Source organism: Parafrankia elaeagni (assembly GCF_000374165.1).
Classification (GTDB): domain Bacteria; phylum Actinomycetota; class Actinomycetes; order Frankiales; family Frankiaceae; genus Parafrankia; species Parafrankia elaeagni.
In genome coordinates, this window is record NZ_KB893728.1 from 1 (window position 1) to 57,390 (window position 57,390).

The window sequence follows — 57,390 nt, forward strand, 5'->3', positions numbered from 1 at the left end:
CGGTTCGCGACCGACCTGACGGTCCCGTTCTCGAACAATCTCGCGGAACGCGACGTCCGCCCCGTCAAGATCCAGCAGCGGGTCTCCGGTGGCTGCTGGCGCACGCTCCAAGGCCTCGCTGACTTCGCTGTTGTGCAGTCCTACCTGTCGACCGCCAGCAAATGGGGCGTCGACACCCTCGATGCCCTCACCCGCCTGTTCACCACCGGCGCGTGGCTCCCACCCACCACACACCCGGCCTGAACAGCGCATTCAATCTCGACCTCAGCTGAACAGCTACGATGGAAGAGGCGGCGGCACCCTGCGGTTCGCCACCTTCAACGCCTCGCTCAACCGGGCCACGGCGGGCCAGCTGCGGACGGACCTGTCGACGCCGGATAATGCCCAGGCGCGGACGGTCGCCGAGATCATCCAGCGGGCCCACCCGGACGTCCTGCTCATCAACGAGTTCGACCACGACCCGGTGGCCGCGCGGCTGTTCGCCGACAACTACCTGGCCAAGGGCCAAGGCGGCGCCCAGGCGCTGCGTTATCCGTACCGGTACGTCGCCCCGAGTAACACCGGCGTCGCCTCCGGCTTCGACCTGAACAACGACGGCCAGGTCGTCACGACCCCGGGAGCAGCCGGCTACGGAGACGACTCCCTCGGCTTCGGCGCTTTCCCCGGGCAGTACGGAATGGTCGTCTACTCGCGGTTCCCCATTGACACCGGAGCCGTCCGGACCTTCCAGAACTTCCGCTGGAAGGACATGCCGGGCGCGTTGCTGCCCGACGACCTGGCCACGACAGCACCCGCCGACTGGTACTCGCCGCGCGAGCTGGCGGCCTTCCGGCTTTCCTCGAAGAGCCACTGGGACGTCCCGATCCGGATCGGCCGCGAGACGGTGCACCTGCTGGCGAGCCATCCCACCCCGCCCACGTTCGACGGGCCGGAAGACCGAAACGGGCTGCGTAACCACGACGAGATCCGGTTCTGGGCCGACTACATCCGCCCTGGTGCGAGCTCCTACATTCACGATGACCGGGGCCGCCGCGGTGGGCTGAAGCCGGGCGAGCGGTTCGTGATCGCCGGTGACATGAACGCCGACCCGCTCGACGGGGACAGTGTTGCCTCCGCTGCGACCCAGCTGCTCAACAGCCGCTGGGTGAATGGCTCGGCCACCCCGACGAGCGCCGGTGCCGTCGAGGCCGCCGCACTGCAGGGCGGTGCCAATGCCACCCACCGCGGCGACCCTGCCCAGGACACGGCCGACTTCGCGGACACGGCCCCGGGCAACCTGCGCGCCGACTACGTCCTGCCGTCGCGCACCCTCGCCGTCGCGGGCGCCGGGGTGTTCTGGCCGCTGTCCTCGGACCCGCTGTCCCGGCTCACCGGCACCTACCCGTTCCCGAGCTCCGACCACCGGCTGGTCTGGCTGGACGTCCGAACTTCCCGCCGCTGAGAGCGCAGGTCCACGGACGGGCACGTCGCGCCACGGCGCGGGGTGGGGCACTGCCGCGGACACACGCCGGGCCCATCGGCAGGGCGGCAGGGTGTGTCGGGGCCCGCCGGGCGGGAACAGTCACCGCGTGGCTGCATCCGTCACGACGCGCCCCGAACCACGGACGACCGGGGGAGAACGAACCCGATCACCGCGGGTCATGGTGTTCGCCCCGTCACCACTGCTGACGGTGACGATCGAGGCGCGACCGGACGGGGAGAGTGACATCCACCTGCACGCGGGCGGTCAGGGGGTGTGGATCGCGCACCTGATGATGGTGCTGGACGTCGAGGCCCGGCTGTGCGCGCCGTTCGGCGGGGAGACCGGCGAGGTGCTCATGACCCTGTTGGGACGCAGCGGTGTCGCCTTCCGGCCGGTTGCGGTGGGCAGCGACAACGGGGGCTACATCCACGACCGCCGCGGGGGGCGGCGCGAGGCCGTGGCGACGACTCCGGCACCGCCGCTTACCCGCCACGAACTCGACGGGCTGTACAACACGGCGTTGGTCGAAGGGCTTGACGCCGGTGTGGCGGTTCTCGGTGGCCCTGACGGTGAGGGTGTGCTGCCCGTCGACACCTACCGCCGGCTGGCGGCGGACCTCACGGAGGCGGGTACCCGGGTGGTGGCGGACCTGTCGGGGGAGTGCCTCACGGCGGCGCTGGAGGGCGGGGTCGCGGTGCTCAAGGTCAGCCATGACGATCTTGTCCGGGACGGGCACGCCGGTTCCGACGACCCGGACGAGCTGCGGGCGGTCATGGGGGAGCTGGCCCGTTCCGGTGCCGAGACGGTGATCGTGTCCCGCGCGGAGCAACCGGCGCTGGCACTGGTCGGCGACCGCGCGGCCGAGATCCGCACGCCCCGGTTCACCATGCTCGACCACCGTGGTGCGGGTGACTCGATGACGGCCGGTGTCGCGGCCGCCCTGGCACGCGGGGCGGACATCGACCAGGCGCTGCGCCTCGGGGCGGCGGCCGGTGCGTTGAACACGACCCGGCACGGGCTCGCCACCGGCGAACGGGACCTGATCGAACGCCTGGCGGCCCGGGTGGAGATCTGCCCGGCGAGCGAGGGCGCCACGCGCTGATGCACGCGCTGATCACCAACGATGACGGTGTCGACAGCGGCGGACTGCGCACCCTCGTCCGGACCGCCGTCGCGTGCGGTCTCGACGTGACCGTGGCGGCGCCGGACGGCGAGCGGAGCGGGAGCAGCGCCTCCCTGTCCGCGCTGGAGTCGCAGGGGCGCCTGCTGGTGGAGGAACGCGCGCTCGACGGCGTCCCGGATCTGCCAGCGCTGTCCGTCCGCGCGTCGCCCGCGCTGATCGTCTTCGTGGGTGTCCGCGGCGCGTTCGGCCCGGTACCCGACGTCGTGCTCACGGGTGTCAACCACGGACCGAACACCGGGCAGGCCGTGCTGCACTCCGGCACGGTCGGGGCGGCTCTCACGGCGGTCACCCACGGCCTGCCCGCACTGGCTGTCTCGTGCGCCGCGGCGCAGCCCGTTCACTGGGAGTCGTCGGCGCTGGTCGCGGGCCGTGCCGTCGACTGGCTGCTGGCGTACCGCGGCGCGCCGTTCGTGCTCAACGTGAACGTGCCCGACCTGCCGTCCGAGCGGCTGCGCGGACTGCGGCCGGCGGTTCTGGCGCACTTCGGCGCGGTGCAGGCCCGGATCGGTGAACGGGGACGCGGCTACCTCACCACCACCTTCAGCGAGACCTCGGAGGAGGCCGGTCCGGGCACCGACGTCACCCTGCTCCGACAGGGCTGGGCGACGGTCACAGCCCTCGAACGGCCCACCGAGTCCGAAGCCGTCGACCTCACCCAGCTCGCCTGGGACCCCGGCGCCTGAACCTCGACCGAGCCGGCTTGTCCCGAGATAATGACGGACTGTAGTGCTTTTGTTGGTGCAGGCGCTTCAGTCGGGCGCACCCGCCCGCGCATCCTCGCTGCCTTCGGTCGGATGGGCCGGGTGGAGCCTGCCGGATCGGGCCTCCGGGCCCTGTGGGCTCCTCCACCCCTGGACAACGAACACGACCATCATGGCGGCGAGGCAGAGCAGGCCGAGGACGGAAAGCGAGATGGAGAGCGTCCGGTGGTCGCGCAGCAGGGCCGCGGTCGGGTTCAGAGCCAGGCCAGCGAACAGCAGCGTCAGGGCCAGCGACTGCGAACGAGTTGCTCGCCCCGCGAACGGCCGGTGCCGGAACGGCCGCTTACGGACGACCTCGGCCAGGTAGTAACCGGCGGCCAGGGCCCAGGCCACGGCGAAGACAACCGGGACAATCAGATCGGACATCGCTGCGGCTCCCGGGCAGACGGAACGAGGGTGCAGGTGGCTCCCCGCGGAACACCGCACGGGCACTCCTGGACAGGCCCGGGGGGCCAGGGATGTCCGCTCACGGTTCTCCCCCGCTCAGCATCCAGCCGGTCAGCAGGATGGTGGACATGAGCACGGCGCCGGGGATGACGGTGACCGCGCCGTCCAGCCCGTAGCCGAGCGCTCCGCCCAGCAGGGTGCCGACGAGCACGAGACGCGGAGTACGGCGCCACCACCGGCGGGGGTGGGGCGGGGGATCCTCGCGAACGATGACGATGCTGCCGCCGGGCCCGACATCGACTCTGACGCCGGGGCGGGAGGTCAGGCGGAAGCGTCTGGGTGGCTCCCGCCGGACCTTGCCGATGGGTGTGAGGCGAACACCGCCGGGCAGTTCGACGGCGAGCGGGCCCACCGGCCCTGACTCCGACGCCCTGCCTCGTACGATCGCCTCGGCCCTGTCCGGTATCTGCTCGACGGCGGGGTGCCACATCACCCGCTGCCAGCCGTAGGGCACCGGGTTTCCGATGTCGTTCAGAATGAGCCAGGTACTTGGATGGGTGATGCCCGCTCCGGCGGTGTCCTTTCCGACCCGGGGATGGGCGACCATGGCGCGGCCGGGGTGTTCGGCGGCGTGCCGGAAGCGCAGGCCGCGTATTGCCCACCACAGCGGCACCCCGACCGCGACTGCGGCGGCATAGCCGAGGAAGAGGAGCGGGATGTCGTTGTCACGGTCCGTTCCCGAGTCCGCGGGGAAGCCCCGCGGGGAGGGGTCGTTCGGGTCGTAGGCGACGGTGAACCGCTCACCGACGCGATATCGATGATCGACCTCGAACCGCTGCACGTGCTCGCGACCTGAGGCGTCGACCCAGCGGGCCCGGAGGTCGAAGTGCTCGTAGTACCGGTCCTCGACCACCGTGCCGTCGGCGACGGCGGTCGCCCGGGCGCGGGCGGTGTCGTATCGGTGCGTCCGCCACGCGGTGTCACTGACGATCACCGTGAACCCGACCAGGGCGACCGAGATACCGAGGAGCGCCACCCGCAGGACCGGACGCCGGCCGATCAGGCCCGCCCGTCCCGCACGGGGGGCGTGGTCGAGCCCCGTCACGCCCCTGCCGCCCTGACGGCTTCGGTGTCGTCGCCTGCCGCGATCAGCGCGCGCACCGGAGCCGCGTCGCCGGAATCCACGGCGTGCTCGATCAGCTCCCGTACGTCGATGGTCCGGCCGTCGGGGGAGACGACCACGGTGGTCACCCATCGGCTCGCCCGCTCCCAGCCGGAGTCGACCAGCATCCTGCTGATCAGGCGGCCCAGGTAGCCAGCGAGGATCGCACGGGCGATCGCGTCGCGCCCCGGCGGTGGCTCGGCGCGGATCGACGGGTTGATGCGGCGGGCGAGGCCGCGCCAGTCCATGTCGGTTCCCGCCCGGCTTCGCCACAGGCCACCTGCAGGGGGTGCGCTCGCGGGAGGTGGACCGGACTCCAGGGCGTCGACCGCGGCGGCCAGCGCGCCCGATGCCGTGTCACGGCCCGTCACGTGCCGCAGGGTGGCAGGTGTCCCGTCGAGGGGCCCGAACAGGTCGGCCGGGTGGTTCGGCACGCGGGTAGGGACAAGCGCGACCTGGTCGGAGCCGGCGAGCAGATTCCGCGGCGCCCACCGGTTCAGGTCGTCGGCCTGGTGAATGCCCACCGGCCTGTCGGCGGGTTCACCGGGCCCGCTCACAGGCCGGCAGCGGGCTGCCTCGGCGCGTTCGGTACGGGGCGGCGCGGCGTTGCCGATCTCAGCTCTGGGGGGAGTGGGGGCCGATGACTCCGTCAGGGCAGCCAGCCGCGGCTGCAGCGGAAGCCGGGTCTGCGCGGCCCAGGGGTCCCTGATCTCGTCCGTCAGGATGCCCGCGAAGACCCATCGGACGACGTGTGGATCATCGAGACTCTCGTCGAGGATGTCGTACAGGTTCTTGGGAAAAGTCCGCTGCTGGGCAAGGACCTTGGTCCCGTGCCCGCCGAGGTGGTCGAACGCTGCCGCGACCAGCGTTGCGCGGGTCAGGGCGGAGCTGACTTCGGTGGTACCGAGGACCTCGGCGGCCCGTGCGTCCGCCGCGAGCTCCACCCGCCAGCGGTATCGCTGCGTAGCGTTCAGCAGCGCAGCGGCGACGGCGCGGCGCGGGGGAAAGCGGCTGGCAAGCGCCTGCGCGACCATGCCGCGGGTGGACGCCAGCGCTCCTTCGCGCCGGCCGGTCAGCTGATGACGGGCGATCTCCCGGGCGATGATGGCCGTGAGCTGCGCCGCGGTGAGCCCACGCAGGAGGGGCCAGCCGAGGAGCAGGCTCGGTGACCGACTGCCCAACCCCGGGTGCACCAGAGCCACCGGAGTCGGTAGAACCCGGAAGGCGAGCGGAGCGTCGAAAGCCATCCGTTCGGCGGCCCGGCGTATCAGGACGGCCAGGTCGGGTTCATCGTCCGGTCGCAGCGCCCGGCCCGGTGGGCGTGCGCTGCGGAGAACCGGGATGAGTAGCGCAAGAAGCAGGCCGATGAACGGTGCGGCACCGAACAACCAGTCGTGAGACGCGACGGCCAGGCCGACGATGACAAGACCAAAAACGATACCGTCGATCATGAAGAAGGTCCACAGGGCGATCGCCCACAGAACGGTTGTCGGGACCGTTCCACGACTGATCCGGAGCTGCTCGACAGGCGGCGGAAGGGTGCTCACGGGTGTCCCGGGAAGGGCACGGCGTCCTCTTTCGGAGCAGCGCGCAATGATCCGTGGCAGCACGACAGCGAATGTCCGCCAGCCCACGGAACAAGCATCGACAAATGGCTACGCCCGGCCTGCGGACCGGACACGGCAGCGAACACGAGGATGACCAGAGGCCTCCAGGGAAGGTCGGCGCAATGCAGCGATGGACAGCACGAACTGCTTCGCCGACCAGACTTCCCGGCACACCAACGAGAACTTTATCGGGCTACTTCTGGGCCCGCAAGTGCTTCCGGAGCGGGCAATGTGTCGGAATGACGCTCACCGGGCAGCGGGTCCCGCGGTGGCGGCCATGGCCACCTCGTGCTGGCAGCGGCATGCTCCGGGGGAGCGCCGCAGGCCCATCCGGCCGACTCTCGCCGCCGTCGTCACCGAATCAGCTGGCGGCGTGGACGACCCCGTGTTCGGCTCTGACGATGCACTCCTGGCGGTCACTGAGTTCGACGGGCACGCCGTGACGCTGTGGGATGTGTCAGATCCCAGCCGTCCGCGGCTGGCCGCGACATCGGCGTTGACGGTGCGATGCGCGCGTCCCCGGGCGGGGCCGGGTATGACCGATGCCTCGTGTAGGGCATGCCGGATGATGGCGCCATGACGCTCGAGACGATGCGCCTTGCCGCGAGTGGCGGGACGGACGCCGGTGGCCACGCAGCGGGGGAGACCGCGGGAGAGGGGAAGCCGGGCGCGGGCGTCCCGGTGACTGTCGCCGCTCCGCGGCCCGCGACGTCCACGTCCGGGCTGGGGTCCGCGGCTCGCGGTGCGGTCATCGTCCTCGCGGACGCGCGAGGGATCACCGGGTACGTGCTCTCGGTGTGCGAGCAGTTGCGTGACGAGGGATGGTTGGCGTTGACGCCGCACCTTTACCACCGCGACGGCACTGCCGAGGTGCCCGTGGCCGAGGGCGCCGCGAAGATGCGGACCCTGACCGCCGACGGCATCGCCGCCGACCTGGACGCGTGCCTGGAGCACCTGGCCGCGGCCGGGTTCCCACCGGGCCGGACCGCGGTGATCGGCTTCTGTATGGGTGGTACAGCGGCGTTCCTCACCGCCGCGCGCCGCCGCCTGGGCGCCGCGGTGTCCTTCTACGGCGGCGCCGTCACCGAGCCCTACTGGTCCGGAGCGCCGCCGCTGCTGGACGTCGCCGGCCGTCTGCGCACCCCGTGGCTCGGGCTGTACGGCGAGAACGACACCTGGGTCACGCTGGAGGAGATCGGGCGGCTGCGTGCCGCGGTCGCCGGGGCCTCGGTGCCGACCGAGCTGATCAGCTATCCGGGCGCGCAGCATGCCTTCCACACGCCCGAGCGGCCCTCGACCCACCACCCGCAGGCCGCCCGCGACGCCTGGGACCGGATGCTGCGGTGGCTGGCCACCCACGTCGGCCCGGGCTCCACGTCAGGCGTCGGCGACGGGCCGCCTGGTTGAGGGCCGGCCGGTCGAGCTCTCGGTGAAGCCGACGAAGCTGCGGGTCCGGCCGCGGGGATCCGACGTTCCGGTCATGCGAGGGCCCCAGGCGACCATGCCGCCGTCGGCCAGCACCGCCGTCCCGGTGAGGAAGACGCTGTCCGGGCCGGCGAGGAAGGCCACGAGGCCGGCGATGTCCTCCGGCCGGCCGAGCTCCGGCCACGGCTGGAACGTGGCCAGCCGGGCTTCGATGGCGGCGGCGTCCCGGCCCATCACCAGCGGGGTGTCGACCAGGCCGGGGCAGACCGCGTTGACCCGGATGCGGTGGGCGGCGAGCTCGACGGCGGCGTTGGCGGTGAAGTTGATGACCGCGGCCTTGGCCGCCGAGTAGGCGGTCAGGCCACCACCGCCACCCATCCCGGCGACGGAGGCGTTGTTCACGATCACTCCGCCGTCACCCTGGGCGATCATCGCTCGGGCGGCGTGCTTCGTCCCGAGGAACACCCCGCGGCTGATCACGGCGAAGGTCCGGTCCCAGTCGGCCGGGTCGGTCTCGACCAGCGGCCCGAAGGCTCCGCCGATACCGGCGTTGTTGAACACGATGTCGAGCCGGCCGAAGGCGTTCACGGCGGCGCCGACGAGCGCGGCCACGTCCGCCTCGTCGGTGACGTCGGTGGGCACGAACCGGACACGGGCCGGGTCGGCGACCTCGTCCAGCAGCTGGCCGGCGTTCGCTTCGTTGAGGTCGCCGAAGACGACCCGGGCGCCCTCGGCGAGGAAGCGCAGCACGCTGGCCCGGCCGATGCCGCTGGCGCCGCCGGTCACGACGGCGACTCGGGTGGTGAGCCGGTCAGACATGGCGGTAACCGTGGAAAACTGGGTGAGTGGCCACTCATGTCCTCCCTCAGCGGCCGCGGTGGTCCGCTTTTCCGGGTTCCTGCGGGTGGGGCATGCTGTGCACCGGCGGTGCCGCGCGCTGCTCGACCACGGTGGCCAGCCTCGCCGCCGCCGCGCGGTACTCGGCGAGCAGTGCGTCCTCGCCGGCATAGTCGAACCGGTCGGTGAACGACGGGCTGGCGGCCGGGTCGAAGTCGGGGTGCTCGCCGTACCAGTCGACGAGTGCGGCCAGTGCGTCGAGCGGGTCGACAGCCGGGGTGTAGCCCAGCTCGCGGCGCGCCTTCTCGGTGCTGACGACGACATGGGTCGCGGTGGTGCCGGCGAGCGGGAGCAGCGTGGTGGTGGCCTCGACGGCGATCTCCCGGGGCAGCCCGACCAGCTCCAGGTCGGCTCCCATCAGCCGGGCGATGGTCGTCGCCCAGTCGCGGAGCGACCAGCTCGTCGCCTCGCCCGCGTTGTAGACCTGACCGCCGGCCACCGCCGGGGCACCCACCACGGCCAGGACGAACGCGGCCGCGTTGGCAGCGGCGCAGCGGGTGTGGATCTGACCGCCACCGTCCGGAAGGATCATGAAAGGACGGCTGTCGCGTACCCGCCGCACCACCGACCACTCGGCCGGCCGGGGGTTGTTCGGCCCGAACAGCATCGGGAAACGCACGACTGTCGCCCCCGTGTGGTGCGCGAAGACGGCGGCCTCGGCCTCCGCGAGCCGGCTGGAGAACGCCAGGGCCGTCGGCGCCGCCATCGCCATCGCCGTCGCTGCCTCCGTCGTCGCTGCTCCCGCCGCCGGGCCGGTGCCGTCCCGGACGACCGGATGATCCTCGGTCACCGGGACCGGCAGCGGGCTCTGGCCGGGGCTCGGGAAGAACCCCTGGTACACGGGCACCCCGCCGACGGCGACGAACCGGCCGCATCTCCCGGCCAGCGCGGGCGCCAGCTGCCTGAGCCGCCCGTACATGGCCACCACGGCATCGAAGTCCCGCGTGCCGAGGGCGGCATCGATCGACGCGCGGAAATGGGGATCGCCGTGGATGTGCTCGACCTCGGCCAGCTCGGGCGGTTCGTGGGAGCCCCGATGGAAGATCGTGACGTCGTCGCCGCGGGTGAGGAGACCGCGTACGACGTGCGGCCCGGTGGGCCCCGTCCCGCCCACCACCAGGACCCGCACCGTTCGCCTAGATCCGGTAGAGCTTGGCCGCGTTACCGCCCATGACCTTCTCCCGCGTCTCCGGACGGAGGCTGAGGATCTTCTCGCTGACGATCCCGAGGGGGTCGGGGTGCAGGCAGGTGGGGTGCGGAAAGTCCGTCTCGAACATGATCCTGTCCTCGCCGACCTGGTCGATGAGGTGCTGCAGGTCGCCGCGGCCGGTCTCGAACCAGAAGGTCGCGTACCAGTTGTCGCGGAAGTACTCCGAGGGGAGTTTCCGCAGCTTCGCGGCGTGCCTGGGCGCGTTCTCCTCGAGCTCGTAGTCCATCGCCTCGAGCATGAACGGCACCCAGCCGATGCCGCTCTCGACGGAGACCATCTGGAGCGCGGGATGCCGGTCGAACATCCCGGAGTAGGCGCTGTTGAGCAGGACCCGGGAGTTGTTCTGGAACAGCGACGCGCCGCCGATGGCGGGCTTCACGTAGTCGTCCTGGCTGGGCCAGTACGTGGTGCCGAAGTACGACAGCGAGGTCTGGCTGGCGCCGATGTGGAAGTGCACCGGCAGCTGCAGACCGGCGCAGATCTCCCAGAACGGATCCCAGTCGCGGTGGCCGAGATCCGGTGATCCGGAGTCCTGGGGGTCGGCGGTCATGTTGACGCCGCGGTAGCCCAGGGCGGCACACCGTTCGGCCTCGCGGACGCAGGACTCGACGTCCCACGCCGGCATGATCGGCATGGGCAGCAGCCGGTTGCCCGACTCGGCCTGGACCTCGGCCATCGCGTCGTTGTAGAGCTCGACGCAGAGCCGGAGCAGCACCGGGTCCTGCACCGAGTTGCGCAGGTTCTGGCCGCCGATGCCGATGGCGTTCGGGTACAGGACCTGCGTGTGAATGCCGATCTCGTCCATCAGGGCCAGTCGCGCCTTCGGGTCCCACGCGGCCGGGTGCACGTCGCGGATGCCCCACGAGCCGCCCTGGGAGTCGCGGAACGCGTGCTTCTTCCCGTCGTGGTCGACGGTGCCGCCGGAGCCGGCCTTGCCGAACGTCTTGCCCTCGATGACCCACATGTCCGTGCCGTCGATCCGCTCGACGTGGGGGACCCGGTCCTCGTACCCCTTCGGCGCCCGTTCGGTGAACAGGTCGTGACGTTCGGTCATGTGTGCGTCGGCGTCAACCACGCGCAGACCAGCCAGTTCGCTCATGCGGATCTCCTTCGGTCGGTGCGGCCGCGGTCGTGCTGCGTCAGAGCGGTCGTGCTGCGTCAGAACCTGAGCGTATGCTCACTTACCTCCGGACCGCAATCGCCAATTTCTGATTGTTGATTGCCCACCGGGGCCGGTGTCGACCACGATGGGCGATGTGGTGGCAGAAGCCGCGTTGCGGCGGACCAGAACGAGCGCTGCGGTCGTCGAGTACCTGCAGAGGGAGATCTTCGCCGGCAGCCTCCGTTACGGCGACCGCGTCGACGTCGAGCGGATCGGCACGACCCTCGGGGTGAGCCCCACCCCTGTCCGGGAGGCCCTCGTGCTCCTCGAGCGGGACGGCCTGATCGCGACCCGCGTGCACCGGGTGGCGTTCGTTCAGCACTTCGACGCCCGCACGCTGCGCGCGGACTTCCACGTCCTGGGCCTCCTGGGCGGAGTCGCGGCGGCGCGGGTGGCGAAGGACCGCGACCCCGAGATCCTCGCCCGGCTCCAGGACCTGCTCCGGGCGCTGGACGACAGCGGCGCTGACAACGCCGACAGCGCTGACAGCGGGCGCCTGCTGGACCTCGCCGCCGAGATCGTCCTGCTCCAGCACCGTGCGGGAGCCACCCCGCGCCTGCTCGCGGATCTCCGTGGAGCCGGCGGCTTCCTGGAATGGGCGGCGCGCCAGAGCGACCGCCGTGCCCCCGGGGAGATCGTCGAGGCTCAGCGGCGGGTCGTCGACGCCATCGTCGCCGGTGATCCGCGGAAGGCCTCGCGGGCCCGCCTGCAGGACACCCGCGCCGCGGCCGAGCAGGTGATAGACGAGCTGATCCGGCGTGGGGTACTGCGCGCGGACGGCACCAACGCCGCCGCCGGCTGACGGGCCGGAGCGCCACCGTCCGGGAGACGAGGTGCGGAGGAGCCGGTGGTGCCGGCGAGGTCGGTGGTGTCGGCGAGGTCGGTGGTGCCGTTGATACCGCTGGTGCCGTTGATACCGGTGGCACCAGCGATGCGTGGCTCGGAGAGCAAGTACTCACTACATTGGAGCGGAACGCTCGCGCGTTCGCCCGGCGACGGCCGGTGACTGGCCCGCGCCAGCAACCGGCCCGAACCGCACGGCTGCCACAGGTAGGAGCGTGAGGTGTGATGGAGACAGGGACCGCGGGCCCGGTGCTGATCGACGACGAGTGGGTCGAGAAACACTTCGACCACCTGTCGCCCGACCTCGCCCGGGAGCTGCACCCGACGCTCGCCCGGGCCCGCTCCCGGTGCCCGGTGGCGCACAGCGACCAGCACGGAGGCTTCTGGGTGGTCACCCGGAAGGAGGACGTCCTCCGCGTCGCCCAGGACTGGAAGGCGTTCACCTCCGAAAGCGGCATCACCGTGCCCTCGCCCCCCGGGCCGCCGATGAAGATCCTCCCCGTCACGGTCGACCCGCCGCTGCAGCGTGAGTTCCGGCAGCTGACGAACCCCTATTTCCGGCCCACGGTCGTGAAGGAGTGGGAGGAACCGACCCGCGCGGTGGTGAACCGTCTCATCGACGGTTTCATCGAGGACGGCAGCTGCGAGTTCATGGAGGCGTTCGCTCGGCCGTTCCCCGGCCTGACGTTCTTCGACCTGGCGCTACACGCCCCCGCCGAGGACCTCGACGAGGTCAACGGGTACGCCATCATGGCGTCGCAGATGCACCGCCCGGAGGCCAGGGAGTGCCTGCTGAAACTGGCCGGCTGGATCAGCCGGTTCGTCGAGGAAAGGCGCCGTGAGGGCCCGCGGGGAGACGTTGTCGACGCCGTGATGGCCGCACGGATCGAGGGCCGCCCGATCACCCCCGAGGAGGTGGTCGGAACCATTCAGCTGCTGGTCCTCGGCGGCCTCGAGACGACCGCCGGTGTGTTGGGGATGGCGATGCTGCGGCTCTGCGAGCATCCCGAGATCCTGACAGCGTTGCGGGAGCGACCGGAGCTGGTTCCGAACGCCGTCGAGGAGTTCCTGCGGCTCGACGGATCCTTCGTGTGCATCGCCCGCACGGCTCGGAACGACACCGAGGTGGGCGGCCGGCTGATCCGGCAGGGCGAGAAGGTACTCATGTACTGGGTCTCCGCCAACCGCGACGAGGCCGAGTTCGACAACCCCGACGTGTTCGACCTCGAGCGAGCCAGGAACGCGCATGTCGCCTTCGGCGCCGGGCCGCACCGCTGCGCCGGCTCGAACCTCGCGCGGATGAACCTGCGGGTCGCGCTCGTCGAGATCGTCCGGCGACTGAACGACATCCAGGTGCGGCCGGGTGCCGATATCGGTTTCATGTCGACGTTCAATCGGGCGCCGGTGTCCGTCCCGCTTGTCTTCACCCCTGGGAAGCGGGTGTCCGAACCGACCTCCTCCTGATCGTGAGGCGGGCCTGGGGACTGTTCCAAAAGATCGTTGGCGGAGCCGGATGTTGATCGCTGCGGTGGTGACCTGACACCGGTGCCGGTCACCGGATGCGTCGGCGCGTCCCGGCCGGGTTCGTGATGAACCGCTGGCCGGACTCGCAGGGCATGGCGCCTCGCCCCCGGGTACTCGGGACCTCATCCCCTGCCTGCGAAGTCGAGTGGTGGATCGTGAGCCTGACCGCTGCCGCGCGAAGGCTCGGGCTGGTCGTCACCGCCTCCAGGGTGGTCAGCATCCAGGGGGCAGCTGTGGCGGCCTGCTCCAGTGCCTGTACGTCAGGAGCCGCAGGCGTGGCCGGGCCCACCGCCGTGGCAAGCACCGCCAACCCGCCGAGCTGGTCCGCGTGCACCAGACGCGGACCAGGATCCATCGCCGTGCCATGGGCGGTGAACCGCAGTGCGGTGCGGGCGGCGTGCCAGGACGAAGGGAGGTCCAGCACCGGAACGGCCGGTCCGACACCGGTTCGCCGGTCCGCCACCCGCGCGGTGACCGTCTCCCGCCGGGCGCCCGCCGGCACGGTTTCAAACAGCGTGGTTCCGTCCGCCAGGGCCAGCGCACGGGCCGGGGCGCGCGGGTCGAGTCCGAGCTGGACGCCCGCCATGCGCCGGGCGCGTGGCGATGCCGCCTGGTCCAGGAGAACCTCGGTCGCGGCCCGGCGGGCGCCGTCCACGGCGACCACCACCGACGGCCGGCCGCTCGTCCGCTCGAAGAAGGCACGGCAGGCGCCCGCTGCCCGTTCGAGCACAACTGCCTCGACGGGGCCGGCGGGACCGGGCTGTTCCAGCCACAGCGCGGCTGGCTCGCCCGGTATCAACGGGACGCTGACCCAGTTGTTGTCGAAGGCGGTGGCGACGGCCCGGCGGCAGCCGTCGAGGTCGACCTCGACGTGTACGCCCCGGGGGCCGTCCACCAGACGGGCCGGCGCGCCCGTCAGCAGCGCCACGCCGCGCACGATCGCCTCCAGGCCGGCCCTGCCCTCGACCAGCTGGTCGGAAGTAGACGACGGCACGTACCGCGGCGCTTGCGTCGGGGTCCAGGGCTGCGAGCCGGCCGGCAAGTTCCTTCACCTGGTAATAGTGCCGCGGGCGCTACCCTGCGAGAAGCCGGCGAAGCCAGTTGATCCGCGCGGCCTTGGCGGCCTGCGAGACCGGGGCCTGCGGCGCCATGAGGTCGAAGCCATGGAAGCCGCCCGGCCAGACGTGCAGTTCGGCGCTTCCACCGGCCTGCCAGATCCGGCTGGCGTAGGCGACGCTCTCGTCGCGGAACGTCTCCGCCGAGCCGACGTCGATGAAGGCCGGCGGCAGGCCCGAAAGGTCCCGTGCGCGGGCCGGGGCGGCGTACGGCGAGACAGCGGGCCCGCCGCGCCGATCACCGAGCAGCGCCGTCCACCCGGTCTCGTTCGACGTCCGGTCCCAGACACCGTGCCCGGCCATCTGCCGGGCCGAGGGGGTGTCGTTGCGGTCGTCGAGCATCGGGCACAGCAACATCTGCCCGGCCAGCGCCGGCCCACCGCGGTCCCGGGTCATCAGCGCCACGGCCGCGGCCAGGCCACCGCCCGCGCTGGTGCCGGCGACCACGAGCCGGCCCGAGGCGACACCGAGCTCGGCCAGCCTGCCTGCCGTCCAGAGCAGGCCGGTGCAGCAGTCCTCCACGGGCACCGGGTGCGGGTGGTCCGGGGCGAGCCGGTAGTCCACCGACACGACCACCAGCCCCAGTTCCTGAGCCCAGTCGAGCGCTTCGGAGATCCCCGTCCGCGCGTCTCCGATCATCATGCCACCGCCGTGCAGAAAACAGATCGCCGCCGCCGGAACATCGGTCGCGGTCGGCCGGCACAGGACCATCGGTAACCTGAAACCGTCCGCCCCGGCTGGTGCCGTGACAGTCTCGACGGTGAAAGCTCCCCCGCGCGCGAGGTCCTCATCGGTGGGGGAGATGGCCGACATCTGTTGGCGGATCTCCGGGACGGAGTCAAGCGCTATCGGCTGCGGCATCAGAGCTCTGAAACTGTCGAGGGCAGCGGCCAGTTCGACGTCGAAAGGCGGCGGCGGGCCGACCCTCCCGTCACCGTTTTCCGTACCGGTCTCCGTGTCACTGTGCACATTCATCGTCGCTCCCGGCGGTTCCGGAGGGCCAAGGCCTGGTACTGGAGGCACGATAGCAGCCGTGGCAGGTGCCGGATGGCTGGAATGATCCGCCATCCGGCGGGACAACCCGCCGGATGGCGTCAGTCAGCTGGGAACTGCTGGTCATCCGCGTGAGCCTCTCGATTTCTCCGTGCTGATTTGATATGAGTGCGGTCGAGATAGCTCGCGGGGATGTGGGAATTCCGTGACCCAGACGTTCACCGGTCTCCTTCCGGGCCACGATCTCGAATGGCACGCTGTCCACCAGAAGGCTGGAGCTGGGTCAGGAGGCCTCGAGTCGCCTCGACGCAGCGGGCGAGCCGGTCAGCGGGACTGACGCCGGCCTCCGCCTGGGAGCGGATCGGTACCTCGAGGCCGATCACCCGGTCACGGGGGAGTGCCGTGAGCATGTCGAGCAACGGCAGCTCACCCGTGCCGGGAACCATCCGTTCGAACATCGCCTCGGTTGCGTAGTCCGTGCCGGTGGGGGCCAGCGGTGCGTCGCTGAGCTGGATGTAGCCGACGAGATGCGGGTCCAGAGCCGCGATGTCCTCGGGGGTGGAACCGGCGCGGGCGACGTGCATCGTGTCGACAAGGAGACGGAAGTCCGGCCGCCCGACCTGGCGGATGGCCTCGAGCGCCGCCGGCAGATCTCCGATGGTCAGGCCCGGACTCGGTTCCAGGGTCGTCTCCATGCCGAAGGAGGACGCCATCTCGGCGAGATACCCGAACTGCTCCACGCTGCGTTCCGGATCGGGATCGAGAGAGACGGTGTTGACGCGCCGTACGCCCAGCTCGGCCATGAGCTCGAGGTCCGGAAACCGGCCGCGGACATCGGAGCCCGGGCGGACGTTCATTCCCTCGCCGAGTGAGATGGAGATGCCACGGTCGCGCATCGCCGCGATCATCTCCCGCCGCAGTGCGGCATCGTCGCGCAACGAGAAAGGCGGGTAGCCCAGTGTGCCGTGTGGATTGGATTCCAGTCCGGTGGAGATGTGCCGGCAACCGAGATCCGCGGCCAGGGAGACGAATTCGGTCGGCGGCATTCCGAAAACGCTGAGAAACTCGATTCCCAAATCTTGCATCGGTTCAGTCCTCCTGCTCGGTGTCAGGGATCCGCCGTCCCGGGCAGCCGGTGGTCCACTGGTGCGGTGAGGCGTTCGTGCGACCGGTGCAGGGCTCAGTTCAGGGGGCACCCTCGACGACCTCGAGGGCGTTGCCGTCAGGATCACGGAAGACCGCGAGGCGTACGCCGGAGCCAAGGTCGATGGGGCCGGTCAGCAGTTGCCCGCCACCGGCCAGGGCGCGCTCTGTGATTGTTCCCAGGTCGGTGACGTGCATGGTGAGGTACCGAATACCGGTCGCGCCGATGAAGACGGCGGGTGGCTCGGTCACCGTCGGAGGCCGCAGCGGAACCATGATCTTGATTGTCACGCCGGGTGCCTGGAGCGGGTGGACGGCTCCGGAACTTGAGATGATCACTGGGAGCCGCTCCAGGTCGAAGACGGTGGCGAAGAAGTTCACCAGGGTCTCGTCGGTACTGACGAGACCGACCTCGATGCGCGACACCGTCACGTTCTCTCCCCTGATGGTTCTGCGGCTGACGGTCACACGATCGCACATGGCGCGTCGGCGTCTCCTCGCGGCGAAACGGCTCCGGATCTACCTGCCAGGCGGCGCGGGATGGCGACGGCCCACCCCGGACGCGCACTCAGGCGGGTCCTGACCGCCCGGGGCTGACCCGACAGCGAGGAGCTCTGTTGTGTCGGCCGCGGCGGAATCGCGGGCCGGCGGCCAGGCGTGATCGGGCGACAGGTCGAGCGGTCGGTCGGCTACGGGACGTCCGCGAGATTCTCGATATGTTCACCGAAATAGTTGACAAATGGAGGGTGTGTCTTCTAACCTCCTCGCATGAGTGAGCACCTGCGCCTCGTCTGTCGTGCTCATATCGACCTTCGGCGCGTTGCCAGCGCGCTCTGTCAGACCACCAGCTGAGTCGTCCGACCACGAGCTGAGTCAGACCACCGGCTGACAGAGCAGCAGCGTCCGCGACCCGCGGTCCGTGCCGTGCGCCGTCAATGTTGCGCACTGCCGGTACCGCGAGCGGCTTGCCACACATCCGCCTCCTCGCCCGGTGCGGGAGGTGTTCCGCCGCGCCCTCGGGGCCCGTTGCTGCCGGCGGAAGACACGCGCGTAGGAGAGAGGATCCCGTGCCCACTCGGCGCATGAGCCCACCCACCACCCGATCAAGCCCCCGCTCCACAGGCCCCCGCTCCACAGCCCCCCGCTCCACAGGCCTCGGACCAGGCGACGACCGCCGCGACCTGCCACGGGGCGGCGGCTCGGCTGCGGCCGTCCTGCGCACGGTTCTCGACCACGGGCCGGTCGCCCGGAGCCACATCGGCGCGGCGACCGGCCTCAGTCCCGCGGCGGTGTCGAGGCAGACGGCGGACCTCATCTCGCTGGGCCTGCTGCGGGAGCTGCCGGCAGCCGCCTGCGGGCCACGCGCGGGACGTCCGAGTGTGCCGATCGATGTCGACACCGAGACTCATCTCGCCTGCGGCGTGCACATCGCGGTTCCCTCCGTCACCTTTGGCCTGGTGGACCTGCGGGGGCGGACGGTGGCCAGGGAGCAGGTGCCGCACCGGGGTGATGCCGACAGCACCCTTTCGCTGATCGCCCGCCACCTGCCGGGCTTCCTGCGCCGGCACGCGGGCAGCCGTCGGGTTCTCGGTCTCGGTGTGGTGACCGGTGGGCACGTCGACACCAGGAGCGGCACTGTCATCGAGCACGAACCGCTGGGCTGGCGGAACCTGCCGCTGGGGCCGCTGCTGGCGGCCCGTACCGGTCTGCCGGTGACCGTGGACGGTCACTCTCGCGCGCTGGCCCAGGCGGAGATCCTGTTCGGGGACCCCCGTGCCCGCTCCAGCCTCGTCCACCTGTTCGTGGGCCATGTCGTGGACGCCGCGATCGCCACCGACGGAGTCGTGCACCGCGGGCTGCGTTCAGCCGCCGGCGGCGTGGCGCACCTGCGCCTTGCCGGTCAGGACCAGCCGTGTCCCTGCGGTGGCCGGGGCTGCGCGCAGGTCGCCCTCTCCGATCGCGCCCTGGTGGCGACCGCGGTCGAACACGGGGTGATCCCGCGCCCTGACCTCGGTCTTCTTCTCCGTGCGGTCGCCGAGGGGGAGAGCGCGGTCGTCGAGCTGCTGCGCCGTCGGCTCCGGGCTATCGCCAGAGTCGTGGCGACGTTGCTGGACATGCTCGATCCCGAGGTCCTGGTCCTGACCGAGCTCGGCACGATTCATCGTCCGCATCTGCTGCCGGACCTGTTCGAGGAGATAGCCGCGCATTCCCGTACGTGCCGGGATCCGGAGCTCGTCGTGCGCCCGAGCAGTTTCGGGGTGGACGTCCTCGCCATCGCCGCGGGAGCGACCGTGCTGGACTTCGTCCACCGGAGCCCGCGCACGCTGCGCAACGCCGGTGGACCGGTACCCGTGCCGGTGCCACCGCCGGCATGGGCCGCTTTCGCGACGTACTCCGGTAGTGGATTGGAAATATTTCTGTTCGATCCGAAATTGTTGACCTGAGCTAACTGCGGTATGAAGATGGAATTCGCCCGGAATTCGGTGCAGCGAGTTCCGTGGGCCTTGTTCCTTCAACCCGCGTGGTTGCGCCCTGCTCTTTTTACGCGCCTTCGCGCCCGAAAGGTGAGTGTAAAGATGACCAGCACTGTCCAGAGTCTGGGTCTGGACGTCAGGCCGTTGTCGGGATATACCGGCGCCGAGATCCACGGTGTCGACCTGCGTGCGGACCTTGACGACGCGACCATCGCCGAGATCCGTTCCACCCTGCTGAAGTGGAAGGTGGTGTTCTTCCGCGACCAGCACCTGGACCACGCCCAGCAGGTGGCGTTCGGGCGGCGTTTCGGCCTGCTCACCCCGGCGCATCCACACGAGACCGAGCCGCCGGAGGGGCACCCGGAGATCCTCCCGATCGACAGCCGGAGGTATGCGAAGCTCTTCGGTGACAGGCGCAAGGCGACCTACGACAACGGCTGGCACACCGACGTGACGGCGCTGGTGAATCCGCCGGCCGGCTCGATCCTGCGCGCCGACATCGTGCCGCCCTACGGCGGCGACACGGCCTGGACGAACCTGGTGGCCGCGTACGAGGCGCTGCCCGAGCCGCTGCGGGCCCTGGCTGACAGCCTGCGGGCCCGGCACAGCTTCAACGCGCCGATCTTCGACAGCGGCGTGTACGGGCAGCGGATCGCCTCGAATCCCCTCGTCGCGATCCACCCGGTCGTCCGGGTACACCCGGAGACGGGTGAGCGGGCGCTGTTCGTCAGCCCCAGCTTCACCGCCCGCGACAACAACATCATCGGCCTCTCCGCCCGGCAGAGCCAGCGCGTCCTCGACCTCCTCTACGAGCAGATCTCCCGGCCGGAGTTCACCGTGCGGTTCAAGTGGAACCCGGGTGACATCGCTTTCTGGGACAACCGGGCCACCGCACACCTCGGGCCGTCCGACCTCAGTCACCTCGAGTTCGACCGGGTTCTCTACCGGGTGACTCTTGAGGGTGATGTCCCCGTCGGCGTCGACGGAAAGGAATCCGAGCTGGTCGCCGGATCGCCTTTCCTCGGTTCCTGAGCTCCGGTCGCTGTTTCTGATCGCCGTACTGCCTTCTGCCCCCGGCGCGGCCTGGCCGTGAGGCCATCGTGACCTGGACACCTGGCCGTCGGCACCGGTCCCACCGGTGCCGACGGCTCCTTTCGCCTGGAGATATGCATGCACCTACGACGGACCCGCAGGCGGTGGTCGGCGCTGGTGTCCGCCGGCCTCGTCGCCATCCTGGCCACCGGCCTGGCGGCCTGCGGCGGAGGAGACGACGGGGAAGCGTCCGACGCGGCGACCCCCGGGCAGGTGGACACGTTGCGCATCGGCGACCAGGGCAAGCTCCTGGAGCTGCAGATCACCCTGTCGGGCCAGGAGCAGGGCGCGCCGTACACACTGAACTGGAACACCTTCGCCGACGGGCCGCACATGAACGCGGCCTTCAGCGCCGACCGGCTGGATGTCGGCTACATGGGGGACACACCGGTCCTGTTCGCGAACGCGGCCGACGCCGGGGTGGTCGCGGTGGCCGTCTCGGAGTCCTCCGTGAACGCCCAGACCATCTTCGCGGCGGCGGACTCGGGTATTCGCGGTCCCGCCGACCTGAAGGGGAAGCGGATCGCGCTCACCCAGGGAACGTCCCTGCACGGGTATCTCCTCAACCAGCTCGACTCGGCCGGACTCAGCCAGGATGACGTCACCGTGGTGAACGTTCCGGTCACGAGCCTGCCCTCCACGTTCGCCTCCGGCCAGGTGGACGCGGTGGTGTATGTCCGCCAGTACGGTGCGGCGATCACCGCGCAGAACAGGGGTTCCTACGAGGTGAGGACGACCCCGCTGCCGCATTTCGGCGTCCTGCTGGCAGCGAAGGACGCGTTGGCCGACCCGGCTCGGCGCGCCGCGGTGAAGGACTTCGTCCTCCGTTTCTCACGGGCGTCGGCCTGGCCCAAGGAGAACCCGGACGAATGGGTCCAGCAGTACTACGTCAAAAATCTCAAGCAGGACCCGGCCGCGGCCCGGGAGTACTTCGACAGCACACCCGCGACCAGGTTCACCCCGGTCACGGAGGCGTTCGTCGAAAGCCAGCGCGTTCAGGGGGAACTGCTCTCCGGTGTCGGTGAGCTACCGGCGTCGCTGAACGTCGACGACGAGATCGACAACGCGTTCAACGACGAGCTCAGGGCAGCGTTCACCGCCGCAGGCCTGCCGATATGAGCGTCCCGTCCACGAGCGACCGCCCGTCGCGGAGCAGCGGAGCGAGGCAGCCATGACCGATGTGATCGATGAATCCGTCGTGCGGACCGTCGGCGCGCACCTGGCTCCGGTACTGACCGATCCGACCGGTACCCGCCGTCACACACGCCGCCCGCGGATCGTGCCGCCCTGGACGCGCCGTCTGTCCGGGCCGGCCCTGCTGTTCCTCCTCTGGCTTGCGCTGACCGGGCTGGACCTGGTCAGCGACCGGGCGTTGGCCTCACCCGGCGCGGTGGTGAGCGCGGCGCGGGAGCTGTGGAGCTCGGGCGAGCTGACCGGCAACCTCGGGACCTCCCTGCTCCGGGTGGCCTGGGGCTGCGCGATCGGTCTCGCCATCGGCCTGGCGCTCGCGGTCGTGGCGGGGTTCTTCCGGTTCGGTGAGGACGTCGTCGACTCCGCGATGAACTTCCTGCGCACGATCCCGGTGATCGCGCTGCTTCCACTGATCATCGTCTGGATCGGGATCGGTGAGGAGGCGAAGATCTTTCTGATCGCCGTGGGTGTGATCTTCCCGGTCTACATGAACACCTTCTCCGCGATCCGCGGTGTGGACATCAGACTCGTCGAGGCCGGCAGGGCCTTCGGGCTCGGTCGGCTCGGCCTGATCCGCCGTGTGATCATCCCCGGCGCCGTCCCGGGCTTTCTGACCGGACTGCGCTGGTCCCTGGGCGTCGCCTGGCTTCTGCTGATCTTCGCCGAGCAGGTCAACGCCGACTCCGGTATCGGTTACCTGCTCAACCGCGCCCAGGGCTGGAACCGGACCGACATCATGGTCCTCTGCCTGGTGATCTACGGCCTCCTCGGACTGGCCTGCGACGGCATCGTCCGCCTTCTGGAAAGGAGCCTGCTGTCATGGCGACGCGGATTCTCCGGCACCTGACAGGCGCCGCCACCCCCACAGCCGCCACCCCCACAGCCGCCACCCCCACAGCCGCTGGCCCGCTCGGCGCCGGCGCGGTGGGCGCTGACCAGGTGGACGCTGACCAGGTGGGCGCTGACCGGGTGGGCGCTGACCGGGTGGGCGACGCCCGGTTCGGCTCCCCGGCCGATGCCCCGGCCGGGGAGGAGCCTGCCGCGGCCGTCCGGGTACGTGGTCTGACCCGCGCCTTCGGGCCCCGTGTGGTGCTCGACGGGCTCGACCTGACCGTAGCGTCCGGTGAGTTCGTGGCGTTGCTGGGGCGCAGCGGCTCCGGGAAGAGCACCCTGCTGCGGATTCTCGGCGGGTTCGACGACGAGGTCACCGGAGACGTGCTCGTCGCCCGCCGGCGCGCCGTGGTCTTCCAGGAGCCGCGGCTGCTGCCGTGGACGCGGGCGCTCGGCAACGTCGTCCTCGGCCTGCGGGGAACGGACGTGGACAGTCGCGGGCGCGCCGCGCTCGCGGAGGTGGGGCTCGCCGGACGGGAGAGATCCTGGCCGGTGACCCTCTCCGGCGGTGAGTCCCAGCGGGTGGCGCTCGCCCGCGCGCTCGTGCGCGAACCGGATCTGGTCATGCTCGACGAGCCGTTCGGCGCGCTGGACGCACTGACCCGGATCCGGATGCACGCCCTGCTCCAGGAACTGTGCCGGCGGCACCGTCCCGCGGTGCTGTTCGTGACCCATGACGTCGACGAGGCCATCCTGCTGGCGGATCGGATCCTGGTCCTGACCGAGGGCAGGCTCTCCTTCCAGGCACCGGTCGCCCTGCCCGCGCCGAGGCTGCGCACCGACCCCGCGTTCGCGGACCTGCGCTCCCGGCTGCTGGCCGAGCTGGGTGTCCAGGAGTTGACCGACGTCCACTGATCCCGGCACACCCGTGGAACCACCGCCGGAGGGGCTCAGTCAGCCGCTCCGGCGTCCGGTCGTGGTCGGGTGCCCGAACCGCCGGTGGCAGGCGCCGCGTAGTAGTCGGTGGATCGCCTCCCATGGCGGACAGACCACGGCGGACAAGGAGCCGGCATGGCCGACCTCGCCCGGCGCTCTCGGGAAATCGGGAAGACCGGGCAACCTGCCGCCGTCCCCGTGGCCTCTGTAGGGGTGAGGGAGGGCCGTGGTGCGCACAGATGAGGGCGACGACGGCGGCTTCACGGCGTACTTCGCGTCGAGGGCTGCCGGGCTGTTGCGGTTTGCCTATCTGCTGACGGGCGACTCCGCCGAGGCGGAGGACCTGACGCAGACGACCCTGACCCGGGTGTTCGCCGTCTGGCCGCGGGTCCGTGGCCACGACAGGCCCGACGCGTACGCCCGCCGAGTGATGGTGAACGCCAACGCCCGTCGGTTCCGGCGCCGCCAGGTCCGACAGGTTCTCGTCGAGCTGCCGCCGGAACGGACGGCGTCGTCGCCGCAGCTCGCGGCCGTCGAGGACCGGGCGGGGCTTGCCGCGGCACTCGCGGCGTTGCCGCCGCGGCAGCGGGCGGTCGTCGTGCTGCGCTACTGCGAGGACCTGCCCGAGGCCGAGGTTGCCGCGCTGATGCGCTGCTCGGTCGGCACGGTGAAAAGCCAGGCCGTAAAGGGCCTCGCGAAGCTGCGTATCCATCCCGCGCTCGCCGGTCCCACCAGACCCGCTGCCCCGTCGGCCCCGAGCCGGGTTGGACGCCCCGTCGTCGCGCGGGAGGAGACGCTATGAACGACACCCCACTCGGCAGGTCCGACGACGAGATCGCAGGCTGGCTGCGCTCGGCCGCCGGCCAGCTGGAGGTCCGCCTGCCGGACGAGCTGCTGCCCGGCGCACGCGCCTCAGTATCCGAGGCCCGGCGTCGCCGCCGGCGTCGCCTCGCCGTGGCCGTCCCTGCCGGCGCTGCCCTGGCCGCCGTAGCGATCGGGGCCGGTGTCCTCGCCGGCGGTGGTCCGGACAGCCGAGCGACGATCATGCCTGTGGCCGGGCTGCCCACCGTGCTCCGTGGCCCCGCGCCGGCGCCTCCCACGGAGGCTCCCGCCGCCGCGGACGGCGCGCCCCTGCAACTGCGCTACGTCGACACCCCCCGTCTGGTGCCCCTCACCGCCGCTCAGCGCGAGGAGATCGACAGCCACTGTGCGCCGGAGACCACGCGCCTGTTCGTTGCGGTCGCCGACCGGTGGGGCCTGCAGGTCCTCCTTGTGGGAGCGGACGGCGGGGGGATGTGCCGGACCTTCCACGAACCTGCCACCGTTCCCGACCTCACCGGCATCAACGGCCCGATTCTCTGGCCGGGCGGTCGCCACGACCTGACTACACCGCCCACAGCCCCCGTCGAGGTGTTCAGTTCCGGCGATGACGGGTCCGGCATGCTGGGCGCGTGGAACGCGCGGCGGTGGGCCGTCGGCCAGGTGTCACCACAGGTCGCCCTGCTCGTCGCCGCGCTCCCGACCGGAGACGCCGTCGTCGTCCCCTTCGAGCCATCGAGCGGCGCGTTCATCACCCGCATCCAGGTCACAACCCCGGATCTCGCCCAGTACCAGACCATCGGCCAGATGCCGCTGACCCTCTACGCCTACAACTCCGCCGGCACACTGGTCGCCCAGTTCACGGCCACCGCCTGCGGTCAGATGATGATGGTGTGCAACAGTGGGCCGGGCACCAGCGAGACTCACCTGCCCTCCCCCCTCTCCCCGTCGCAGTCGCCGACGTCGGGCATGGGCAGACCCATCGCGCCCCGGACCCCCTCCGCCGGCTAGCCCGCCACAGGCCGGGGACGGCGGTGGCGGACGTGGACTCGATCTCGGAGCCGGTTCAGGAGACCTCGACGACGACCTTGACGGCGCCGCTGCCGCGGTCGGACGCCACCCGGAACGCCTCGGCGGCGTCCACCAGTGGAAAACGGTGGGTGATGAGCGCGTCCGGGATCTCGGGGCGGGCGGCGAGCATCTGGGCGGCCTGGAGCATTTCCCGACGGCCTGCGTGCCCGCAGTAACCCATGGAGACGACGAGGGTGGCCTCCTTGCCGCGTAGCGCCGAGTGGGGGAGGTCCATGCCGTCGAAGTACACGCCGAGCAGGGCGATCGTCCCGCCGGGCTTCAGCAGTTCGATGCTGCGCTGCAGGGCACTGGGCGAGCCGGCGGCCTCGATCACCACGTCGTAGAGCGCGCCCTCCGCGGGTTCACCGACTCCGAGCCGCTCGCGGATCTCGTGCTGGTGCGGGTAGCGGGCCACGAGCACGACCTCGTCGGCACCCTGGGTCTGGGCGGCGGCCGCGGCGAGCTGACCGATCGACCCGCCGCCGACGACGGCGACTGCCCGGCCCGGCGCGGCCCCGCCGAGGCGGACCCCGTGCCAGGAGACCGCGGCGGGCTCGGCCAGCGAGGCGTTCGCGACTTCGAGCCCGGCCGGTACCTCGAGGACCTTGTGCGCCGGCACCCGGAACTGCTCCACCATGCCGCCGTCACGCTTCATACCGAGCGCCATCCCGGTCGTCTGCCCGCAGAGGTTGTTCCGACCCTCGCGGCACAGGTCGCACTGCCCGCAGCCGAACAGACCCTCCACCAGGACGGGCGTTCCGTCGGCGCGCCGCCCGGCGAGCTCGTGGCCGAGGACGAACGTGGTCCCGTACCTCAGGTAGCTGAGGTCGGAGGCGCAGATCCCGGCCGCGGCCATGTCGAGGAGCTCGCCGTCGTCCCAGCCGGGAACGTCATCCACGTCGATGACCACCGGCCGCCCCTCGTGGCCACGCACTGCCTTCATCGGTTTCCTCCCACCGCCGCGGAACTCCGGTCTACCAGGGAGGGCACCGGGATGCCGGGGTGAGGAGCCGGTGAGGAGCTGGCGAGGAGCCGGCGCGGACAGCCCGCTGCCAGGCAGCGGAACCGCCGGACCAGCAGATCACCACTCCGGTCAAGCCGATCGACCACGAGAGCCGTTAGGCGCGGGCGGAGAACCCTCGGCCGGAGCGGCGCCCGGCACCTGATCACAGAGCATCGGTCCTGGTCAGCGCGTCGTCCGGTGATCAATCTGGTCACAAGATCGGGGACGGATCCGGTGTGCTGTGACTCTTGACACGTAGTGGACTCCACAACTACTTTCACGACACCTAGTCGCAAAAAGGAACGTGCGTTCGTAAATACGAATCACTCGCCAGGCGGGGACGCCACGTGTCAACGCCGGGCGCCGCCTCTGAGTGGCGTGATTGCAGGGAAGGACGCGAGTGAAGACATCGTTGAGGACCGCTGGCTTAGCGCTGGCGCTCACGGGCGCGCTGGCTCTCGCCGGGTGCGGGGCAGCTGACCCGGAGCCAGCCGGGGGTACGGCGAGCGGGACGGGCGCGGTCGACATCGGGGACGGCAAGACGATCGAGCTCCCCCAGGGTGACCTGAAGATCGGGTTGTTCCTGCAGAGCGCGGCGACCGCCTTCAACCAGTCCCTGCTCAGGGGCGCCCAGGATGCCGCGGCGAAGTACGGCTACACGATCGAACCCATCGACGGACAGTTCGATCTCAACAAGCAGCTCAACCAGCTCCAGACGGCGGCGACGAACAGGACGTACGACGTCGCGGCGGTGGAGCCGCTCGTCGGCGCCTCGGAATGTGCCGCGATGACCAGGGTGCTCCCCGCCGCCGGGGTCCTGGTGGTGACCACGGGCACTCCGTGTGACACGAGCACGAAGCCCGCAGGCGACGAGCTCTGGGTGCCGGGAACACTCGCAACGGTCGCGGGTGACACGACCTACACCTACACCAGGGCCTTCCTGCAGAACGCGATCAAGGCGTTCCCGGGCGCGCAGAAGGTCGCGCTCGTGACGGGGCCGGAGCTCGACCCGCTCGTGATCAACCAGAAGCAGGCCGTCGCGGAACTCGCGGAAACAAACCCCGATTTCGACGTGAACTTCGTCTACACGGACTGGACCACGCCGAAGGCGCTGAGCGCGACGCGCGACTACCTGAGCGCCAACCCGGATGTCACCGCTGTCCTGTCGTCCTTCTCCCCGGACGTCACGCGCTCGGTGGTGACCGCGATGGAGTCGGTGGACATGCTCGGCAAGGTTGGGCTTGCCGATCAGGGAGCGACGTCCTACAGCGTCGACCAGGTGAAGAACGGCAATATGCAGTTCACGCTTCCGTACTTCCCCGACGAGTACGGCAGGCTTCTGGTCGAGGCTGTGCACTCGGCGCAGATGGGTGACGATGTGCCGCGCTTCATCTCCAACATTCCGGATGAGTACGGAACCGTCGAGGATCCGGTGGTCATCACCAGGGACAACGCGGACGACTTCACGCCGCGCTACTGACGGCACGACGGAGCCGGCGTGGAACCACTGCGCCGGCTCCGTCGGCGGTTCTTCGGACACAACCTTTCTGCGGATCAGGTTCCACTCACATGATCAGGCGAGGAACGTTCACATGCGCACGGTCGACGTCGATATCGATGTGGCACCAGAGGCAGGGCAGCAGGCCGGGCTGACGACCGCTGCGACGATCTGCCTCCCCGACGAGGTCCCCACGGACCCGGTGGTCTGCTTCGCCTTCACCGGCGGGGGCTACAACCGGTCCTACTTCACGCGTGACCTCCTCGGTGACGGCACGCCCAGCCAGGCGGAGCTGCACACCTCGCGCGGGTGGATCTTCGTCGCCGTCGATCATCTCGGCTGTGGTGGGAGCACGCGGGTCAGGGACATGGCCGAGGTGACCTGGCAGCACCTCGTCGACGCAAACGAGTCCACGGTGCGCGGCGTGATGAGACTGCTCTCCGCACCCGGATGTCGAGACGACCTCCCGACGGTGGAGTCGGCGCGAATCCTTGGCCTGGGTCAGTCGATGGGCGCAGCCCTCCTCATTCTCCAGCAGGGGCAGAACCACACGTTCCAGGCGGTGGGTGTTCTCGGCTGGTCGGCAAGTCACGCGGTCAGCTGGCTGCCGCCCGGCGCCCCGCGAAGCACTCCGTTCTACTTCCCTCGGGGAACGGACGTCGGCGTGATGACCCGCGCACTTCACACGACAGCGATGCCCGAGATGGCTCCTGACGAAAACGGCCTCCCCGCAACTGCTGCAGGATTCCACTACGACGACGTGGCACGCGAGGTGGTGCTCGCCGACCTGGTCGACTATCCGCTGCGACGTGGGCAGCTTCCGTTCTGGGCAACCGATGTCATCCCGCCGTCGAGCATGACGATGATGTCGCCGGGTGCTGTAGCCGCGGAGGCGGCGATGATCCGTTCTCCGGTTTTCGTCGGAGCGGGGGAGCGGGACGTGACTCCGAATCCCCGCTCGGAGCCTGCTGCGTATCTTCAGTCCAGCGACGTGACGGTATACGTGCAACCGCGCATGGGTCACATGCACAACTTCGCCAGCACTCGGCTGACGTTCTGGAACCGCATCCATGCATGGGCGGAGGGTGTTCTGGTCGAGCCCGTGCCGATGACGGCGGGAATCGACATGGCTACCGCCGGTGCCAACTGACGACGGCGAAGGACCCCGAGACATGCAACGCATCCCCCCGGCACTCGGTGGCCGCAGGACCGGCGTGGTCCTGGTCCATGGCGCATGCCATGGACCGTGGTGCTGGGAAAACGTCGTCGGCCCCGTATACTCGGCGGGTTTCGAGGTCCACGCTGTCGACCTGCCGTTGACATCGTTGTCGAGCGACGCCGACGTGGTCCGCTCTGCCGTGAGAGCCATGAAGAAGTCGTGCGAGGCGGTCCTGGTCGTCGGGCACAGTTACGGCGGGGTCGTCATCACCGCAGGCGGTCATGAGGCGGACGCGCTCATGTTCTGCGCGGCGTCGATGCCTGACGCCGGTCAGGCGGCGGGCGATGTCGTTCCCCAGCTCACGACGCCCGAACTGGAGTTATCCCTCGCCGTCCACGAGGACGGCGTGAGCTTTGGGCTTGACCCGGTGCGGGCGATTCCGGCCTTCTACGGCATGTGCACGGCCGCGCAGGTCAAGGAAATTCTTGACCGGTTGCGCCCGATGCACTTTGCCTGCATGAACGAGGTGATCGTCGAACCGGCGTGGCGGTCGGTACCCTCCTCGTACGTCGTGTGCACCGAGGACTTCGCGATGGCGCCCGCCTACCAGGAGGGACGCGCGAACTTCCTCGGTGATGCCGTGCGGCTCCGGTGCGACCACTCGCTGTTCTACTCGGCGACGGACCAGCTTGTCGCACGCCTGGTTGAGGTCGCACGTCGGCTGACTGCCGATTCGGGCACGGTGAGAGCGCAGACGACGACACCCATCTCCTGAGGCCTGGCGCTGTCGACCTCCACCGGGCCTCAGGACGTCGTCTGTCGAGGCATGTTCGCGGGCGCCAGCCCCGAGCGAACGGGCTCCGCTACGCGGACTTCAGGTGAATCGCCCGCCATCCTCAGGGCCGCGAGTGGCTGCCTGTCAACTCCAACGAATGGTGATGTGTTGTGACTGACGCAGTCGTCGTATCGAAACTCGTGAAGACCTTCGGCCGCTCTCAGGCGCTTCGCGGGGTTGACCTGCGCATCGAGGCCGGTAGCGTGCACGCCCTGGTCGGAGAGAACGGCGCCGGCAAGTCGACGGCTCTGGGCGTCATAGCCGGACGCGTCTCGAAGAGCTCCGGTGACGTGAGCGTCTTCGGTCACGAGCTGCGTGGCGGACACCCGCGGTTCGCCAGGGCTGCCGGGGTGTTCGCGATCTATCAGGAGTTGACGATCATTCCCGCCCTCACAGTCGAGGCCAATCTTTTCCTCGGTCATCCCCTGGCGCGATTCGGACTGCTCTCCGAACGTGAGATGCGGGTGCGCTACCTCGAACTCTGCGGCCGCGTCGGTGTTGCCGCCCAACCTCCCCACACCCTGGCACGGTCGTTGTCGGTCGCCGAACAGCAAATGATCGAGATCCTGCGTGCGCTCGTCACGGAAGCCAGGATCATCCTGTTCGACGAGCCGACGGCCTCGCTTGCCAGCTCCGAACGGGAGGCGCTCTTCAGCACCATCCGCAGGTTGCGTGCCGACGGTGTCACGGTTGTGCTGGTGAGCCACAACCTGGACGAGGTGCTTGCGATCTCGGATCACATCACCGTGTTCAGGGACGGGGCCGTCGTCGCTGACGGACCTCGCGTCGAGTTCACGAAGGCGTCGATCATCGACGCCATGCTCGGCAAGCAAGTAGATCCGCGCCTGGCCGCGGAGTTCTCCAACGAGTCAACGGGTGTTCCGAAGGAGGCCACACGCCGGCGTTCACATCGCAGTGACGGCCGGCGGACGACTCTCGCGGTCTCCGGGCTGACCGTGCCCGGCGTCGTGTCGGGCATCGAGTTCGAGGTCCTGCCCGGCGAGATCCTGGGCCTGGGCGGGCTGGTGGGTTCCGGGAGATCGACGGTCCTCCGAGCGCTGGCCGGTGTCGAACCACGTGCCCGGGGCCGCATGTGGATCGACGGTGAGGAGATCCCGTGGCCTCACACGGTGCGCAGAGCGCTTCGTCACGGCATCGCGCTGCTGCCCGAGGATCGCAAGACCCAGGGCCTCGTGCTCGCGATGCCCGCGATGGACAACATCGCGCTGAGCAACTTTCGCGGGGCCAGACGGTGGGGCATGGTCTCGCCTCGATCTGTCGAGACGGCCACCCGCGAGCACGGGCAGGCTTTCGGTCTTTCGTCGACCCGCCTGCGTGATCCGGCGACTCACCTTTCGGGGGGAAACCAGCAGAAGCTGTTGCTCGCCCGTTGGCGATACGTCCAGCCGAGGCTGCTGCTCGCGGACGAGCCGACCCGCGGGATCGACGTCGGCGCCAAGTCCGAGATTCTCCAGTCCCTGGAGGACATGGCCGCAGGCGGTCTCTCGGTCGTGATGGTCTCCTCCGAGCTCGAGGAGATCGCGGCTGCAGCCGACCGCGTCGTCGTCCTGCGCGAGGGGACGCAGGTCGGGATCCTCGACGCCGTGACGGCCCCGATCTCGCCGCAGGGAATCCTCACCCTTGCCTTCGGTTCCGACAATCCCAACGACCAGCCGGCCCAGGTGCAACGGCATGAGTCGCAGCTCGAGGAGAAGATTTCGTGATCAACATAGTGACCAATGAGGTTGTCGACGGCAGGGCATCCTCCCCGCCGCCCTCCTCGCCGGCGACGAACACCCTCGAAGGTCGCATCAGAACGAGCCTGTCACGGATCTTCGGGCTGCGGTACGGCATGGTGTGGGTTCTGCTTCTGACCTTCGTGTTCGCCCGGGTCATCTACACGCAGTTCCTGGACCCGCAGAATCTGAACAACATGGTGGCCCAGGTGACGCCGACCGCCATTGTCGCGGTTGGAATGACCTTCGCGATCATCTGTGGCGGCTTCGACCTTTCGGCCGCCGCGGTGTTCGCCGGCGCGTCGGTCGTCTACGCGAGCCTGTCCAACTCCATGCCCCTGTGGCTCGCGTTCCTGTGCACGATCCTCGTCGGAGTCGTGTGCGGAGTCATCAACGGCCTGGCGGTGACCGTCCTCAAGGTCAACTCCTTCATCGCGACACTCGCGACCGCATCGCTCTTCTCGGGGGCCACGTACTGGTACTCCGACTCGCAGCCAGTGGTCTCCACCAAGGCGGGCTTCGAAACGCTTGGCACCGGGAAGTGGGGCGGCATATGGGTCGCAACGTGGGTGCTGGTGGTGGTGGTAGGCGTGTTCGGATTCATCCTTGCGCGCACCGTCTACGGCCGCTCCATCTACTCGGTCGGAGGCAACCTCGAAGCCTCCCGACTCGCGGGTATGCGGGTGAACGTCGTCCGAACAAGCACCTTCGCGATCGTTTCGATGTGCGCCGCACTGGGCGGGATGATCGTCGCGTCGCAGACGAGCGTCGGCCAGGCCAACATAGGTCCTACGGTGACCCTGGATGCCATCGCGATCGTCATCATCGGAGGAACGGCGCTGATGGGCGGCGAGGGCGCCATCTGGCGAACCGTGGTGGGGATCCTGCTCTGGGGAACGATCAACAACGTCTTCTCCGCGCTGGCGCTCGACACCTCGAAGCAGCTCCTCATCCAGGGAGCTATTCTGTTGATCGCGGTCTCACTCGACTCCCTGGCGCGCAGCCGACGCTGAGTCGACGCGGGGCGGTGCTTCTGGGCGAGGTCACCGAAATCCCATTGAACATGACGTGACCGGCGACAGGGCGTCGCCTTCATCAGCGTCCAGTCGAGCTTCGAGGAAGTGAGTCAAGGTGTCACTGACCATCCGCGCTCTGTGCGTTGGCCGCGCATACGGGCTTCCCAAGCCGTCGTTCACCTACATGTGCAACTGGGGCGCCAAGCAGGATCTTCCCCTCATCATGTTCGTGATCGAGGGGGGAGAATTCCCGGTCGTGGTGGACACCGGGGCGGATCCGTCGAGGGCCGAAGAATATCACGGTCTGGTGCTTGAGCAGACGCCCGACGAGCGCCCCGACACCAGCCTGCGCAACATTGGTATCGACCCCGATGACGTGCGGCTGGTCGTCAACACACATCTGCACTGGGACCACAGCTCGAACAACCACCTGTTTCCGAACGCCGAAGTCGTCGTCCAGCAGCGGGAACTCGATTTTGCGAAGAATCCCGTGACCTGGCACCGGCGACAGTTCGAGGCGTTGCCGGGTCTCGAGGCGGCATGGCGCAGAGCCGAGCACCAGATCAGCCCTGTCCATGGGGACGTCACGCTCGCGCCGGGTGTGTCGACAGTGAGTCTGCCCGGTCACACTCCGGGCTCCCAGGGCGTCCTGGTCGAAGCCGGGTCGCAGAGCTATCTGATCGGAGGCGACACGGTTTATCTGTACGAGAACTGGGACGGCGACGCCGAGGGGCAACCGATTCCCGTCGGTCTCTACACGGACCTTGTCGCCTACGAGACGAGCATCAAGAAGATCCAGGGACTGCCCTGTGAGGTCATCCCCAGTCACGACTTCCGCGTTCTGGAACGCGGCCGATTCAGTTAGTCCTCCACCATGACCTGATCATGCCCGGCCAGCAGCCCGGGATCCCGCCGCGGCCGATGCGACAGAAGCCTCACCCGGGTGCGACAGAGGCCCCACCCGGGAACCGGTGCGCCCCAGCGGTCTCGGGAGGGGCCCGGCCGGGCCGCCGACGCCGCGGCGATGAGTGCGGGATCAGGCGGCCCGAGCGGACCTCAGGGTGGTGTCACCGCACCCGTCCCGGCCGGCGCGTCCGTCTGCCAAGCGTTCAGGCGCGCACCATCAGGACCCGTACGGCTCTGCCGCGGTGTTCGGCGATCGTCACATTCCCATGCCGCCCATCTGGCCGGCCATGGCGGCCGCGTCTGCCGCAGCCTCCGCCGCGGCCGTGGCCGGGGAGTTCGCCACGACGACCTCGACGGTCAGGAAGAGCCCGGTGATCGACGCGGCGTTCTGCAGCGCCGAGCGGGTGACCTTCACCGGATCGATGATCCCGGCGGCGATCATGTCGACGTACTCGCCGGTGGCCGCGTTCAGGCCGTGGCCGGTCGGCAGGCCCCGCACCTTCTCGACCACCACACCGCCTTCCAGGCCGCAGTTGTAGGCGATCTGGTGCAGCGGCGCGGCGAGCGCCTGCTCGACGATCCGCGCCCCGGTCGCCTCGTCGCCGGTCAGGCCCAGGTTCTCGAACGCACGGGTGGACGCCTGCAGCAGGGCGACACCTCCGCCGGCGACGATGCCCTCCTCGACGGCTGCCTTGGCGTTCGAGACGGCGTCCTCGATGCGGTGCTTCTTCTCCTTGAGCTCGACCTCGGTGGCCGCGCCGACCTTGATGACCGCGACGCCGCCGGCGAGCTTCGCCAGCCGCTCCTGCAGCTTCTCGCGGTCGAAGTCCGTGTCGGCGGTCGGGATCTCGGCCCGGAGCTGGTTGACGCGGCCGGTGATCTGATCCGGGTCGCCGGCGCCCTCGACGATCGTGGTCTCGTCGGCGGTGATGACCACCCTGCGGGCCCGGCCCAGCAGGTCGACCGTGGTGCCGTCCAGGGTGAGGCCGACGTCCTCGGAGATGAGCTGGCCGCCGGTGAGGACGGCGATGTCGGTGAGCATGGCCTTGCGGCGGTCGCCGAAACCGGGGGCCTTCACCGCGGCGCTCCTGAAGGTGCCACGGATCTTGTTCACTACCAGGGTCGCCAGGGCCTCGCCCTCGATGTCATCCGCGATGATCACCAGCGGCCGCCCGGCCTGGGCCACCTTCTCCATCAGCGGGACGAGGTCCTTGACGGACGAGATCCGACCGGTGGTGAGCAGGATGTACGGGTCGTCGAGGACGGTCTCCTGGCGGTCGGTGTCCGTGACGAAGTACGGCGAGATGTAGCCCCGGTCGATCCGCATGCCCTCGGTGAGCTCGAGCTCCAGGCCGAAGGTGTTGCTGTCCTCGACGGTGATGACGCCTTCCCGGCCGACCTTGTCCAGCGCCTCGGCGATCATGGTGCCGATGGTCGGGTCGCCCGCGGAGATGGACGCGGTGGCGGCGATCTGCTTCTTCGTCTCCACCTCCCGGGCCGCGGCGACGAGCTCCGCGCAGACGCGCTCGACCGCGGCCTCGATGCCCTTCTTCAGGTCGAGGGGGTTCGCGCCGGCGGCGACGTTGCGCAGGCCCTCGCGCACCAGCGCCTGGGCCAGGATCGTCGCGGTGGTGGTGCCGTCACCCGCGACGTCGTTGGTCTTCTTCGCTACTTCCTTGACGAGCTCCGCGCCGATCTTCTCGTACGGGTTCTCGAGCTCGACCTCGCGCGCGATGCTCACGCCGTCATTGGTGATCGTGGGCAGACCGAACCTGTTCTCGAGGACGACGTTGCGGCCCTTGGGGCCGAGCGTGACCCTGACCGCGTCGGCCAGCTGGTTCATGCCGCGCTCCAGGCCGCGCCGGGCCTCCTCGTCGAACGCGATGATCTTTGACATGCGTGGTGAGTCCTCCTGGGGGGCAGGCCTGCGCGGAGGAGTGCCGGTCGCTGGCGGGTGCCTGACGACGACAGACGACGGGCCACGTGGGCCCCGGCGCCGTCACACCAGAGGTTGGCACTCGACCTAGCTGAGTGCCAGCCACCTTATAGGGCCCGGCCGTGCCGACAGCGACACCGCGACCACCCAAGGTCTACCCCCGGTACCGGTGTCGGGGAGTGGTCGTGTTCCCGGCGGGAGATCGTCCGGTGGGGGTCAGCCGACGTCGCGGACGGTGATCAGTCGGTCGTCGGGGTGGATCGGGGTCGCGGCCGGGTCGTCGAAGCGCAGCAGGTGGCCGTCCCGGATGACGGCGAGCACCGGATCCGAGCACTCCCGGGGCCCGCGCCCGACCTCGTCCGCGGCCGCGGGGCGCTCCGCCAGCCGCAGCCCCGCGTCCGAGGTCAGCAGGTCCTCGAACACGTCGACGACCTGCGGGCTGCGGGTCGCGAGCCCCAGCATCCGCCCGGCGGCGTCCGAGCTGGTCACCACCTGGTCCGCCCCGCCGCGGCGCAGCAGGGGAATGTTCTCCGCCTCGCGGACAGCGGCCGAGATCACCGCGTTCGGTGCCAGATCCCGCGCCGTCAGAGTGATCAGAACGTTCGCCTCGTCGGAGTTCGTGGCGATGATCACAGCGCGGGCGCGGTCGGTCAGTGCCTCGCGCAGAACGGCGGAACGGGTGCCCGACCCGATGACGGTCGTGTACCCGTCGCGCCCCGCGTCGGCGAGCGTCCGCCGGTCGGGGTCGACGATGACGATCTGCTCCGCGGGCACGCCGTCCTCCCGCAGTGCCCGGACCGCGCTGCGGCCCTTCACGCCGTAGCCGACCACCACCACGTGCTGGTCCACTCGTCTCCTCCACCGTTCGACCCGGAACGCCTCCCGGGAACGCTCGGTCAGCACCTCGAGGGTCGTGCCGACCAGCACGATCAGAAAGATCACCCGGGCCGGCGTGACCACCAGGACGTTGACCAGGCGCGCGCCCGGCGTGATCGGAGCGATGTCGCCGTAGCCGGTCGTCGACAGGCTGACCGTCGCATAGTAGGCGGCGTCCAGCAGGCTCAGCGGGTTCCCCTGGTTGTCGGCGTAGCCGTCCCGCCCCAGGTAGACCACGAGCACGGTCCCCACCAGGATCAGCCCGGCCGCCGCCAGCCGCCGCAGGATCGCCCGCGCCGGCCCACCGTCGCGCGGCCGGGGCACCGAGACGTCCGCGTGGGCCCGCTCGCCCTCCCGCATCCTCGCCACGTCCGCCAGTCTCTCGCGAGCCCGGTACCGCTCGGCGTCGACCCTCGACCGGGGACATGCGAAGGCGTGCTGCCCGGTGCCAGCGGCCGAGGTGCCCGTGCGGGGTTCGCGGGCCTTTCCAGTGCTCGGGGCCTGATTCCCCTTTTGGGCTAGCCGGAACGTGGTGCTTTGCCGGCCTGTCGCGGCCCGCCCACCGATCGTGGTGGCGGCTGGGTACTCGGCCCGGTCGTGATGGGAAGGAGCGCCATGCCCCGTCTGCCTCTGGGCCGTGTGGCCAGCGCCGGGTTCGTCGCGGCGTCCATGATTGTTCCGCTGGGTGTCGCGGTGCCCGCGGCCGGCGCCGCCGCGGCTTCCACGGCTTCCGCGGCCGCACCGGCTGCCGTCGTCCGTTTACCGGCGGACGCCACGCCCGCGCCACCCGCGCCACCCGCGCCAGGGCGGCCGGGGCCGGCGGCGCCGTCGGTCGTGCCGAACCCGGCCGTGACCGCGATCCCGACCACCGCGCAGTCGACGCCGTTCCTGAGCGACACGGATCTGCGCAGGCACGGGTATGTCGAGGAGGAGTTCTCGTTCAGCGGCAAGGCCGACATCTACGCGATCCCCACGCTGGCGGACGCGACGGTCGCGACGCCGGACATCCCGTACACCTCACGGCTGATCGTGCGGCGTCCGACGGATCCGCGCCGCTTCAACGGCGTGGTGGTGGTCGAGTGGCTGAACGTCTCGGCCGGCTACGACATCGAGGCCGCCTGGCTCCCGCACCGGGAGCACTTCCTGCGTGAGGGTTACGCCTGGGTCGGCGTCTCGGCGCAGACCGGCGGCGTGAACCATCTCAGGGCCTGGAACCCGGACCGCTACGGCAGCCTGGACACCACCGCCGGCGGCACCGTCACGCCCGCCGACGCGCTGTCCTACGACATCTTCTCCCAGGCGGTGCAGGCGCTGCGCAGCCCGAAGCAGGTCTGGCCGCTCGGCGCGCTGACGGCCCGGCACGTGATGGCGGTCGGCGCCTCCCAGTCCGCCGGGCGGCTCGCCGTCTACCACAACGCGATCCACCCGCTCCACACGGTGATCGACTCGCTGCTGCTCACGGTCGGTGGCGGGCAGCTGCGCACGGACGTCGGCCTGAAGGTCCTGCAGGTGCTGAGCGAGACCGACGTCCGCGCGCCGTCCACCACGCCGGACTCGGCGACCTTCCGCCGCTGGGAGGTCGCCGGGACCTCCCACTTCGACGAGAACATCCACACGGCCCTGGACCGCCTGCTGGAGCGGGACTATCCCGAGGGGCTGACCGAACCTGCCTGCACCAGCCCGCCGTTCAGCCGGGCGCCCCTGCACCACGTGACCAACGCGGCGATCGACCACCTCGCGCGGTGGGCCCGCTTCGGTGCCGCCCCGCCCTCCGCGCCGGGTCTGACGTTCACCACCGGCCCGGACGGCCGGCAGGTGCTCGCCCGGGACGAGCGCGGGATCGCCCTCGGCGGCATCCGGCTGGCCGCGGTCGACGTGCCGACCGCGGTGAACACCGGCGTCAACGGCGGGGAGAGCTTCTGCATCCTGTACGGCACCCACGTGCCGTTCGACGAGGCGACCCTCAACCAGCTGTACCGGTCGCACGCCGACTACGTCGGCAAGGTCACCGCGGCGACGGCGCGCAACGTCGCCCGGGGCTACGTCGTCAGGGCCGACGCCACCGCGACGATCACCGAGGCCCGCCGCAGCGACATCCCCTGACCCGGTAGTCGCGCTGTCCGCCCCCGCCCCCGCCCCCTCCCCCTCCCCCGCGGGCAGCGGGGGCGGGCAGCGCGACGGTCAGCCAGGCCGCACGGCGTCCAGCCGGGCCACCTCGGCGTCGGTGAACAGGCGGGACCGGGTAAGGAAGCGGTAACCCTCGGGCGCCTCCAGGCTGAAACCGGCGCCGCGCCCCGGGACGAGGTCGATCGTCAGGTGGGTGTGGGACCAGTACTCGAACTGGGCCGCTCCGATGTACACGGGCACACCGCCGCCTGGAATGCCGTCTCCGGCGGCCCCGTCCCCTGCTGGCTCCGCGCTGTCCGCGCTGTCCGCGCCGAGGACCCCGAGCAGGACGTCGCGGTCGCCGACGAGGAGCTCACCGCGCGGATAGCACATCGGGGACGACCCGTCGCAGCATCCGCCGGACTGGTGGATGATAAGCGGGCCGTGCTCCGCGGAGAGTCGCCGCAGCATGGCGAGCGCCGCGGGGGTGGCATCCACCCGCCGCGCCGCCGTTCTTCGCACGTCGGTCATGGCCGCCTCCCCGGGACGAGTCGGACGAGTCCTCCGGTGTCCGCCATGGTCTGTCTCCTAGAAGAAGCCCATTGCCTTGGGGGAGTAACTGACGAGCAGATTCTTCGTCTGCTGGTAGTGGTCGAGCATCATCCGGTGGTTCTCCCGGCCGATGCCGGACTGCTTGTAGCCGCCGAAGGCCGCGTGCGCGGGGTAAAGGTGGTAGCAGTTCGTCCAGACGCGTCCCGCGCGGATGTCGCGGCCGGCGCGGTAGGCGGTGGTGCCGTCTCGGGTCCACACGCCGGCGCCGAGCCCGTACAGGGTGTCGTTCGCCTGGGTGATTGCGTCGGAGTAGCCGTCGAAGGAGGCCACCGAGACCACCGGGCCGAAGATCTCCTCCTGGAAGATCCGCATCCGGTTGTCGCCCTGGAAGATCGTCGGCTGGACATAGTAGCCGCCGGCCAGATCGCCACCGAGCTCGGCGCGTTCGCCGCCGAGGACGAGGCGGGCGCCCTCCTTCCGGCCGATGTCGATGTAGGAGAGGATCTTCTCCAGCTGGTCGGCGCTGGCCTGCGCGCCGACCATGGTCTCGGTGTCGAGCGGGTTGCCCTGCCGGATCGCCTTCGTGCGGATCGCCGCCGCGTCGAGGAAGTCGTCGAAGATCTCGCGGTCGATCAGGGCACGCGACGGGCAGGTGCAGACCTCGCCCTGGTTGAGGGCGAACATCGTGAAGCCCTCCAGACACTTGTCCTGGAAGTCGTCATGCTCGGCGAGAACGTCCCGGAAGAAGATGTTCGGGCTCTTGCCGCCGAGTTCGAGGGTGACCGGGATCAGGTTCTGGCTGGCGTACTGCATGATCAGACGTCCGGTGGTCGTCTCGCCGGTGAAGGCGATCTTCGCGATGCGCGGTGAGGAGGCGAGCGGCTTGCCCGCCTCGACGCCGAAGCCCTGCACGACGTTGAGGACACCGGGCGGCAGCAGGTCGCCGATCAGCTCCCACAGCAGGTTGATCGACGCCGGTGTCTGCTCGGCCGGCTTGAGCACGACGGCGTTGCCGGCCGCGAGGGCGGGCGCGAGCTTCCAGATCGCCATGAGCAGCGGGAAGTTCCAGGGGATGATCTGCCCGACCACACCGAGCGGTTCCTGGAAGTGATAGGCGACGGTGTCCGCATCGATCTCGGAGAGCGAGCCCTCCTGCGCGCGGATGGCGCCCGCGAAGTACCGGAAGTGGTCGATGGCCAGCGGGATGTCGGCGGCGAGCGTCTCGCGGACGGGCTTGCCGTTGTCCCAGGACTCGCCGACGGCGAGCAGTTCGAGGTTCGTCTCCATCCGGTCCGCGATCCTGTTGAGGATGTCGGCGCGGGCGGCGACCGAGGTCCGTCCCCAGGCCGGCGCGGCGGCGTGGGCGGCGTCGAGGGCCTTCTCCACGTCCTCCGCGGTGGAGCGGGCGATCTCGGTGAAGGGCTGGCCGGTGACCGGGCTGGTGTTCTCGAAGTACTGGCCCTTCACCGGCGCCACGTACTCGCCGCCGATGATGTTGTCGTAGCGCGGGGCGAAACGGGTGGGGGATTCCGGCTGTCCGGGGCGGGCGTAGACGGTCATGTCTCGGAACTCCTTCGGGAATCTGTTGGTTCCGGTCGGCTCCGGCCGGCTCCGGTCGACGAGCCTGTCGCGGACGCTAGGCCCGTGCGCGTTGCGGAAACGTTGCAGTGGCGCCGAGGTGGTCGGCACCGGCCTGGGCGATGGTGATGTCCTGCTCGACGGTGCCGCCGCTCACCCCGATCGCACCGAGCAGGTCGCCGGCCGGCGTGAACAGCGGGATGCCGCCGCCGAAGACGACCAGGCCGCCGTTGGTCCCCTCGATGCCGTAGAGCGGACCGCCGACCGCGGCCGCCTTGCCCAGCTCGTCGGTGGTCATCCGCAGCAGCACCGCGGTGCGGGCCTTGCGGATGGCGATGTCGACGCTGGCGAGGATCGCGCCGTCCTGGCGGGCGAACGCCAGCAGGTGGCCGCCGTCGTCGGCCACGGCGACGTTGATCGGCACTCCGATCGCGTCCGCCTTGGCCAGCGCGGTGTCGAGCAGGACGCGGGCCTGGTCGAGACTGAGACGTCCGGGCATGGCGAGGTCTCCGTTCACTGGTATGGGCAGCGCTGGGGCGGGCAGCGGCCTGAGCGGGAGCCCGACGACGATGCGGGCTGCGTTGTGGCCGAGGACGCGGGCGGCTGACGCCGGGCCGGTCAACGCCGGTGCGGCCGGCGGCAGTTTCGCGTGGTGCACGCAGATGGTTCCGCGGGCGTCGACGCCGACGCCGACATCGAGCGCGGAGGCCTGGGCAGCGGCGTAGGCCAGTGCCGCCGCCTCGCCGCCGTGAGCGCCGAGACGTCCGTGATCGTCGTGGGCCTGGTCGGTCCGGAAAGGCACGCCCTCCTCCTCCATCCCGGCCTGGATCTCCCGGATCAGCCGCGGATCCGGGAGGTCGGGATGGTGGCGGACGACCATCGTGGGCCGGTCGCGCCGAGCCCGGTCCGCGCGCGAGGCCACCGGTCAGACCCCCGCGGCCGGCACGGGGTCGCGCGCCGTCGCCGCGTGCCGGGCGACCAGCCCGGTGGCGACGGCGTTGCGCGGGCCCTCACAGCCGCGTACGTTGCCTGTCCCGCAGACGATCCCGAACTCCGCGACCGCCTCGGAGATCATGTCCGGGATCTCGAAGTCGAGGGCGGATCCGCCGAGAACTACGACGAACCCAAGCTGGCGGAGGTTGCCGCCGGGGGACACCATCTCCAGCGCCCGCAGTGCGTTGACGACGAAGACCCGGTGCTTGGCGGCCCGGCGCACCTGGCGGATCCGTTCCAGGGTGTGGCGGGTGGGGATCGGGTCCACCCCGGTGTCGGTGAGCACGACGACCCGGGCAAAGGCGTCGACGGGCAGTGGATCGGCGCGGAAGCGGACCGTGCCGTCCTCCATCCGGAGGTGGAAGAAGCTTTCGGCCTTCGCCAGCGGACATTTCTTGATCTCCTCGGCGAGGTCGACGTTGCGCAGCCCGAGTTCGGCGTCGATCAGCCGGGTGACCAGGTCACCGGCACCCGCCAGGTGGACGGAACGGACCTCGTCTCCAGGGCTGGCGACCGCCGCGTCGGTGGACCCGCCCCCAAGGTCGAGGATCGCGATCGGACGGTCGGTACCGGGGGTGGTCAGGGCGCCGAGCACCGCCATGTCCGCTTCGACGCCGCCGATCAGCACGTCGAGGCCGAGCGCCTCCCGCAGCCGGGCGGCGAGCAGTTCCATCGGCCCTCGGCTGGTGCGCACCATCGCGGCGAGCGCGACCGCGTTCGCCAGCGCGGACTCGCCCGCCAGCGCCCCGGTCACCGGCTGCGGCGCGACGGTGTCCACGGCGAGGACGTCCTGGATGCGCACCGCGTCCGCGGGGGTCGCGGTGAGGTCGGACATGTTGTCGTGAACCCGGGCGAGCATCCCGCCGACGTGGGTGCCGGCCTCGCCGGTGGCGTCGACCAGCGGCTGGACCCGGTGTAGGGCAGCCATGATCTCCTCGGCGCCGGCGCTGATCTCGACCGTCCGCCGGGCCGTCGCGCCGATCAGGGTGAGGCGGCCGGCGGGGATCCTGCGATCGGTGATGTCTCCGGTGGGGGTGCGGATCACCACGGCGGACCGGTTGCCCACCAGGGCCCGTGCGACAGGCGCGACCATCCTGGTCTGGTCCGGGTCGAGGCCGAACACGGTCGCGATCCCGTAGGAGTTCGACAGCGTCCGGATGGTGTGCCCGGGCCGGGCGACCTCGACGGCGGCGAGCATGCCCAGCGGGATCCGGTCGATCAGGCTGACCTCGTCGACGACCGGGATCGGGGCGTGCAGCCGGTTGGCGATCAGGTTCGCGTCGTCGGCGCACACGATGACACCGGTAACCCTGATCCCGGCCGCGGCCGCGCTGTTGATGCCCGCCGCCGCGTCGTCGAAGTCGACGCCCGCACCGACCACGCAGACAACCGGTTCAGCGGGATCGTGGCCGGTCAGGTCCGCGAGGGCGACGGTGACACCGACGCCCAGCCCGTCCCCGCCCGGCGTCCGCGGGTTGTGCCCGATCATTGTCGACTCGGTGATGATCGTCTCGGTGATGGTGTCCATCGCCAGCCCGCTGATGACCGGAGTCGCCTCGTTGACCAGGAGTGTGGCGAGCTCCGTCCGGTCACGCCCGGCAGCGGCCAGGGCCCGGCGGACGACGTCGACGACCCCGGACACGTTCTCCGTCGTGCCCTTCACCCCGGACGTCGGCCCGAGCGCCCCGGCGAGCCAGGAGACCTCCCGCCCGTCCGCGTCGACCTCGGCGACGCACGCCTCGGTCGTCGAGTTCCCGATGTCGACGCCCACGACCAGCGTCACCGGGGCCACACCATCACCGTCATGACGCGGCCGCCAGGCGGATCAGGGCCGTCAGCTCCTCCGGGGCGGCGCCGGGGCGGACGAGGCCGGTCTCCTTGATGTGCAGCAGCGCGGCCTTCGCCTGCCAGCGCGGGCGGGCCATGTAGTCGTTGCGGGACGGAACCGGCTCCGGGGACTCGCCCTTGGCATACCGGGCGGCGTTGCGACCGACGCTGCGGAAGACCTCCAGGTCCATCAGCGGCGCCTGCGGGAACAGCTCCAGGCTGGACAGTTTCGGCAGATCCTTCTGGTGGATCATCGTGGTGCCCCGGGACAGGACGCCGATGCCGATCCCCGATCCGGACAGCCGGGCCGCGCCGTGGCCGATGACCGCGAGGTCGGAGCTGCCGGGGAACCGGACCACCCGGGCATGCACGCCCTGCTCCTCGACGCCGGCGAGCAGCTGCCGCAGCACCTCCGCGTGCGGCACGTCGACGATCGTCCTCGTGAACAGGTCACCGAAGCCCGGCGAGAGGCCGATGACCACCTCATCGGGCCGGCGTCCCGCCGCGGCCGGGCCCCGGCTCGCCAGTTCCAGCGTGCGCCTGTCGGTACGGCGTTCGGTCGCCGTCGTGTCTGCCATCAGCTGACTTCCTCCTCCGGGTTCTGCGCGCTGACCACGTGCCGCAGCCGCTTCATCTCCTCCCACCGGGCCCCGGTGGGGCGGTAGCCGGTGCCGGGCCCCGCGTAGTCGTTGGCGTCGTTGACCGCCGAGAGCGTCTCCAGCTCGGGGGTGAGAATCGCCGCGGTGTGCAGGAGGTCGCCGGAGACCCGGTGCCGCAGGACCCCGAGGAACGCCTCGGCCATGTCGGGGAAGCCCGCGGCGTCCAGCCCTCTGACGATGTCAAGCCCGGTGACGCCGCGGTCCATGACTGACTGCGCGCCCTTGAGGTCCTCCAGGACGTCCCGCAGCGGCAGTTCCTTGCTGCCGTGCGCGTAGGTCACCGCCTCGATCTCCTTGTCAGTGATCGGCGGCAGGTCGAGATAGGCGAACACACCCTGCAGGGCCCGGGCGGCCCGGTTGCGGGCGGCGAGGATCTCCGCCTCCCCGACGTGCCGCAGTGCGCCGTCGACCTGGAGGTCGCGCTGGATGACGTTCCAGTCGTCGTAGTCCTCGGAGTCGAGGTTCGAGCCGGCGAACATGTTGTCGTAGTTCGGCACCGCGGAGTAGCCCGAGCAGATGAAGTCGGTGCCGGGCAGCAGCTGCGGGAGCAGCCGGGCGGTACGCCGCATGTCGGAGTGGGAGAACGACTGGTCGTTGCCGGAGGCGCACTCCAGGCCCACCGTGCTGGCGATCAGGTTCTCCGCCAGCACCGCGCGGATGCCCGCCGGCACGGCGCCGGGTACGCCGATGCAGCTGATCGAGCCGTTCTGCAGGCCCTGCACACCGGCGCCCCTGGTCACCAGGATGCAGCGGATCTCCAGGTACAGCATGGACCTGCCCTCTGCGTTGCCCATCTGCACCTCGGAGCCGGTCCCCGAGGTGAACCGCATCTTGATGCCGCGGGACGCGTACGCCGAGGCGAGGAAGGTCTTCGACCAAGGGGTGTCATCCCCGTCACAGAAGACCGACTCGGTGCCGTACACGGAGATCGTCTCCGCGTAGGCGGTGATGCCGCGCATGCCGAGTTCGAGTTCGGTGGCCTCCTCCAGCGCGCACTGGGTGAGCGCGCCCGGAACCGCCGCCTGCGCGCCGACCTGCAGCGCGATCGCCACCAGCGGGGCGTACCGCACCACCCCAAGGGTGGTCTCCAGCTCGCGGAAGCCGCGCAGCGCGCCCTCGGCGGCGTCCGCCGCGACCTGGACGGGGTTGTCCCGCGCGCTGGTGGAGTGCGCCTGGTTCGCGGGGGTGCGCCGGGCCCGCATCTTCTGCAGGGCCATCATCATCTCGACCACGTTCATGGTCTTGACGACCTCGAGCAGCGCCGCGGGGGTCAGCCCGCGCGAGACGTCCAGCACCTCGCGCCGGGACACCTTCGGGTCCACCAGCAGGTGCGCGATCTCGACCGGGTCGAGCGCCATCGCCTTCTCGGTGGCCGTCACGTCGATGGCGTGGTCGGCGATGAACTGGTCGAGGAAGTCGAAGTCCGCGCGTTCCCGCCCGTCCATCTCCATGATGACCCCGCCCTCGACCCGCACGCTCGGGGTCGGGTCGTACGGGCTGTCCATGGCGACCATGCCGACCTCGGGCCACTCCTCGACGAAACCGTCGAGGTTCACCGGCCGGTTCTCCAGAATCTCGGTCCGGCGGGACCGTCGTGCCGGTGCCGGTGCCGACCCCGGGGCCTGTGCGCTGCGCCCGGCTCGGCTCGTGGCGTCCGTCGTGCTCATCTCTGAGACTCACCCTCCTGTTGGAAACCCGGAACCCGGAACTCGGATCGGCTGGCGCGTGTTGGGGGCGGTCAGCCCGCGAGGATGCCGCGTCGCTCGTAGACGTCGGCGGCCTCCCGGACGAGCTCGGCACACAGCGTCGCGCCGTGGTCCCGTTCGAGCCGGTCCGCGATGTCGGTCAGCTGCTCCCGGGTCGCGGCCCGCGGCCGCAGCGTGTTGTAGATCGTCAGGACGTCCTCGTCCGACAGCGAGGTGAGCTCGGCGGCCCGGCGGAAGTTCTGCGCCAGCTGCGGCAGGCCCACCTTCTCGGCGATCTGGGCCTGCAGTCGCAGCGTCGCCGGCGTGATGCGGATGTCCTCGGGGCCGATCTCACCGGCCAGCAGCGCGGACATGGTGATCTCGTCGATGCGCCTGCCGGTCGGCGTCCGGAGCAGGTCCGGGCGGTGGGCTGCCAGCGGGTAGTCCCGCCGCGGGTCCAGGTCGACGTCGACCTCCGCGTCGATTTTCGCGTCGACGTCCACTTCGACGTACGTCATGGGCTTCGCTCCTGCCTTCGTCACGGTGCCGCGGTGCGCTGCCCCGTGCCCTGCCTCCGTGCCTGTGTGCCGTGGGCCGCGCCGACGGTTCGAGACAGTAAGCAGCGTCACGTTGCTGCGGCGTTGCACCTGCCGACGTCCGGACTGCAACGCGCCTGGAACCCCGTCGCCCGCACAGTGACCCGCATTCCGGCACCCAGCCCGGCTCAGCGTGTGGAGGAGAAACGTGACCGAGTCCGCGCCCTTACGTGACCAACGACGCCTGGAGCGCGTCCGGGGAGGCTACGGCGACGTGCTCGCCGAGTTCTTCGGCTCCTTCCTGCTCATCGCCTTCGGGGCGGGCTGCGTCGCCATGCTGGTGGCAGGCCTGCCCGGTTCGGGACGCACCGCCGGGCCGACCGTGATCTTCCAGGCGGCGGGGGACTGGCTGCTCCCCGTCTGGGGCTGGGCGTTCGCCGTCGCCTTCGCGGTGTACCTGACCGGTGGGATCAGCGGGGCCCATCTCAACCCGGCCGTCACCCTCGCCCTGGCGGTGCGTCGGCGTTTCCCGTGGCGCAGGGTCCCGGGCTACTGGGCGGCACAGGTCGTGGGCGCCTTCGCTGGCGCGGCCCTGGTGTACGCCGTCTACAGCCCGGCGATCGCCGCGTTCGAGACCGCGGCGGACACCCCGCGCGACGGCGGAGCCGCCGTCACCTCGTTCTCGATCTTCGCAACCTTCCCGGCGGGCTACTTCGACAGCTGGACGGGGCCCCTGCTCGACCAGGTCGTTGGAACCGCGCTGTTCGTGGCGGTGGTGTTCGGTCTCATCGATGGCCGCAACAGATCGGTGTCGGCGAAGGCCGCGCCGCTCCTGCTTGGCTTCGCCGTCGCCGCCGTCGGGATATCCTTCGGCGCGAACGCGGGGTACGCGATCAACCCGGCGCGTGACTTCGGGCCGCGGCTGTTCACCTTCTTCGCCGGCTGGGGCGAAGTGGCCCTGCCCGGCACGGTCACCAGCGGCGCCCTGGACTTCCACAACTACCTGTGGGTGCCCATCGTCGGGCCGCTCGTCGGTGCCGTGGTCGGCGCGCTGGTCTACGACTTCTTCATCGGCGACGTGCTCCACGCCCGCCAACAGCCACAGTCACAGTCACAGCTGTTGTCGGCCTCGGCCTCGGCCTCGGCGGTCAGCATCGCGTCGACGTCCGACCGACGTCCGGCCTCGGGCGAGGTCAGTCCTCGTCGGCGAGAAGCCATGCGAGCCGGGCCGCGGCGAGACTGTGCCGCGGGTCGTGAGTGGGAAGTGTCCGGGTGAGACGCTCGAACACCTCGATGTCGCCGCTGCCCGGCTCGCTTCGCGCGAAGGTCCACAGCGCGTCGACGTCCGGGTGGCCGAGGACCGCCGACCGCAGCGCGGCGACCAGCTGGTCGCGTTCCGCGCGGATCGCCGGTGCGTCCGAGTGGGGGAGCAGGGGCGCGTGGCCGGCGGCCACCGCCGCCCGCACGTCACCGCCGTCCAGCGCGGCTCGCATGGTCAGGAAGTCCGCCTCCACCTCGGCCCGCAGCCGGTACGGCTGGGTCGACATGATCGATTCGCCCAGCGTGGCTCGCAGCCGGTGGATCGAGGCGCGCACCGTGGTGGGATTGCCCTGGTCGCCGTAGAGCATGGTGGCGAGCTGCTCGCCGGTCAGACCGCCGGGATGGAGCGCGAGCATGGCGAGCAGCTCGGCCCGCCGCAGGGTCAGCGGCACCTCCCGGCCGTCGAGCACCGCCGCCGGCCGCTCGTTCAAAAACGACAGCGACAGGGTGGGTCGGCGCGGGGCTGTCCGCGCCGGGTGTGCGAGCCGGACGAGGTACCCGTCGGGCAGCGGCTCGACCCGCGCCTCGCGGCCGTCGTCCAGCCGGATCCGGTCGACGCCGGGCTCGACCGGGATCCGCCGCGGCCACCCGCCGTGTGGCTCGGCGGCGATCACCCGTCGGGACGGCGTCACCAGCGCGGCCGGCTCACCGTGCAGACCGGCGAGATGGGCCAGGTTCCGGGCTCTGATCCGTTCGTCCTGCAGCTCCATCTGGTGCCGCAGATGGCTCTCCGCCAGTTTCGCGGCGGCGTTGACCAGGGAGACGCAGGCGGGATGCAGCTCGTCCAGCAGGCCGCTGACATCGATCGTGCCGAGCACGCGCCCGGTGTCCGGGTCGTGGATGGGCGCCGCGGCGCAGGTCCAGTTGTGGTAGGTGCGCACCAGATGCTCGGCCGAGTAGATCTGCACCGGAGCGTTGATGGCCAGCGCGGTGCCCATCGCGTTGGTGCCGATGGTGTCCTCGGCCCAGCGGGCGCCCTCGCACAGCCCGACCGGGTCGGCCCGCCGGCACAGGTCACCGGCCCCCTCGCGCCAGAGGATGGTGCCCTCGGCATCGGTGACGATCATGACGTGCCGGGAGGCGTCAGCGATGCTGACGAGCAGGTCACGCAGCAGTGGCAGCACCGCGCGCAGCGGGTGGGCGGACCGGACGTCCACGATCTCGTCCGACCGGTAGACGATGATCGGGCTGTAGCTGTCCGGGTTGACCTGGGCGGCGAGCGAGCGGCGCCAGGATTCGGAGATGACCGATCGCGGCGCGGTGGGTAACCTCGCGTCGCCCAGCACGGCCTCGTGTAACCGCCGCAGAGCGAAGGACTGCGCCCGCGGGTCGTCCGTCGGTGTGCTGCCGGCCCCGGAGACCGTCGCGCTCCTCGCGGTCGTGGGGGCTTCCAGGGCTCTCGGGATCTTCGCGGCCGGGCCATCAGTGATGCGTGACTTCATGATGAACGCTCCGCGGCGGTCTTGACAGAGGCGACTCGTCGGCGCAGCCGTCACTGCGGGGTGGGCGGAGTCACAGCATGAACGGCCAGACGGGAGGTCGGCAAGCGCGCGCCGCAGCGTGGCCGGCCGGTCGCCCGCCACCGTGGGGGTGCCGTCCGCTGCAACGAGGATGCAACATCGCGCCCACTACGGTGCGGCAGCAGGCGGCACGGAGGGGACGGGACGGTCGATGGGCGCATACCGGGACGTGTACGACGCGTGGCGGAAGGATCCGTCCGACTTCTGGCTGTCTGCCGCGGCGGCGGTGACCTGGTCCCGCCCGCCGCGTGTGGGCCTGGACGACAACCGTCCGCCCGCCGCCCGCTGGTTCCCCGACGGCCGGCTGAACACCTGTCACAACGTCCTCGACCGGCATGTGGATGCCGGGCACGGGGAGCGGACCGCGCTGATCTACGACTCGCCGGTGACAGGCGCCGCCGGGCGCCACACCTACGCCGAGCTGCGTGACGAGGTGGCGCGGTTCGCCGGCGTCCTGCGCGGGCTGGGCGTAGGGCCCGGTGACCGGGTGATGGTCTACATGTCGATGGTTCCGCAGGCCGTGATCGCGATGCTGGCCTGCGCCCGCCTCGGCGCCGTGCACACCGTGGTCTTCGGCGGGTTCGGCGCGAAGGAGCTGGCCGCCCGGATCTCCGACGCCGCCCCACGGGTGCTGGTCTGCACCTCCTGCGGTGTCGAGCCGAACCGGATCGTCGAGTACAAGCCGATCGTCGACGAGGCGATCGCGCTCGCCGCCGGCCCGCCGGACCATGTGGTGGTCCTGCAGCGCCCCCAGGCGGAGGCGGCGCTCGGCGCCCGCGACCGCGACTGGGACGAGCTGATGGCGTCGGCCGGGCCGGTGGACTGCGTCGACGTCGCCGCGACGGACCCGCTGTACGTGCTGCACACCTCCGGCACGACCGGGCGGCCCAAGGGGGTCGTGCGCGACAACGGCGGGCACGCCGTGGCGCTGGCCTGGTCGATGGCCAACATCTACGACATCGGCCCGGGCGACGTGTGGTGGGCGGCGTCCGACATCGGATGGGTCGTCGGCCACTCCTACATCGTGTACGGCCCGCTGCTCGTGGGTGCGACGACCGTGCTCTACGAGGGCAAGCCGGTCGGGACCCCGGACGCCGGTGCCTTCTGGCGGGTGATCTCGCAGTACGGCGTCCGGGGGCTGTTCACCGCGCCGACCGCCATCCGGGCGATCCGCCGGGCCGATCCGGACGGGAACGAAGCCGTCGGCCAGGACCTGGCCGCGCTGCGGACCCTGTTCCTGGCCGGCGAGCGGCTGGACCCCAGCACCTACCGGTGGGCGACCGACACCCTGCGCGTCCCGGTCATCGACAACTGGTGGCAGACCGAGACGGGCTGGCCGGTGGCGGCGAACCCACGCGGCCTGGAACCGATGCCGGTCCGACCGGGCTCGCCGACCGTCGCGGTCGTCGGCTACGACATCCGGATCCTCGACCCGGACGGCCGCGAGGTGCCGCCCGGCACCGAGGGGCTGATCTGCATCCGGCTGCCCATGCCGCCCGGCACGCTGGTCACCCTGTGGGGGAACGACGACCGCTACGTCGAGTCCTACCTGTCCCGCTTCCCGGGCTTCTACCTGACCGGCGACAGCGGGTACCTCGACGAGGACGGCTACCTGTTCGTGATGGGGCGCACCGACGACGTCATCAACGTCGCCGGGCACCGGCTGTCGACCGGCGCGATGGAGGCGGTGCTGGCGGCGCACCCCGCGGTGGCGGAGTGCGCCGTGATCGGTGTGCGAGACGACCTGAAGGGTCAGGTGCCCTGCGGTCTGGTGGTGCTGAAGGCAGGGGCGGACACCGACCCGGAGACGCTGCGCGTGGAACTGGTCGCGGCGGTCCGCCGGGATATCGGCGCGGTGGCGGCGTTCCGCGAGGTCGCCGTCGTGGACGGCCTGCCGAAGACCCGGTCGGGGAAGATCCTGCGAGCCTCGATGCGCGCGATCGCCGAGGGCCGCAACGAACCGGTGCCGCCCACCATCGAGGACCCCGCGGCGCTGGACGCGCTGCGCCCGGTGCTGCGCCGGGCGTGACGCCGGCGCCGTGACGCCGGCCGCGCACTGCCCGCCGCGTGCCGGGTGGCTAGGTCGTCCAGCGCACGACCGCGAGTTCGTCCGCGGGGGCGATGACCAGGCCATTGCCCCCGCAGGACGGGCACGGGTCCAGGCGGGCACCGTCGTAGTCGTGGCCGCACGCGAAGCAGCGCAGCCGGTCCGGCGCATGCTCCCAGGTGAGGTCGGTGGCCTCCAGGGGGGTGCCGGTGGCAGCGGCGTGCCAGGCGGCGGAGGCCGAGCTGATGTCGACGCCGGTCGCGGCGGCGAGGACCACCGTGCGTACCGGTGCTCCCGCGCTGGCCTCGATGATGGCGCTGACCGCGGCGCGGGCGAGGCCGGCCTCATGCATGTCCGGGTACCTCCACTTCCCATTCGGTGAGGACGGCGCGGGCCGCGTCGACGATCGCGTCCACGCGGGAGGCGATGAGGTCGCTCAGGCCCCAGCGGTCGGTGATCGATTCGGGGACGACGCCCACCAGGGCGACGTGCCGGGGGGCGCAGCCGGAGAGCTCGGTGGCGGCGAGCGCGTCGACGAGCCCGATGTCGTGCGCGGTGGCGCGGACGCCGTGGCCGCGCCGGACGTCCCCGTCGCCGATGACGACCAGGTCGCCGGGCTGTCCGTGCGCGGTGGCCACCGCGTCGAGGATGAGCACGGCGTGGCGCCCCGCCAGGTAGGGCATGAGCATCAGACCGAGCGTGCCGCCGTCGAGGACGTCGACACCGGGTATCGGCGGCGCGGCGAGGCGCCGGGCGGCCACCACGCCCACGCCGTCGTCGCCGAGCAGCTCGTTGCCGATGCCGAGGACCAGCACCGGGGCGTCCGGGCCGTCGGCTGCGGCCGGGGCCCCGCGCAGCACGGCCACGCTGGTGCCCTCGGCCGCGGTGGTGAGCTGGGCCGCGGCGGCGGCCGCGGCGGCGGCGCCGGTGGCGTCGGTGGGATCGGTGACGTCGGCGGGGCCGGTCGGGGGAGTCACGTGTGGTCCTTCGGCAGGAACTTGTTGCCGGAGAAGATCGACGTCATGACGCCGGTGCCCTCCACCCGGTCGACGAGGATGGCGCTGTACAGGTGATGGATCATGAAGCCCCACGTCAGCCACATGATCAGGTGATGGACGAGTCGGATCGTCGGCAGCGGCACGAGGTGGAGCAGCCACCCGGTGAGCCACGAGGCCCAGCCCGTCCCCTCGACACCCCACAGGACCAGGCCGGTGACGATCTCGACGCCGAACATCGTGTACAGCACGCAGTAGGTGAGCCCGGCGAGCGGGTTGTGGCCGACGACCGGCGGCGCCTCCCGGGTCAGGAACATGTAGAAGCGCAGCGACGGGACGATCTGGCCGAGCCGCTCCCGGGTGCTGGGGATCCACTCCGTCCACCGCGACCAGGGGTTCGGCGAGCGCAGGTGCCAGCAGAGCCGGGCGAAGACCAACGCGATGAACAGGTAGGCGGTGATCTTGTGGATGGTCCGCGTCCAGGACATCCAGTACACGCCGCCACCCGGGTCGATGACCGGGGTGCCGATCAGGAAGCCGGTGACGGACAGTGCGACGAGGTCCAGTACGAGCAGCCAGTGGATGAGCCGGACCGGCAGGTCCCAGACCCGGACCCGGACGAACGGCGCGGGCCCGCCGCCGGCGGCCCCGTGAACCGCGGGCTCGGCACCGGCGGCGGGCTCGTGGCCGGCGGGCTCGTGGGCGGCGGGGCCGTCGGTGGCGGGCGCGGGGGCGGTCACTGGACCCGGACCTGGATGATGTCGTTGCCGTCGGCGTCGTAGAGGTGCGCCGCGCAGGCCATGCAGGGGTCGAAGGAGTGCAGGGTGCGCAGGACCTCCAGCGGCCGCTGCGGGTCGGCGACGGGCGTGCCGACCAGGGACGCCTCGTAGGCGCCCGGGTTCCCGTCCGCGTCGCGGGGGCTGGCGTTCCAGGTGGTGGGCACCACGGCCTGGTAGTTGCGGATGCGGTCGCCCTCGATGACCACCCAGTGCGACAGCGCCCCGCGGGGGGCCTCGTGGAAGCCGACGCCGCGCAGGGTGCCGTCCGGCCAGGAGGTGGGGCGCCACCTGCCGGTGTCGGCGATGGCCAGGTCGCCGCCGGCGACGTTGTCGCGCAGTTCGGCGACGAGGTCCAGCGCGTGCTGGGCCATCAGCCGGGTTTCCAGACCGCGGGCCAGCACCCGGCCCAGCGTCGACATCAGTGCCTCGGGTGGGAGGTGCAGGCGGTCCAGCGCGCCCTGCACCAGCGGGTGGATGCGGGCGTCGTTCAGGGAGTAGCCGACGAGCAGGCGGGCGAGCGGGCCCACCTCCACCGCCATGCCCTGGTAGCGCGGGGCCTTCAGCCACGAGTACTTCCCGGCGACGTCCAGGTGCTCGAACGGCGGCTCCGGGCCGGTGTACTGCGGTTGCGTCTCGCCCAGCCAGGGCGGCAGCGCCGCGTCGGCCTCCTCGTAGCGGAACCACGAGTGCGCGACGGACTCGGCGATGCCCGCCGGGTCGAACGGCTCCACCGCCAGGCTCCCGTTGCGGATGACGCCGCCGGGGAAGATGCCGTCCCGGGGCGGCCGGGCGACCCGCGGCGGGGACGCCGAGTAGTCGCCGAACACCATGTAGGAGCCGAGGCCCCGGCCGTAGGTCGTCCACTCGGGGTAGGCGCCGGCGATGGCCTCCAGGTCGGGCAGGAAGACCTGCTCGACGAACTCGACGCCGCGCTGCAGGATCTGGGCGACCTCCTGCAGCGTGTTGGCGTTGATCGCGTCCTGGCTGTTCAGGTCGATCGGGGAGGCCATGCCGCCGACCACGTACGTCTGCGGATGTGGGTTCTTGCCGCCGAGCAGGGCGTGTACCCGCACGTAGTCCCGCTGGAAGTCGAGCGCGTCGAGGTAGTGGCTGAACGCGATCAGGTTCATTTCGGGGCTGAGCCGGTAGGCCGGGTGCCCCCAGTAGCCGTTGGTGAACGGTCCGATCTTCCCGCTCTCCAGGAAGACGCGCAGCCGGGTCTGCACCGCGGCGAACAGGCCGGCGGTGGACCGCGGGTAGTTCGAGATCGACTGGGCCAGCGCCGCCGCGCGGGCCGGGTCGGCCGCCAGCGCCGCCGTCGGGTCGACCCAGTCCAGCGCCTGCAGGTGGTAGAAGTGCACCACGTGGTCGTGCACGCTCAGGGACGCCGCGATGATGTCGCGCAGCAGCCGGGCGTTGCGCGGCGGGACGGCGCCGACGGCGTCCTCCACCGCCCGTACCGACGCCAGCGCGTGCACCGTGGTGCACACGCCGCAGATCCGCTGCGCGAACAGCCAGGCGTCCCGGGGGTCGCGGCCGGTCAGAATCGTCTCGATGCCGCGCCACATCGTGGACGACGCGTACGCCTCGGTGACCTGACCGCCGTCCACCTGCACCTCGACACGCAGGTGACCCTCGACCCGGGTCACCGGGTCGATGACAAGCCGACTCATTTCACCTCGCCCGTCTCTCTGCCGCCGTCGGTCTCACTGGATGGCACTGCCTTACCTGGTGGCACTGCCTGACTGGATGGCTCTGTCCCACCGGATGGCACTGCGGCACCGGCCGTCCCGTCGCCGTCGCCGTCGTCGCCGCCGTGGCCGTGGTTGTCGGTCTCGGTCTCGGTCTCGGTCGCCGGCGTCTCGGCGTGCTGGGCGAGGCGGTCCGCGGCCTGGCGCTCCCGATGCGCGGCGGCGCGGTGCTGGACGACCTTGCCGACGCCGTGCGCGGCGAAGCCGGTCGCCGTCGCCGCCAGCACGCCCACCCCGATCTGGTCGGCGGTGAGGTCCAGACCGGACGTCGCCACGTGCGGCAGCCGGTCGTAGAAGGGGGACATCGAGTCCCAGAAACTCGGCTCCGAACAGCCCACACACCCGTGCCCCGCCGCGACCGGCCAGGACGTCCCGCCGTTGAACCGCACGCTCGGGCAGTTGTGGAAGGTGCTCGGCCCCTTGCAGCCCAACCGGTACAGGCACCACCCTCTGCGGTGGCCCTCGTCCCCCCATTGTTCGGCGAACTGGCCCGCGTCGAAGTGGCCGCGCCGCTGGCAGGTGTCGTGGATGCGCTCCCCGTAGGCGAACAGCGGCCGGCTGAACCTGTCCCGCGCCGGGAACTCGCCGAAGGTCAGGAAATGCACGATGGTGGCGGTCAGATTGTCCGCGTTCACCGGGCAGCCGGTCAGGTTCACGACCGGGATGTCGCTGACGACGTCCTCGACCCGCACCGCCCCGGTTGGGTTCGGCCCGGCCGCCGGAATGCCACCGAAGGCCGAACAGGTCCCGACGTTGATGATGCCCGCCGCGCCTCGGACGGATTCACGCAGAATCTGCTCCGCCGACCGGCCGCCGACCGTGCACGACCCGGGAATTCCGGTCGGGATGGAACCCTCGACGATCACGAGATGCCCGCCCTGGGCCACCGCGTCGTCACGGGCCTTCTCCGCGGCCACTCCGGCCGCGGCCATCACGGTCTCGTGGTAGTCCAGCGAGATCATGCCCAGCAGCAGGTCCGCGACCGAGGGGTTGCGTGAGCGCAGGAACGCCTCGGTGTCACCGGCGCAGTCCTGGAACTCCAGCCAGATCACAGCGGGACGGTCGACGCTGTCCAGTGCGTAGGCGACCCGGGGCGCCATCTGGGCCGGCAGCGCGAGCGTCGCGGTGATTCCCGCGCAGAACTTCAGGAACGATCGCCGGTCGACCCCGGCGTCCGCGAGCCTCGCGGACAACGGACGGCCGGATTCGCGCGTCATTCGGGTGCCTCCCGCCCGGGACTTTCGCTAGTGCGGTCCTGTACGGCTGTCCTGTGTGACTTTCCGGCCGTCTTCCAGGCCGGCCGCCGGCGCCGCGGCGCTTTGTGCATTGTGCGAATGGACGTTAGTGCGCGCCGGGGCGCCGGACAGGAGCCTCATCGGATGCGGGCGGGAGTCCATCAGAGCCGAACCGCAGGGCCGGATGTCCCTTGTCGTCGCCGGGTCGGCGGCGGAAACTGATACACCGAACCCCCGCCCGGCAACCCGGTCCACCGGCCGCGAAGCACTGCTCGACAAAGGGGGGTGAGGCGCCGTGTGCCTCGGTATACCTGGCCGGATCATCGCCACCGTCGACGTCGCCGGCCTGCTCATGGGCACCGTCGACTTCGACGGGATCACCCGCGAGGTCTGCCTGGCCTATGTGCCCGACGCGCGGATCGGCGACTACGTCATCGTCCACGTCGGCTTCGCCCTCAACCTGGTCGACGAGGTCGAGGCGCACCGCACCCTGGAACTGCTCCGCTCGCTCGGCGACGTCCTGCGGGACGAACTCGCCGTGGCGGACCCGCCCCGGCCGCGGAACGGGCTGCCGCCGTCCTCGGCCGGTGCTCGTGGTGGCGACTGCTAGGGTTCCGCCTGTGTCGGGCTTTCCCCTGAGTCGGCGTGACTTCGACGAGATCTACGGCCGGGTGCCCCGGCTGTGCGTCGATGTCGTCATCTCCGGACCTGCCGGCGTGCTGCTGGCGCGGCGGGACATCGAGCCCTGCCTGGGGCAGTGGCATCTGCCGGGCGGCACGGTGTTCTTCGGCGAGTCGCTGACGGCGGCGGTGGCCCGGGTGGCCGCGCGCGAGCTGGGTGTCTCGGTCGCCGTCGGCGATCTCCTCGGCTACATCGAGTATCCGTTCATGGCGGCGGACGGCTACCGCGGCTGGCCGATCGGCATCGCCTTCGACGCGACGATCAGCAGCGGGCAGCCGGTCGGCAGCGCCGAGGGCAGCGAGACCGGCTGGTTCACCGAGATCCCGCCCGACACCATCCGCGAGCAGGCCGACTTCCTGAACCGGCTGGTCCGCGTCCCGTCCTGACGCCACCGTGACCCGTTCATCATGGTCGAAGCCGACCAACGGGGCTCGACGGTTCGCCGCCACCGTGCCGGTGGGATATATATCTAGGGCGGTGACCCTGACGGCTCGGCCCGTGACGTGTCGGGGCTGTGCAGGCCGTCCCGGTTCACCAGGTCGCGGATCACACCGGGCAGGTCGGCGAGGTCCGACACCAGAGCGTCGGCGCCGGCGGTGAGAAGCGCGCCGGCCCGCTGGTAACCGCCGCTCACCCCGATCGCCAGGCAGCCGGCGCGGTGCCCGGACCGGATGTCGTAGGCGGTGTCGCCCACGTACACACCGAGCGGATGCCCGCGGCGGTGCGCCGACAGCCTGCCGGGCTTGTCGGCGACCGCCGTCTCGACGAAGTCGAACCGGTCGGCGAGGCCCGCGGCGACGAGGTCGGTGCGTACCGGGTCGGCGCTGGCCGCGGAAAGCACGCCCAGGCGGGCCCCGTGGCGGCGCAGCGCGT

Annotated in this window: 52 protein-coding genes (1 of these 52 only partly in view); 25 read left to right on the top strand and 27 right to left on the bottom strand. The window is 70.7% G+C overall.

The genetic code is table 11. From position 1 onward, the window contains the following. The 4 genes from B207_RS34195 to surE all read left to right on the top strand — a co-directional run. Positions 1-243, top strand: a 243-nt coding sequence (locus B207_RS34195; protein WP_018637685.1) for an IS66 family transposase, incomplete at its 5' end; no start/stop codon positions are given. Next, on the top strand, positions 182-1,441 hold the full coding sequence (locus B207_RS0116590; protein ID WP_018637686.1) for an endonuclease/exonuclease/phosphatase family protein: 1,260 nt from the start codon (positions 182-184) through the stop codon (positions 1,439-1,441). The genes B207_RS34195 and B207_RS0116590, both read left to right, overlap by 62 nt. 199 nt (positions 1,442-1,640) lie before the next feature. Next, positions 1,641-2,564, top strand: a complete 924-nt coding sequence (locus B207_RS34200) for a PfkB family carbohydrate kinase (protein WP_018637687.1) — start codon at positions 1,641-1,643, stop codon at positions 2,562-2,564. Beyond that, positions 2,564-3,328, top strand: coding sequence for a 5'/3'-nucleotidase SurE (gene surE, locus B207_RS0116600; RefSeq protein ID WP_018637688.1), 765 nt, complete (start codon positions 2,564-2,566; stop codon positions 3,326-3,328). The genes B207_RS34200 and surE overlap by 1 nt, the downstream gene beginning before the upstream one ends. Before the next feature lie 66 nt (positions 3,329-3,394). Here the strand turns inward: surE and B207_RS0116605 are convergent, their stop codons facing one another. From B207_RS0116605 to B207_RS0116615, 3 genes are all read right to left on the bottom strand, one after another. Next, on the bottom strand, positions 3,395-3,772 hold the full coding sequence (locus B207_RS0116605; protein WP_018637689.1) for a hypothetical protein: 378 nt from the start codon (positions 3,770-3,772) through the stop codon (positions 3,395-3,397). Between the two features lie 100 nt (positions 3,773-3,872). Further along, on the bottom strand, positions 3,873-4,898 hold the full coding sequence (locus B207_RS0116610) for a DUF3592 domain-containing protein (RefSeq protein ID WP_018637690.1): 1,026 nt from the start codon (positions 4,896-4,898) through the stop codon (positions 3,873-3,875). Then, entirely contained in the window at positions 4,895-6,502 is a 1,608-nt protein-coding gene (locus B207_RS0116615; RefSeq protein WP_018637691.1) for a M48 family metalloprotease, read from the bottom strand. The genes B207_RS0116610 and B207_RS0116615 overlap by 4 nt, the downstream gene beginning before the upstream one ends. Before the next feature lie 636 nt (positions 6,503-7,138). Between B207_RS0116615 and B207_RS34205 the strand changes: the two genes are divergently transcribed. Next, complete coding sequence (locus B207_RS34205; protein ID WP_018637692.1) at positions 7,139-7,969, top strand: dienelactone hydrolase family protein; 831 nt, start codon at positions 7,139-7,141, stop codon at positions 7,967-7,969. Here B207_RS34205 and B207_RS0116625 read toward each other — a convergent pair. The 3 genes from B207_RS0116625 to B207_RS0116635 are packed head-to-tail and all read right to left on the bottom strand — an operon-like array spanning position 7,940 to position 11,193. Further along, a complete protein-coding gene (locus B207_RS0116625; protein WP_018637693.1) occupies positions 7,940-8,806 on the bottom strand; it encodes an SDR family NAD(P)-dependent oxidoreductase in 867 nt (288 codons plus the stop codon). The two genes, B207_RS34205 and B207_RS0116625, sit on opposite strands and share 30 nt — an antisense overlap. Positions 8,807-8,852: 46 nt before the next feature. Continuing rightward, positions 8,853-10,013: an NAD-dependent epimerase/dehydratase family protein gene (locus tag B207_RS0116630; RefSeq protein ID WP_018637694.1), complete on the bottom strand. Its 1,161-nt coding sequence runs from the start codon at positions 10,011-10,013 to the stop codon at positions 8,853-8,855. 7 nt (positions 10,014-10,020) lie between these two features. Continuing rightward, the gene (locus tag B207_RS0116635) at positions 10,021-11,193 is read right to left on the bottom strand and encodes an amidohydrolase family protein (RefSeq protein ID WP_018637695.1); all 1,173 of its coding nucleotides are present in this window, start codon (positions 11,191-11,193) and stop codon (positions 10,021-10,023) included. Positions 11,194-11,350: 157 nt separating this feature from the next. Here B207_RS0116635 and B207_RS0116640 point away from each other — a divergent pair, with 157 nt between their 5' ends. Then, a complete protein-coding gene (locus B207_RS0116640; RefSeq protein ID WP_018637696.1) occupies positions 11,351-12,058 on the top strand; it encodes a GntR family transcriptional regulator in 708 nt (235 codons plus the stop codon). Between the two features lie 266 nt (positions 12,059-12,324). After that, entirely contained in the window at positions 12,325-13,563 is a 1,239-nt protein-coding gene (locus B207_RS0116645) for a cytochrome P450 (protein WP_018637697.1), read from the top strand. Positions 13,564-13,651: 88 nt separating this feature from the next. Here the strand turns inward: B207_RS0116645 and B207_RS34210 are convergent, their stop codons facing one another. The 4 genes from B207_RS34210 to B207_RS0116665 form a co-directional block, all read right to left on the bottom strand. Then, on the bottom strand, positions 13,652-14,665 hold the full coding sequence (locus B207_RS34210) for a hypothetical protein (protein ID WP_230205059.1): 1,014 nt from the start codon (positions 14,663-14,665) through the stop codon (positions 13,652-13,654). A 31-nt stretch (positions 14,666-14,696) separates the two neighbouring features. Beyond that, entirely contained in the window at positions 14,697-15,713 is a 1,017-nt protein-coding gene (locus B207_RS0116655) for an alpha/beta hydrolase (protein ID WP_051102560.1), read from the bottom strand. A 236-nt stretch (positions 15,714-15,949) separates the two neighbouring features. Beyond that, a complete protein-coding gene (locus B207_RS0116660; RefSeq protein WP_035740957.1) occupies positions 15,950-16,816 on the bottom strand; it encodes a sugar phosphate isomerase/epimerase family protein in 867 nt (288 codons plus the stop codon). Between the two features lie 100 nt (positions 16,817-16,916). Then, positions 16,917-17,306, bottom strand: a complete 390-nt coding sequence (locus B207_RS0116665; RefSeq protein ID WP_026311131.1) for a VOC family protein — start codon at positions 17,304-17,306, stop codon at positions 16,917-16,919. A 650-nt stretch (positions 17,307-17,956) separates the two neighbouring features. Between B207_RS0116665 and B207_RS34215 the strand changes: the two genes are divergently transcribed. From B207_RS34215 to B207_RS0116700, 7 genes are all read left to right on the top strand, one after another. Then, on the top strand, positions 17,957-19,318 hold the full coding sequence (locus tag B207_RS34215; RefSeq protein ID WP_018637702.1) for an ROK family transcriptional regulator: 1,362 nt from the start codon (positions 17,957-17,959) through the stop codon (positions 19,316-19,318). 132 nt (positions 19,319-19,450) lie between these two features. Beyond that, positions 19,451-20,380 (top strand): TauD/TfdA dioxygenase family protein, encoded by a 930-nt coding sequence (locus B207_RS0116675; RefSeq protein WP_018637703.1) that lies wholly within the window; start codon positions 19,451-19,453, stop codon positions 20,378-20,380. 138 nt (positions 20,381-20,518) lie between these two features. Beyond that, positions 20,519-21,559, top strand: coding sequence for an ABC transporter substrate-binding protein (locus B207_RS0116680; RefSeq protein WP_026311132.1), 1,041 nt, complete (start codon positions 20,519-20,521; stop codon positions 21,557-21,559). A gap of 52 nt (positions 21,560-21,611) precedes the next feature. After that, a complete protein-coding gene (locus tag B207_RS0116685; protein WP_018637705.1) occupies positions 21,612-22,478 on the top strand; it encodes an ABC transporter permease in 867 nt (288 codons plus the stop codon). Further along, positions 22,451-23,377: an ABC transporter ATP-binding protein gene (locus tag B207_RS0116690; RefSeq protein ID WP_018637706.1), complete on the top strand. Its 927-nt coding sequence runs from the start codon at positions 22,451-22,453 to the stop codon at positions 23,375-23,377. The genes B207_RS0116685 and B207_RS0116690 overlap by 28 nt, the downstream gene beginning before the upstream one ends. A gap of 250 nt (positions 23,378-23,627) precedes the next feature. Next, positions 23,628-24,200 carry a SigE family RNA polymerase sigma factor gene (locus B207_RS0116695; RefSeq protein WP_035740994.1) on the top strand — a complete coding sequence of 191 codons (573 nt, stop codon included), beginning with the start codon at positions 23,628-23,630 and terminating at the stop codon, positions 24,198-24,200. Continuing rightward, entirely contained in the window at positions 24,197-25,228 is a 1,032-nt protein-coding gene (locus tag B207_RS0116700) for a hypothetical protein (protein ID WP_018637708.1), read from the top strand. The genes B207_RS0116695 and B207_RS0116700 overlap by 4 nt, the downstream gene beginning before the upstream one ends. Positions 25,229-25,283: 55 nt before the next feature. Here the strand turns inward: B207_RS0116700 and B207_RS0116705 are convergent, their stop codons facing one another. Beyond that, the gene (locus B207_RS0116705; protein ID WP_018637709.1) at positions 25,284-26,231 is read right to left on the bottom strand and encodes a zinc-dependent alcohol dehydrogenase; all 948 of its coding nucleotides are present in this window, start codon (positions 26,229-26,231) and stop codon (positions 25,284-25,286) included. Positions 26,232-26,691: 460 nt separating this feature from the next. Here B207_RS0116705 and B207_RS0116710 point away from each other — a divergent pair, with 460 nt between their 5' ends. The 6 genes from B207_RS0116710 to B207_RS0116735 all read left to right on the top strand — a co-directional run bounded on the left by B207_RS0116710 (position 26,692) and on the right by B207_RS0116735 (position 33,400). After that, positions 26,692-27,771, top strand: a complete 1,080-nt coding sequence (locus B207_RS0116710) for a sugar ABC transporter substrate-binding protein (protein ID WP_018637710.1) — start codon at positions 26,692-26,694, stop codon at positions 27,769-27,771. A 112-nt stretch (positions 27,772-27,883) separates the two neighbouring features. Next, positions 27,884-28,939, top strand: a complete 1,056-nt coding sequence (locus B207_RS36975; RefSeq protein ID WP_018637711.1) for an alpha/beta fold hydrolase — start codon at positions 27,884-27,886, stop codon at positions 28,937-28,939. Positions 28,940-28,961: 22 nt separating this feature from the next. After that, entirely contained in the window at positions 28,962-29,723 is a 762-nt protein-coding gene (locus B207_RS34225; protein ID WP_084692180.1) for an alpha/beta fold hydrolase, read from the top strand. 170 nt (positions 29,724-29,893) lie between these two features. Then, the gene (locus tag B207_RS34230; protein ID WP_035740960.1) at positions 29,894-31,507 is read left to right on the top strand and encodes a sugar ABC transporter ATP-binding protein; all 1,614 of its coding nucleotides are present in this window, start codon (positions 29,894-29,896) and stop codon (positions 31,505-31,507) included. After that, positions 31,504-32,532: an ABC transporter permease gene (locus B207_RS0116730; protein ID WP_018637714.1), complete on the top strand. Its 1,029-nt coding sequence runs from the start codon at positions 31,504-31,506 to the stop codon at positions 32,530-32,532. The genes B207_RS34230 and B207_RS0116730 overlap by 4 nt, the downstream gene beginning before the upstream one ends. 118 nt (positions 32,533-32,650) lie before the next feature. Then, positions 32,651-33,400: an N-acyl homoserine lactonase family protein gene (locus B207_RS0116735; protein ID WP_018637715.1), complete on the top strand. Its 750-nt coding sequence runs from the start codon at positions 32,651-32,653 to the stop codon at positions 33,398-33,400. 297 nt (positions 33,401-33,697) lie between these two features. Here B207_RS0116735 and groL read toward each other — a convergent pair whose 3' ends face one another. Next, the gene (groL, locus tag B207_RS0116740) at positions 33,698-35,338 is read right to left on the bottom strand and encodes a chaperonin GroEL (RefSeq protein WP_018637716.1); all 1,641 of its coding nucleotides are present in this window, start codon (positions 35,336-35,338) and stop codon (positions 33,698-33,700) included. Positions 35,339-35,593: 255 nt separating this feature from the next. Continuing rightward, complete coding sequence (locus B207_RS0116745; RefSeq protein ID WP_018637717.1) at positions 35,594-36,613, bottom strand: potassium channel family protein; 1,020 nt, start codon at positions 36,611-36,613, stop codon at positions 35,594-35,596. Positions 36,614-36,868: 255 nt separating this feature from the next. On the opposite strand from B207_RS0116745, the gene B207_RS34235 reads away from it, so the two are divergent. Then, positions 36,869-38,356, top strand: coding sequence for an alpha/beta hydrolase domain-containing protein (locus tag B207_RS34235; RefSeq protein WP_018637718.1), 1,488 nt, complete (start codon positions 36,869-36,871; stop codon positions 38,354-38,356). A 78-nt stretch (positions 38,357-38,434) separates the two neighbouring features. Here the strand turns inward: B207_RS34235 and B207_RS0116755 are convergent, their stop codons facing one another. The 7 genes from B207_RS0116755 to B207_RS0116785 all read right to left on the bottom strand — a co-directional run bounded on the left by B207_RS0116755 (position 38,435) and on the right by B207_RS0116785 (position 46,171). Continuing rightward, on the bottom strand, positions 38,435-38,890 hold the full coding sequence (locus B207_RS0116755) for a DUF779 domain-containing protein (protein ID WP_018637719.1): 456 nt from the start codon (positions 38,888-38,890) through the stop codon (positions 38,435-38,437). Positions 38,891-38,947: 57 nt separating this feature from the next. Continuing rightward, entirely contained in the window at positions 38,948-40,471 is a 1,524-nt protein-coding gene (gene adh, locus B207_RS0116760; RefSeq protein WP_026311134.1) for an aldehyde dehydrogenase, read from the bottom strand. A 76-nt stretch (positions 40,472-40,547) separates the two neighbouring features. Further along, on the bottom strand, positions 40,548-41,411 hold the full coding sequence (locus B207_RS38445; RefSeq protein WP_154675406.1) for a heme-binding protein: 864 nt from the start codon (positions 41,409-41,411) through the stop codon (positions 40,548-40,550). Positions 41,412-41,414: 3 nt separating this feature from the next. Further along, complete coding sequence (locus tag B207_RS0116770) at positions 41,415-43,265, bottom strand: diol dehydratase reactivase subunit alpha (RefSeq protein WP_051102568.1); 1,851 nt, start codon at positions 43,263-43,265, stop codon at positions 41,415-41,417. A gap of 19 nt (positions 43,266-43,284) precedes the next feature. Continuing rightward, the gene (locus tag B207_RS0116775) at positions 43,285-43,887 is read right to left on the bottom strand and encodes a propanediol/glycerol family dehydratase medium subunit (protein ID WP_018637723.1); all 603 of its coding nucleotides are present in this window, start codon (positions 43,885-43,887) and stop codon (positions 43,285-43,287) included. Further along, positions 43,887-45,635 (bottom strand): propanediol/glycerol family dehydratase large subunit, encoded by a 1,749-nt coding sequence (locus tag B207_RS0116780; RefSeq protein ID WP_018637724.1) that lies wholly within the window; start codon positions 45,633-45,635, stop codon positions 43,887-43,889. Before B207_RS0116780 ends, B207_RS0116775 begins: the two co-directional genes overlap by 1 nt. A 71-nt stretch (positions 45,636-45,706) precedes the next feature. Then, a complete protein-coding gene (locus tag B207_RS0116785; RefSeq protein ID WP_018637725.1) occupies positions 45,707-46,171 on the bottom strand; it encodes a diol dehydratase small subunit in 465 nt (154 codons plus the stop codon). A gap of 292 nt (positions 46,172-46,463) precedes the next feature. Here B207_RS0116785 and B207_RS34245 point away from each other — a divergent pair, with 292 nt between their 5' ends. After that, entirely contained in the window at positions 46,464-47,465 is a 1,002-nt protein-coding gene (locus B207_RS34245) for an MIP/aquaporin family protein (protein WP_018637726.1), read from the top strand. On the opposite strand, the gene B207_RS0116795 is transcribed toward B207_RS34245, so the two are convergent. After that, positions 47,383-48,951: a GAF domain-containing protein gene (locus B207_RS0116795; RefSeq protein ID WP_018637727.1), complete on the bottom strand. Its 1,569-nt coding sequence runs from the start codon at positions 48,949-48,951 to the stop codon at positions 47,383-47,385. The two genes, B207_RS34245 and B207_RS0116795, sit on opposite strands and share 83 nt — an antisense overlap. A gap of 229 nt (positions 48,952-49,180) precedes the next feature. Here B207_RS0116795 and B207_RS0116800 point away from each other — a divergent pair, with 229 nt between their 5' ends. Next, a complete protein-coding gene (locus tag B207_RS0116800; RefSeq protein ID WP_018637728.1) occupies positions 49,181-51,058 on the top strand; it encodes a propionyl-CoA synthetase in 1,878 nt (625 codons plus the stop codon). Positions 51,059-51,107: 49 nt separating this feature from the next. On the opposite strand, the gene B207_RS0116805 is transcribed toward B207_RS0116800, so the two are convergent. Genes B207_RS0116805 through B207_RS34255 form a run of 5 tightly spaced genes read right to left on the bottom strand, consistent with a single transcriptional unit; the run spans position 51,108 to position 55,818 of the window. Continuing rightward, positions 51,108-51,428: a hydrogenase maturation nickel metallochaperone HypA gene (locus tag B207_RS0116805; RefSeq protein WP_018637729.1), complete on the bottom strand. Its 321-nt coding sequence runs from the start codon at positions 51,426-51,428 to the stop codon at positions 51,108-51,110. Continuing rightward, a complete protein-coding gene (locus tag B207_RS34250) occupies positions 51,421-52,053 on the bottom strand; it encodes a HyaD/HybD family hydrogenase maturation endopeptidase (RefSeq protein ID WP_018637730.1) in 633 nt (210 codons plus the stop codon). Before B207_RS34250 ends, B207_RS0116805 begins: the two co-directional genes overlap by 8 nt. Further along, entirely contained in the window at positions 52,050-52,811 is a 762-nt protein-coding gene (cybH, locus tag B207_RS0116815; protein ID WP_018637731.1) for a Ni/Fe-hydrogenase, b-type cytochrome subunit, read from the bottom strand. Before cybH ends, B207_RS34250 begins: the two co-directional genes overlap by 4 nt. Then, a complete protein-coding gene (locus tag B207_RS0116820) occupies positions 52,808-54,523 on the bottom strand; it encodes a nickel-dependent hydrogenase large subunit (RefSeq protein WP_018637732.1) in 1,716 nt (571 codons plus the stop codon). The genes cybH and B207_RS0116820 overlap by 4 nt, the downstream gene beginning before the upstream one ends. Next, on the bottom strand, positions 54,520-55,818 hold the full coding sequence (locus B207_RS34255) for a hydrogenase small subunit (RefSeq protein WP_018637733.1): 1,299 nt from the start codon (positions 55,816-55,818) through the stop codon (positions 54,520-54,522). The genes B207_RS0116820 and B207_RS34255 overlap by 4 nt, the downstream gene beginning before the upstream one ends. Before the next feature lie 313 nt (positions 55,819-56,131). Here B207_RS34255 and B207_RS0116830 point away from each other — a divergent pair, with 313 nt between their 5' ends. Both B207_RS0116830 and B207_RS0116835 read left to right on the top strand, forming a co-directional pair. Beyond that, on the top strand, positions 56,132-56,446 hold the full coding sequence (locus B207_RS0116830; protein WP_018637734.1) for a HypC/HybG/HupF family hydrogenase formation chaperone: 315 nt from the start codon (positions 56,132-56,134) through the stop codon (positions 56,444-56,446). Between the two features lie 10 nt (positions 56,447-56,456). After that, positions 56,457-56,903, top strand: a complete 447-nt coding sequence (locus B207_RS0116835; RefSeq protein WP_018637735.1) for an NUDIX hydrolase — start codon at positions 56,457-56,459, stop codon at positions 56,901-56,903. A gap of 83 nt (positions 56,904-56,986) precedes the next feature. Here the strand turns inward: B207_RS0116835 and B207_RS0116840 are convergent, their stop codons facing one another. Beyond that, positions 56,987-57,390, bottom strand: partial view of an HAD family hydrolase gene (locus B207_RS0116840; RefSeq protein ID WP_018637736.1) — the 3' portion only. Its footprint extends 367 nt past the window's final position; 404 of the gene's 771 nt are visible here — the last part of the coding sequence; the start codon falls outside the window, past its right edge — the gene reads right to left on this strand; the stop codon is at positions 56,987-56,989.

What these genes read in the sequence shown, in the direction of transcription:
- B207_RS0116590 (WP_018637686.1), top strand. Translation starts at nt 182, where the DNA reads ATGCCCTCACCCGCCTGTTCACCACCGGCGCGTGGCTCCCACCCACCA.
- B207_RS34200 (WP_018637687.1), top strand. Translation starts at nt 1,641, where the DNA reads ATGGTGTTCGCCCCGTCACCACTGCTGACGGTGACGATCGAGGCGCGA.
- surE (WP_018637688.1), top strand. Translation starts at nt 2,564, where the DNA reads ATGCACGCGCTGATCACCAACGATGACGGTGTCGACAGCGGCGGACTG.
- B207_RS0116605 (WP_018637689.1), bottom strand. Translation starts at nt 3,772, where the DNA reads ATGTCCGATCTGATTGTCCCGGTTGTCTTCGCCGTGGCCTGGGCCCTG.
- B207_RS34205 (WP_018637692.1), top strand. Translation starts at nt 7,139, where the DNA reads ATGACGCTCGAGACGATGCGCCTTGCCGCGAGTGGCGGGACGGACGCC.
- B207_RS0116625 (WP_018637693.1), bottom strand. Translation starts at nt 8,806, where the DNA reads ATGTCTGACCGGCTCACCACCCGAGTCGCCGTCGTGACCGGCGGCGCC.
- B207_RS0116635 (WP_018637695.1), bottom strand. Translation starts at nt 11,193, where the DNA reads ATGAGCGAACTGGCTGGTCTGCGCGTGGTTGACGCCGACGCACACATG.
- B207_RS0116645 (WP_018637697.1), top strand. Translation starts at nt 12,325, where the DNA reads ATGGAGACAGGGACCGCGGGCCCGGTGCTGATCGACGACGAGTGGGTC.
- B207_RS0116655 (WP_051102560.1), bottom strand. Translation starts at nt 15,713, where the DNA reads ATGAATGTGCACAGTGACACGGAGACCGGTACGGAAAACGGTGACGGG.
- B207_RS0116660 (WP_035740957.1), bottom strand. Translation starts at nt 16,816, where the DNA reads ATGCAAGATTTGGGAATCGAGTTTCTCAGCGTTTTCGGAATGCCGCCG.
- B207_RS34215 (WP_018637702.1), top strand. Translation starts at nt 17,957, where the DNA reads ATGAGCCCACCCACCACCCGATCAAGCCCCCGCTCCACAGGCCCCCGC.
- B207_RS0116675 (WP_018637703.1), top strand. Translation starts at nt 19,451, where the DNA reads ATGACCAGCACTGTCCAGAGTCTGGGTCTGGACGTCAGGCCGTTGTCG.
- B207_RS0116680 (WP_026311132.1), top strand. Translation starts at nt 20,519, where the DNA reads ATGCACCTACGACGGACCCGCAGGCGGTGGTCGGCGCTGGTGTCCGCC.
- B207_RS0116685 (WP_018637705.1), top strand. Translation starts at nt 21,612, where the DNA reads ATGACCGATGTGATCGATGAATCCGTCGTGCGGACCGTCGGCGCGCAC.
- B207_RS0116690 (WP_018637706.1), top strand. Translation starts at nt 22,451, where the DNA reads ATGGCGACGCGGATTCTCCGGCACCTGACAGGCGCCGCCACCCCCACA.
- B207_RS0116700 (WP_018637708.1), top strand. Translation starts at nt 24,197, where the DNA reads ATGAACGACACCCCACTCGGCAGGTCCGACGACGAGATCGCAGGCTGG.
- B207_RS0116705 (WP_018637709.1), bottom strand. Translation starts at nt 26,231, where the DNA reads ATGAAGGCAGTGCGTGGCCACGAGGGGCGGCCGGTGGTCATCGACGTG.
- B207_RS36975 (WP_018637711.1), top strand. Translation starts at nt 27,884, where the DNA reads ATGCGCACGGTCGACGTCGATATCGATGTGGCACCAGAGGCAGGGCAG.
- B207_RS34225 (WP_084692180.1), top strand. Translation starts at nt 28,962, where the DNA reads ATGCAACGCATCCCCCCGGCACTCGGTGGCCGCAGGACCGGCGTGGTC.
- groL (WP_018637716.1), bottom strand. Translation starts at nt 35,338, where the DNA reads ATGTCAAAGATCATCGCGTTCGACGAGGAGGCCCGGCGCGGCCTGGAG.
- B207_RS0116745 (WP_018637717.1), bottom strand. Translation starts at nt 36,613, where the DNA reads ATGCGGGAGGGCGAGCGGGCCCACGCGGACGTCTCGGTGCCCCGGCCG.
- B207_RS34235 (WP_018637718.1), top strand. Translation starts at nt 36,869, where the DNA reads ATGCCCCGTCTGCCTCTGGGCCGTGTGGCCAGCGCCGGGTTCGTCGCG.
- B207_RS0116755 (WP_018637719.1), bottom strand. Translation starts at nt 38,890, where the DNA reads ATGACCGACGTGCGAAGAACGGCGGCGCGGCGGGTGGATGCCACCCCC.
- adh (WP_026311134.1), bottom strand. Translation starts at nt 40,471, where the DNA reads ATGACCGTCTACGCCCGCCCCGGACAGCCGGAATCCCCCACCCGTTTC.
- B207_RS0116775 (WP_018637723.1), bottom strand. Translation starts at nt 43,887, where the DNA reads ATGGCAGACACGACGGCGACCGAACGCCGTACCGACAGGCGCACGCTG.
- B207_RS0116780 (WP_018637724.1), bottom strand. Translation starts at nt 45,635, where the DNA reads ATGAGCACGACGGACGCCACGAGCCGAGCCGGGCGCAGCGCACAGGCC.
- B207_RS0116785 (WP_018637725.1), bottom strand. Translation starts at nt 46,171, where the DNA reads ATGACGTACGTCGAAGTGGACGTCGACGCGAAAATCGACGCGGAGGTC.
- B207_RS0116795 (WP_018637727.1), bottom strand. Translation starts at nt 48,951, where the DNA reads ATGAAGTCACGCATCACTGATGGCCCGGCCGCGAAGATCCCGAGAGCC.
- B207_RS0116800 (WP_018637728.1), top strand. Translation starts at nt 49,181, where the DNA reads ATGGGCGCATACCGGGACGTGTACGACGCGTGGCGGAAGGATCCGTCC.
- B207_RS0116805 (WP_018637729.1), bottom strand. Translation starts at nt 51,428, where the DNA reads ATGCATGAGGCCGGCCTCGCCCGCGCCGCGGTCAGCGCCATCATCGAG.
- B207_RS0116820 (WP_018637732.1), bottom strand. Translation starts at nt 54,523, where the DNA reads ATGAGTCGGCTTGTCATCGACCCGGTGACCCGGGTCGAGGGTCACCTG.
- B207_RS34255 (WP_018637733.1), bottom strand. Translation starts at nt 55,818, where the DNA reads ATGACGCGCGAATCCGGCCGTCCGTTGTCCGCGAGGCTCGCGGACGCC.